Origin of the sequence: Panacagrimonas perspica, from assembly GCF_004364935.1 — a bacterium.
Lineage (GTDB): Bacteria > Pseudomonadota > Gammaproteobacteria > Nevskiales > Nevskiaceae > Panacagrimonas > Panacagrimonas perspica.
Map to the genome: position 1 here is coordinate 1,714,173 of NZ_SOBT01000008.1, position 56,335 is coordinate 1,770,507.

The window sequence follows — 56,335 nt, forward strand, 5'->3', positions numbered from 1 at the left end:
CCTCTGTCCATGCGGATCAGCGTTTCCTGCAGCAGGTCCTCGGCCACGGTGGGATTGCCGACGTACCGGATCAGGTAGTCGAGCACCGCCCGTGACACTGCGCGCGCGGCCGCCTCGAACGGGATCGTGGCTTCGGACATCGCGAACAAGCGGCTCAGCAGCAGCCGCCGGAAGTGGACTTCGGCGGGGACGCCGGTCCGCAACCGGAAGCCGCCGCGGGGGCCCCGGTGCCGCACCCCGACATCATCTTCTGCACCGTCGAGGCCATCGCGTCCAGCGTCTGCTCGACCGGCTTCTTGTCGAGCGTGCTGCAGTTCGAGGCCGGCTCGGATTCCGAAGCAGGGGCGCTCAGCAGTTCGGTCGCGCGCGCCAGGACACGGCGTGCCGGCACCTGGCGGATGGTGTCGGCGAGAGTCAGAGCGGCACGGATCTCCTCGTCGCTCAGCCCGGCACCCCGTGCGACCGGAATGTGATGCTCGACGCAGGGAATGCAGTTGCTGCCGAGGGCGGCTCCGAGGCCGACGAGGGCGCGTTCTCGAGGGGAAAGTTCGCTCATGGGGGACTCCTTGATGGGGTGATGTTCCTTTCTCCCTGGCTTAGACGTAAGCGGGCGCCGCAGAGATACACCCTGCGTTACGCCAGGCCGCCTGGATCCGCCCCGCCGCGCTGCGCGGTCCGCGTCACCCCGACCCGGGCAACTGAGGCCGCACCCGTCCAGCCGCCACAGCCGACGAGCCATCACTTCGGATTGATGATCGCAACGTCCACCATTTTCAGGGAGTCCCTCTACTCGGGGACCGCCACGGACGGAGCACGTCTGGCGCGGATCAAGCCTCGGAAGCTCACGATGGCCCAGATCCCCTCGACCAGGACGAAACCCCATTGCGATCCGATCCAGGCCACGGCGGTGAGCACCGCGGTGCCGATGAAATTGCAGGCGAGGTAACGCACCTCGCCAGGCTGCCATGCGCCCTGCTGCTGCATGAAGAATGCATACAGGACGACACAGGCCCCGACGAGGGAAATGCCTTGGATGAGCATGCTGCGATCTCCGTCCGACCTTCGGGCCAACCAGGAAGAAGCTGCGCGGGTTGCCGCGGCCAGCGTCGCCGAAGCGAATCAGATCGAGCGCTGGTTCACCCGCTTCGACAGCGCTTCGGCCGATTCCTTGCGCTCGCTGTAGCGGTCGACCAGATACGGTGACACGTCGCGGGTCATCAGGGTGAACTTCATCAGCTCCTCCATCACATCGACGATGCGGTCGTAATAGCTCGACGGCTTCATGCGATCCGATTCGTCGAACTCCATGAAGGCTTTCGCCACGGAGGACTGGTTCGGGATGGTGATCATGCGCATCCAGCGGCCGAGCACGCGCATCTGGTTCACCGCGTTGAAGGACTGCGATCCGCCACACACCTGCATCACCGCCAGGGTCTTGCCCTGCGTCGGCCGCACCGCGCCGACGCTGAGCGGAATCCAGTCGATCTGCGCCTTCATGATCCCGGTCATCGCACCGTGACGTTCGGGCGAGGTCCAGACCATGCCTTCGGACCACGCGGCCAGCTCGCGCAGCTCCTGCACCTTCGGGTGCGATTCCGGCGCGCCGTCGGGCAGCGGCAAGCCGGTGGGATCGAAGATGCGAGTGTCGGCGCCCATGGCTTCCAGCAGGCGCTGCGCTTCGAAAGTCACGAGCCTGCTGAACGAACGAGCCCGCAGCGAGCCGTACAGAAGCAGGATGCGGGGACGATGCGTGGCGCGAGCCGCCGGGTTCAGTGAAGCGGCAGACGGAACCGCGAACAGGGTGCCGTCGAGATGGGGCAGCAAAGAGGCGTCAACGGACACGGCGGCCCTCGGCGTCGATCACGACTTCACCGTCTTCCTTGGTGAAAGCGCCCTTCTGCGCGGCGGGGAGAAGCTCGAGCACGGCCTCCGAGGGGCGGCGTGCGCCCAGATCCGACACCACGATAGGCCGGTTGATGAGGATCGGGTGCTGGAGCATGAAGTCGATCAGTTGCGCGTCCGTCCACGTCGGATCGTCCAGACGCAGCTCCGCGTACGGCGTGCCTTTCTCGCGGATGACCTCGCGCACCGGCACCGCCATCTTCGCGATCAGCGCTTCCAGCGTCGCGCGATTCGGCGGCGTCTTGAGGTATTCAATCACCGTTGGCTCGATGCCCGCGTTGCGGATCAGGGCCAGCGTGTTGCGCGAGGTCCCGCAGGACGGGTTGTGGTAGATCGTGACGTTCATGTCGTTCGGGCTCAGGTCAGGAAAACGGGCTGCTGGTCCGCGGGCATCCCGGCGAGTTCGGCGGGCGTCAGACGCGCATAGACCTCCACCAGCGTGCCATCCGGATCGGTCAGCCACAGCTCGTGCAGCGGCGTGCCCTTCCAGGTCGTGCGAGGCGGTTTGACGACGGGCATGCCCGCTGCAACCGCGCGGTGGTAGGCCTCGATCACGGCGGACCGGGTTTCGACACCGACGCCCAGGTGATAGAGCGTGTCGTGGTGCAGTTCCTCGCCGTCCGACACCACCAGCACGAAATTCAGATTCAGATCCGCGCGTATGAAAGTGGCATAGCGATGCGTCCACTCCTTGGGCCAGATACCGAGCAGCCAGGCGTAGAAGCGGGCACTCCTGGCGAGGTCCGCGACCCGAATGCTGGAGTGCCACTCGCGCCCCTCCGGGCCCGCGCCGAGACCGCGCAGCGCAGCCAGCACCCGCATCCGCTCCCGAATCTGATCGCGGGCGACGCGGAACGCTTCGAGTGCTTTCTCGCGATCACCAGCCGGATCGACGCGGGCCGGATCGGTGATGGGCCAGTGCAGGCGCTTCACCTTGCCGGGCAGGACGGGGCAGACCTCGTCGGCACAGAGCGTGACGACCAGATCGAAGCTCGCGGCATCGAGGTCGCTCACCGCCTTCGAGCGATGACGGCTGATGTCGATACCCCGCTCTGCCATCGCGGTGACGGCGAGCGGATCGAGCTGCGAGGGCATCGACCCTGCGCTGACCACATCGACGTCGCCGCCGAAGATATTCCGGGCGAGCCCTTCCGCCATCTGGCTGCGGGCGGAATTGGCGACGCAGAGAAAAAGAATCCTGTTGAAGGTCATCGAGGTCGTCCTCGGAACGGCGTCACGGCGCTTTCAATGCTTCAGATCGGGTGTCGCGTCCTTGGGCGCGGATTGCCGGTGCTTTGAAAAGCCACGCAAACATCAGCGTTGCGGCGGCGGCACCGGCAAACTGGGCGACGATGAACGTCGGAACGTCCTGCGGTCGTACGCCCGCAAAAGTATTCGTCAACGAGCGGGCGATCGTGACCGCAGGATTGGCGAATGACGTCGAAGCGGTGAACCAGTAGGCGCCGACGATGTAGGCGGCCACCGCATAGGGCACCGCCTCGGCCCGGTGCCGCACGCCGCTGAGGATGACCATGAGGAGCCCGAAGCTCGCGACGACCTCGCTCCATGCCAGCGCCATGCCCGGCCGTGCCTTTACCGAGAACTGGAACACCGTCTCGCCGAACATCAGGTGCGCCGCCCACACCCCGACGACGCCGCCGATGATCTGCGCGACGACGTAGGGCGGCACCTCGCGCCAGGGCATCAAGCGCATCACCGCCAGCGAAAGCGTGACCAGGGGATTGAACTGTGCGCCCGAGATCGGCCCGAAGGTCAGGATCAATGCGATCAGGCCACCACCCGTGGCAACGGAGTTTGCGAGCAGGGCCAAGGCCAGGTTTCCAGCCGCCAGGCGCTCTCCCATGATTCCGGAGCCGACGACCACCGCGAGCAGCATCGCGGTTCCCAGGCCTTCAGCGACGGCGCGTCGAGCCAGCGTCATGGGAAGGAACTCATGGAGTTCGCCTCGAAAGACTCAATTGCACTCGTCGGGACCACAGGCACTCCCGGCGCAGCAGTTTTCAGTGAGGTAATCGATCAGGCCCCGCATCGCCTTGAAGTCCGGCGCGTAGATGACGAATCGCCCTTCCTGCCGCGACTTCAGCAGGCCGGCGCTGGTCAGTTCCTTCAGATGGAAGGAGAGCGCGCTGGGCGCTACCTTCAGGCGCTCCGCGATCTCGCCGGCCGCCATGCCCTCCGGGCCCTTCTGCACCAGCAGGCGGAACACCGCGAGGCGCGAAGCCTGCGCGAGCGCGTAGAGACGGGAGACGGCGAGTTCGCTTTTCACGTTTCAATAATCGTTGAATCATTGAACCTCGTCAACGACCCGTGAAGCGCGCGCGAACCTTCCCCGCCATCACCCCATCATCACCACCGCACGCGCCCCGCCGCCGCTCGTCATCAGCGTGAAGGCTTCGTTGATGTCGGCCAGCGGAATCTGGTGCGTGACGATCTCGTCGAGTCTCAGATCCCCGCTGCGATACCACTCGATCATCCGCGGGATGTCGCGGCGCGGCGAACTCGCGCCGTAGAGCGAGCCCTTCAGCGATTTGTCCTGCAGGAAGCCACTCGCACGGATGCCGACCTCGTCGGTGATCTTCGGCGCGCCGACCGCCACCGCAGTGCCGGATGGACGAACCATGTTGAACACCTGTGCGATCGTGTCGGTGCGACCGATGCACTCGAAGCCGTAGTGCACGCCGCCGCCGGACAGTTTCTTGACCAGCTTCACGACGTCGCCGCCGGAGGGATCGACCTCGTCGGTGGCGCCGAGCCTGACGGCCAATGCGCGACGCGACGCGACGGGATCCACCGCGATGATCTGGCGCGCGCCCGCGATGCGCGCGGCCTGGATCACGGCCAGGCCCACGCCGCCGCAACCCAGCACCGCGACGGTGGTTCCGCGTTCGACTTTCGCGGTGTTCATCACCGCGCCGACGCCGGTCATGATGCCGCAGCCGAGGACGCAGACCGCTTCGAGCGGCACGCCGGGGTCAACCTTGACCAGCGCCCCGGCCGGCACGACCGCCTGCTCGGCGAAGCCTGCGATGCCGCAGAGCTGGTAGACGATCTCGCCGCGACGGCTCAGGCGCGAGGTGCCGTCGAGCATCGTGGCGTTGATGAACATCGGGGCCATCTGCGTGCAGAGATAGGGCTTGGATTCCACGCAGAACTCGCAGACCCCGCAGTGCGGCGACGGTCCCGCGACGACGTGATCGCCCTTCTTCACGTTCTCCACGCCAGGACCGACGGCTTCGACGATGCCGGCCATCTCGTGCCCCAGCACCGAAGGAACCGGCGCCTTCAGGATGCCGTGCATGCAGGAATAGTCGCTGTGGCAGACCCCGCAGGCCTTCACGCGGATCAGGGCTTCGCCCGCGCGAGGCCCTTCGATATCGATGTTCTGAACACTCAGGGCGCTGCCGATGGCGTCGAGGATGGCGGCTCGCATGGGTCTGTCTCCGGGTCGTGCGGGAGCGCCCTCTTCGAGGCGCTGTGTAACGCCGAGTATGTGCACAGGCCCGCGCGCGCCGGCAATGCGGGAGGACCATCGGGGGACGTATCCTGAAGCCCTGCTCCTTTCCCGCTCTGACGCAGCCGATGAGAATTCTCCTGGTCGAAGACGACGCCATGCTCGGCGAGGCCGTTCGCAAGGGCCTGGCCTTGCAGTCGCACGCGGTCGACTGGGCACGCGACGGCGAGGCCGCGGCCGAACACTGGCGCAGTGCCAACTACGACCTCGTGCTGCTCGACCTGGGCCTGCCGCGCCGCGATGGGCTGAGCGTGCTGCGCGACGCGCGACGCGACGGCCTGGAAACCCCGGTGCTGATCCTGACGGCGCGCGACGCGGTGAACGATCGCGTCGGCGGACTCGACGCCGGCGCCGACGACTACCTGCTCAAGCCCTTCGATCTCGACGAACTCCTGGCGCGCGTGCGTGCGCTCGGGCGTCGACACGCCGGACGCGTGCAGTCGAAGGTCGAGCACCTCGATCTGGTGATCGATCTCGCCGACCGCACGGCGCAGTTCAAGGGCGAAGCGGTTGCGCTGACACGTCGCGAGTTCGCACTGCTGGGCGCGCTGATCGAACAGCCCGGTCGCGTGTGGACGCGCGAGCAACTGGTCGAACGCCTGTACGGCTGGAACGAGGAGATCGCGAGCAACGCGCTCGATGTCCACGTGCACGCGCTGCGGCGCAAGCTGTCGGCGGACTTCATCCGCAACGCGCGCGGTGTGGGCTACTACATCCCGAAGGACGCATGACGCGAACCTTCCTGCGCCGGCTGTTCGGGACCTCGCTGCAGCGGCGGCTGGTGCTCGCCCTGCTCGCGATCCTGCTCGTCGGCGGCGCCTTCGCGTCGCTGGGCCTGTACTGGCTGGCGATGCGTCAGCAGGGCGAGATCTTCGACGAGCGCCTGCGCGCGCTGTCGTTCAACCTGCCGGTCGAGGCGATGCTGGAGATGCCGCGCGGCGCCAACGACGAATCGGCCGACGGCATCGTCGTGCAGGTATGGCGCTCGGATGGAACTTTGCTGTGGACATCCGAAGCACGGCCCGCGCCGATCTCCACGCAGATCGGCATGTCGGACGTCTCGTACGGCGACGACCGCTGGCGCAGCTTCACGCGCATCGTCAGGCCCAGCGGACTCGTCCTGCAGGTGACGCAGGCGCTGGACGTCCGCGAGCGCCGCGCCGCCGCCGAGGCGCTGCGCCTGCTGGTGCCGCTGCTGGTGCTGGTGCCGGTGCTCGTGCTGCTCACCGGCGGCGTGGTCGCCAACCAGCTCGGTCCGCTGCGCAAGCTCGCGGCGCAGATGCAGCAGCGCGCGGCCCAGGACACCTCGCCGGTCGAACTGGATGACGCGCCGCGCGAACTCGAACCGGTGCTGAGTTCGCTCAACGACCTGTTGTCGCGCCAGGCGCGTGCGAGCCAGCGCCAGCGCGAATTCCTGGCCGACGTGGCGCACGAACTGCGCACACCGCTGGCGGCCGTGAGTCTGCAGGCGCAACGCGCCGGAATGGCCACCGACGACGCCGAGCGTCGCGAGGCACTCGATGCGCTGCACGGCGGCATCGAGCGCTCGACGCATCTGGTCGCCCAGCTCCTGAGCCTGGCACGCAGCGAATCGATTCCCGATGTGTCGATGGATCAGGCGGTACCGCTGGAACCGCTGCTGCGCGAGGTCGTCGCGCAACGCTTCCCGCTGGCGCAGGCACGCGGGCTGGACCTGGGCATCGCGGGTTCGCTGCCGGCCACCGTGCGCGGCGACGCCGAGGCGCTCACCAGCCTGATGGGGAATCTCGTCGACAACGCCATCGCCTACACACCGGCACCCGGTCGCATCGACGTCTCGCTCGTCGTCGAGGCGGGCGAAGCGGTGATCGTCGTCGAGGACACCGGGCCCGGGATCGATCCGGCGAGTCAGGCCACGATGTTCGAACGCTTCGTCCGCGGCGGATCAGGCGACGTCGCCGGCACCGGCCTTGGCCTTGCGATCGCGCACGGCGTCGTGCAGCGGCATCGCGGAAGCATCGAGCTGAACAATCGGACGGATCGCAGCGGGTTGCGGGCGATGGTGAGGTTGCCGATCGGATGAGCGATAGCAGCGCCCGGCATCCGTAGGGTGCGCTTCGCGCACGGAGCCGTTTCCAGCCGAGGCGACCGCGTGCGCGAAGCGCACCCTACGGGCTACGGGGTTCTCAAAATGCATTCCCCGATTCCCGGAACGTGCGGCGCGCGGCGTCCGTTCTCGCACCTTCTCCTGAAAACACCCGGGCACGGATCCTGATCCCGTTCCTCGTCCGGCGACGTTGCCGGCTCATCGAAAATACTTTCAAGGAACGAACGCTATGAACACTGACAAGGCAACGACCTCCGCCGCCGCCGACAAGGCCAAGGGTCGCGCCAACGAGGTGATCGGTACCGTCAAGGCCAAGGTCGGCAGCCTCACCGGCGACCGCGAGCTGGAAGCCAAGGGCCATGCGCAGAACGCGGAAGGCAAGGTCGACCGCGTAAAGGGCGAGATCAAGGAAAAGATCGACGACGCCAAGAACGTCGTGAAGGCCGGCGTCGAAGCGGTGAAGGACAAGGTCAACGAAGCCCGTCGTCCGTAGTCTCCGTGACGCGACGCGCAGCGCCGCGCGTCGTCACCGCTCGAAGCGAAACTCCGGCTGCTCCTGCAGCCGGAGTTTCCTTGCGTCAGGCGCTGGCAATACCGAATTCCGGCCGCCTCTGGTTTTCTTAATACAACGCTAAATCTTCGCCCGCAGCATGGATCCATGCCCGGCTTTCGCCCGGCACCGCAACCCGGCCCGCTGGCCGGCTAGAGGATCGTTCCATGCCCAGCCGCACGTCTTTCCGGACCTTCATCCGCACGCCTTTCGCCGCGGCCGTTCTTGCCGCCGCGCTCGCCGCTCCCGTAGGCGCCGTCGTTGCGCTCGGCGGCACGCAGTCCAGCGGCGTCACCGCCGTCGACCCGCATACCTCCGCGCCCGTCCCCGCCATCGCACTGCCGGACTTCGCGGCGCTGGCGCGCCAGTACGGCCCCGCCGTCGTGAACATCACCGTCACCGAGAACATGAAGACCTCGCTGCGCATGCCGCCTGGCTTTGGCGGAGGCAACGACGATTCGGATGACGACGACAGCGATAACGGCAACCCAGGTGTTCCGCCGTGGTTCCGCGGCATGCCGCCCGGTGCGCCGCAGGGTCCGATGCGCGGCCAGGGTTCCGGCTTCATCGTGAATGCCGACGGCATCATCCTGACCAATGCCCACGTCGTGGCCGATGCCAAGACCGTGACGGTCAAGCTCACCGACCATCGCGAGTTCGCGGCCAAGGTCATCGGCGTGGACACCACGAGCGATGTCGCCGTGCTGAAGATCGACGCCAAGGACCTGCCCACCGTGAAGATCGGCGACACCAGCCGCGTCTCGGTCGGCGAGTGGGTGGTGGCCATCGGTGCGCCGTTCGGCTTCGAGAACAGCGTCACGCAGGGCATCGTCAGCGCCAAGGGCCGCACGCTGCCCGACGGCTCGTACGTGCCGTTCCTGCAGACCGACGTGGCGATCAACCCGGGCAACTCGGGCGGACCGCTGTTCAATCTCGCCGGCGAGGTCGTCGGCATCAATTCGCAGATCTACTCGCGCAGCGGCGGCTACATGGGCGTGTCCTTCGCCATTCCGATCGACGTGGCGATGAACGTCAGCGAACAGTTGCAGTCCACCGGCCACGTGGCGCGCGGCCGCCTGGGTGTCACGGTGCAGCCGGTCAACGGCGCGTTCGCCAAGTCGTTCGGGCTGGACAAGCCGGAAGGCGCGCTGATCTCCGACGTGGATGACGACAGCCCGGCGGCCAAGGCCGGCCTGGAGAGCGGCGACGTGATCCTGAGCTTCAACGGCGACGCGATCCAGGATTCGTCCGAGCTGCCGGCGCGCGTCGCCGCGCTGAAGCCCGGCCAGAAGGCCACGATCGGCATCTGGCGCAACCGCAAGTCGAAGGACCTGACGGTCCAGGTCGGCGAGATGCAGGACCGCAAGGTCGCCAGCGCTGCCGACAAGGCGGTGCCGGCCGGCAAGCTGGGTCTGGCGCTGCGTCCGCTGGACAAGGCCGAGCAGCGCGAAGCCGACGCCGACGGCCTGCTGGTCGAGCGCGTGGCCGGCCCGGCCGCCGAAGCCGGCATCCAGCCGGGCGACATCGTGCTATCGGCCAACGGCGTATCGGTGAAGAGCGTCGAGCAGCTTCGCGAGCGCGTCGAGAAGGCCGACGGTTCGGTGGCGCTGCTGATCCAGCGCGACGGACATCGCCTGTTCGTGCCGGTCGACGCCGGATAAGCAGCGCGGCAAAGCGGGATAATCGCGACGGCGCCTTCCCCTGGGGGGCGCCGTCCGCGTATGTGGGGATTCGGGAGGAGATGGGAATGGGTGATTCACTGGCGAGCCTCGAGACCGAGGTGGCGCCTGCGGGAGCGTCCCGGCTGAAACGGTGGACGCCGTGGTTGCTGGGATTCGCTTTCGTTGCACTGGGCGCGCTGTGCTTCGAGGCGCTCAAGGACATGGCCACCGAGCTGCGCTACGAAGCCGTCGTCGACGCCATCCACGACACGGATTCGCTTCGCCTCGTGCTGGCGGGACTCGCCACGGCGCTCAGCTATTTCCTGCTGACCGGCTACGACTACTTCGCGCTGCGCTACGTCGGCGCCGTCGTGCCCTACCGCGTGGCCGGGCAGGCCGCGTTCATCGCCTACGCGCTGAGCAATTCGATCGGCCTGGGCGTGCTCACCGGCGGCGCCGTGCGTCTGCGGCTGTACGGCGCGGCAGGCATCGAGCCCGAGCGGGTCGGCCGCGCCATCGCGTTCAACGCGCTGTGCTTCGGGCTGGGCGTGGGCGTGGTGGGCGCCTTGTCGCTGATGTGGGCGGCTGATGCGGTGGCGCCCGCGATCCACGTGCCGGCCTGGCTGGTCCGCGGCGTGGCCGCCGCCTTTCTCGTGGCCATCGCCACGCTGGTCTGGATGTGCCGCAACGGCGGCGAGCGGCGCTTCCTGGGTCGCATCACGATCCAGGCACCCGCGCTGGCGCTGACGTTGCCGACCTTGCTGATCTCCGCATTCGATATCGCGGCGTCGGCGATGGTGCTGTGGGTGCTGCTGCCCGAGGGCTCGGTCGACTTCGCGCCGTTCCTGGCGTTCTACGCGGTGGCGGTCGTGCTGGGCATCCTCAGCCACCTGCCCGGCGGCATCGGCGTCTTCGAGGCGGTGATGCTGCTGGCGCTGGGCGGCGATGCTCCGCCCGAGGACCTGGCCGGCGCGCTGGTGCTGTACCGCGTCATCTACTACGTGCTGCCGCTGATGCTGGCGCTGGCCTGGCTGGTGATCCACGAACTGCGCCGCGCGCGCGAAACCGCGGTGGTGCGCGCGATGGTGGGCCTGACGCCCACCCTGATGGCAGCACTGACCTTGATCGTGGGCACGATGCTGCTGATGTCCGGCGTCACGCCCGCCACCGTCGAGGCCACGACCTTGCTGGCGCTGCACGTGCCGCTGCCGGTGGTCGAGGCCGCGCACTTCCTTGGCAGCATCGCGGGCCTGGCCATGCTGTTCGTGGCGCGCGGCATGATCCAGCGCATCGATGCGGCGTGGTGGGCCGGCGTGGCGCTGGGCCTGCTGAGCCTGGTGCTGGCACTGCCCAAGGGCATCGCGGTCAACGAGGCGCTGGTGCTGACCGGCTTCGTGGCCCTGCTCAGCGCGTCGCGACGCCAGTTCACGCGCCACGCCTCGCTGCTCGCGCAACCGTTCAGCACCGGCTGGACCGCCGCGATCGTGGCGATTCTCGCCACCGTGACCCTGCTGCTGTTCATGGTCTATCGCGACGTGCCGTACACGCAGGAGCTGTGGTGGGAGTTCGAGTTCGATGCGCACGCGCCGCGCTCCCTGCGCGCGCTGCTGGCGGTCGCACTGCTGGCGCTCGCGTTCGGCCTGCGCCAGTTGTTCCGTCCGGCGTCGCCGACCTTGCAGCAGGTCGATCGCGCCGCGCTGGACCGCGCGGCGCTGGTCGTCAGCGCGCAGGACAAGGCCGATGCGGGCCTGGCCCTGATGGGCGACAAGCAGCTGCTGTTCTCGGAATCCGGAAAAGCCTTCGTGATGTACGGACGCCGCGGCCGCTCCTGGGTGGGCCTGTTCGACCCCATCGGTCCGGAGAACGAAGTGCCGGAACTGATCTGGCGCTTCCTCGAGCAGGCGCGCGAAGCCGGCGGCCGCGCGTCGTTCTACCAGGTGCGGCCCGAGTACCTGCCGCACTACCTCGACGCCGGCCTGCGCCCGCTGAAGCTGGGCGAACACGCATCGGTCGACCTGCCCTCGTTCACGCTGAAGGGTTCGCGCCGTGCCAACCTGCGACAGGGCGTCAGCCGCGGCGAGCGCGAGGGCCTGACATTCGAAGTGATTCCCGCCGATGACTTGCGCAGCGTGATCGCCGAACTGCGCGCGGTATCGGATGCCTGGCTGCGCGAGCATCGCGCCGCCGAGAAGTCGTTCTCGCTGGGCGCCTTCGCCGAGAACTATGTGCTGCGCCAACCGGTGGCCATCACGCGTCACAACGGACGCCTCGTGGCGTTCGCGACATTGATGGTCACCGACCGCAAGATCGAGGCGAGCGTGGACCTGATGCGCCATCTTCCCGATGCGCCGAAGGGCACGATGGATTTCCTGTTCGTGAAAGTGATGCTGTATTTCCAGACCGAGAACTTCCAGCGTTTCGGCCTGGGCATGGCACCGCTGTCCGGCATGGTCGAGCACCCGCTGGCGCCGAACTGGCATCGCCTCGGAAGGCTGCTGTTCTCGCACGGCGAGCACTTCTACAACTTCCAGGGCCTGCGCGCGTTCAAGGAAAAGTTCGATCCGCAGTGGCAGCCGCGATACCTCGCGGCCCCCGGCGGCGTCGCTCCGCTGCTGGTGCTCGCGGACACCGCGGCGCTGATCAGCGGGGGATTGCGTTCGATGGTCAGCCGTCAGGAGACAGCCAAGCGATGAACGTCACGATGCGCTCCGCGCTTCGACGCACCGCGTTTTTCTTCGCGGGCCTGCTGATCGCGCATGCGGCGCCCGCGCAGCAGAAGCTCTCGCACGGCCTGTTCGACGACGTGGCGATCTACCGTCCACAGGGCGCTGCGACGGGCGCGGTGCTGCTGCTGTCCGGCGATGCGCCCTCGCCCACCGCCGGCAAGAGCGGCGATGGGTCTTCTGCGATGGCCGCGGCACTGGCCCAGGAAGGCGCGATGGTGGCGCTGATCGACATGGGCAAGCTGCGCGCGAACCTCGAGAAGGACGGCGGCGACTGCGTGTTCCCGGAAGGCGACTTCGAGAACCTCTCGCACTACATCCAGGGCTACGAGAAGCTGCCGACGTATCACACGCCGGTGATCGCGGGCATCGGCAACGGCGCCGCGCTGGCCTACACGATGCTCGCGCAGTCGGACCCCGGCACGTTCTCCGGCGGCCTGACCTTGGGCTTCAAGCCCGAGCTGGATCTGAAGAAGAAGCTGTGCGAAGGCGAAGGCACGCACATCAAGAGCCGCAAGGACGGCTCCGGCGTGAGCCTGCTGCCCTCTCCTGCCTTGTCGCTTCCGTGGATCGCGTTGCAGGACAAGCCTTCACTGACGGCGACGAAGGACTTCGCTCGTTCGATGACGAGCGTGGAAGTGGTATCGGTCGCGCAAGGCAAGCACGACCAGGTGCCGCCGCCCGACGAGCTGAGCCTGGTGCGCGCCGCGTATCGCCGCATCGGCGCCCACAAGCCCAGCGCACTGCCGCCTCCGCCGGTGCGGCTCGGTGACCTGCCGGTGATCGAGGTTCCGGCCACGGCGCCCGACGAAGGCGCCGGCGACCGCTTCGCGGTGCTGCTGTCGGGCGACGGCGGCTGGGCGGGACTGGACAAGGAAGTGGCCGGAGCGCTGGCCAAGCTCGGCGTGCCGGTGGTGGGCTTCGATTCGCTGCGCTACTTCTGGGACGCGCGCACGCCAGCCGGGCTGTCCGCGGACATCGACCGGCTGGTGCGCTACTACGCCTCGCACTGGAAGAAGCCGCGCGTGATCCTGATCGGCTACTCGCAGGGCGCCGACGTGCTGCCGTTCGCACTGAACCGCTTGCCGCCGGCGACCCGCGCGATGGTGTCGCGCACGGTGCTGATGGCGCTGGGCGAGAACGCCTCGTTCGAATTCCACCTGGGCAACTGGGTAGGTAGCGGCGACAACGATGCGCTGCCGATCGAACCCGAGACGCGGGCGCTCGATCCCGCGCACACCCTGTGCCTCTACGGCGCGGACGAACCGGAATCGCTGTGCTCGAAGTTGCCGCCGGGGCGCGTCGTCTCGGAGGCGCTGCCGGGGGGGCATCATTTCGACGGCGCTTACGATTCGCTGGCGGAGCGGATTCTGGGGCTGCAGCCGAAGCCCTGACGACGTAGCCCGGGTGAAACCCGGGAGCTTTTTCTTTCTGTCGAACGGGCCTGGAAACAAGAGAGGCGAGCGCAAAGGATCATTCAAAAACCTTTGCGCCTTTCCGTTTCCTTTGCCGTCGCTGCTTTAATCGCAGTTCCGTTGCGTTAGCCGTTGACTCGGACTCCGGGGCGACGTCCGGATCTATTCCGATAACCCGGCGGGAATCCCGGACTTCGTCCGGGCTACGGGTTGTCAGGTGATGCTTCGCCCGCTCACCAATCCGGCGATCGAAAAATAAAAGTTCGCATCGAAGCCGATCTAACGAAAACCTAACGCGCGACGGCTTGACGCGTTCCATCCCCCCGGCGCTAACATTCCGCGCCATGTACGTCGCCCTCGAAAAACTTCTCGACGGCTCGCAACTGGCCACGATCCGCAGCGCGCTCGCGAGCGCGTCTTTCAGCGAAGGCGCGTCCACGGCGGGCTGGTACGGGAAGTCCGTCAAGAAGAATCTGCAGGCGCAGCACGACGCCTGCTCGCGCATCGTCCACGAAGCGGCGCTCCGTCATCCGATGTTCCGCGCCGCCGCGCAACCGAACGTCATCCTGCCGCCACTGTTCTCGCGCTACGTGCCCGGAATGGAATACGGCGTCCACGTGGACGACGCCATCATGGGGGCCCAGGGCGCCGTGCGCGCGGACCTCGCGATGACGGTTTTTCTCAGTGATCCGTCCACGTACGACGGCGGCGAACTGGTGGTGGAACTGCACTCGGCGCCGCTCAAATTCAAGATGGCCGCCGGCGACGCGATCCTCTATCCCGCGACCTCGCTCCACCGCGTGGACCAGGTCACGCGCGGCGAGCGCTTGGTCAGCGTCCTGTGGATCCAGAGCCTGGTGCAGGAAGCCTCTCGGCGCGAGATCCTGTTCGACCTGTTCAACCTGCGGCGCAAGCTGTGGGAGCGGACCGGTCAGACCAAGACGCCGGAGTCGGACCTGGCGGCGCGGTCGTACGTGAACCTGATGCGGATGTGGGCGAAGCCCTGAAGCCCCCACCGTAGCCCGGGTGAAACCCGGGATTCCCCTCGTCAACAGGCAGGCATCCCGGGTTTCACCCGGGCTACGTGTCACACCGTGAGGTGGTGCTTCACCATCTCGTCGGTCAGCTCGCCGATCGCACCGCCCGCGACGTTGCGTCCCTTGTCGAGAATGCAGAAGTCGCTGGCCACGCGGCGCACGAACGGCAGCTTCTGTTCGACGATCAGCACCGTCAGCCCCTGTTCCTGGTTCAGACGCAGGATCAGATCCCCGATCTCGTGGACGATATTGGGCTGGATGCCTTCGCAGGGCTCGTCGAGGATCAGCATCCTGGGTTGCAGCAATAGCGCGCGGCCGATCGCCAGCTGTTGCTGCTGACCGCCGGACAGATCACCGCCGCGCCGCCGCAGCATCTGCTTGAGCACCGGGAACGTCGTGTAGACGCGCTCCAGTGCATCGGCCGGACGCTCGCGCTTGGCGAACAGGCCCATGCGCAGGTTCTCTTCGACGGTGAGCTGCGAAAAGATCTCGCGTCCCTGCGGCACGTAGCCGATGCCCATCCCGGCACGCGCCTCGGCGGCAGACTTGCGCAGATCGCGATTCTCGAAGCCGATCTCGCCGGAGGCCGCGGGAATCAGCCCCATGACGCACTTGAGCAACGTGGTCTTGCCCATGCCGTTGCGGCCCATCAGGCAGGTGCGCGATCCGGGACGGATCGTCATGTCGATGTCCCACAGCGTGTGGCTGCCGCCGTAGAACTGGTTGAGGTTCTTGATCGCGATCATCTCAATGCCCTCCGTCGCCGAGATACACCTCGATCACCTTCGGATCGTTCTGTACCTGTTCCATCGAACCCTCCGCCAGCACCGATCCCTGGTGCAGCACCGTGACGGTGCGCGCGATGGAGCGGACGAAGTTCATGTCGTGCTCGACGACGACGACGCTGTGCTTCCCCGCCAGCGACACCAGCAACTCGGCGGTGCGCTCGGTCTCCTGCGGCGTCATGCCGGCCACCGGCTCGTCGACCAGCAGCAGCGCCGGGTCCTGCATCAGCAGCATGCCGATCTCCAGCCACTGCTTCTGCCCGTGCGACAGGCTGCCGGCGCGCGCAGCGCGGTGATCCTTCAGGCCGATGGTCTCCAGCACCTCGTCGATGCGCAGGTGCTGTTCGGGCGTCATCTTCGCGAACAGCATCCGCCACACCGACTTGTTGCCCGCCATCGCCAGTTCGAGGTTCTCGAACACGCTGTGCTCGGAGAACACCGTGGGCTTCTGGAACTTGCGGCCGATGCCGACTTCGGCGATCTCGGGTTCGGTGAGCGTCAGCAGGTCCACCGTCTGGCCGAACCACGCGGAGCCCAGGTCGGGCCGCGTCTTGCCGGTGATGACGTCCATCATCGTGGTCTTGCCGGCGCCGTTGGGGCCGATGATGCAGCGCAGCTCGCCGGCCTCCACGTACAGCGACAGGTTGTTCAGCGCGCGAAAGCCGTCGAACGAAACCGTGATGCCCTCGAGGTACAGGATGATGTCGTGCGACAGATCGAGCCGCGGTGCCGCGGCGCTGCCGCCACGATTGAGCACGCGTCCGACCGTGTTGCCGAAGCGCTCGATGCCGCCGCGCAATCCGGGCGCGCTCATCGGGCTCTCCGCGCGCGCTGCAGCCGCAGCGTATCGATCTTCGCCTTCAGGTCCGGCAGCACGCCGACGATGCCCTTGGGCAGGAACAGCGTGACGACGACGAACAGCGCGCCGAGCGCGTACAGCCAGACGTCGGGCAGCGCGTCGGTCAGCACCGTCTTGGCGTAGTTCACCAGCACCGCGCCGACGACGGCGCCGTACAAGGTCCCTCGCCCGCCAACCGCCACCCAGATCACGACCTCGATCGAGTTGATCGGCGCGAACTCGCCCGGGTTGATGATGCCGACCTGCGGCACGTACAGCGCACCGGCCAGGCCCGCGAGCATCGCCGAGAACGTGAACAGCCAGAGCTTGTAGTTCTCCACGCGATAGCCGATGAAGCGTGCGCGGCTCTCGGCGTCGCGGATCGCCTGCACGACGCGACCGAAGCGCGATCGCACCACGTAGCGGCAGGCGAAGTAGCCGAAGCCCAGGCAGACGCCCGTGGCGACGAACAGCGCGATGCGCACGCCCGGCTGCTTGAGGTCCATCCCCAGCAGATCCTTGAAGTCGGTCAGGCCGTTGTTGCCGCCGAAGCCCATCTCGTTGCGGAAGAACGCCAGCAGCAGCGCGTAGGTCAGCGCCTGCGTGATGATCGACAGGTACACGCCGGTCACGCGCGAGCGGAACGCCAGCCACCCGAACACGTAGGCCAGCAGCCCCGGTATGAACACGACCATGATCATCGCGAACCAGAACTGGTCCATGCCCTGCCAGAACCACGGCAGCTCCTTCCAGTTCAGGAACACCATGAAGTCCGGCAGCACCGGATCGGCATACACGCCGCGCGTGCCGATCTGGCGCATCAGGTACATGCCCATCGCGTAGCCGCCCAGCGCGAAGAACGCGGTGTGCCCGAGGCTCAGGATTCCGCAGTAACCCCAGATCAGGTCCACCGCCACCGCCAGCAGCGCGTAGCACATGTACTTGCCGATCAGCGTCACGCTGTACGAGGACAGGTGCAGCACGTTGCCCTCGGGCACCACGAGGTGAAGGATCGGCACCAGCACGGTGACGATCGCGAGCACGGTCAGGAACAACCCGCTCGGCAGGTCGTTGCGCATCAGCAGCTGGTAGGGCGTCGGCGGCGCGTGTTTCGCGAGCTTGCGCGGTGCTTCCATGGCGTTTTCCATCAGGCGATCCCATCCCGTAGCCCGGACGGAGTCCGGGATCCCACCATCAAGTCGTACGTCGTTCCGGACTCCGTCCGGGCTACGAGAACGTTCATCAATGTCCCTCCGCCGCGCGGCCTTTCTGTGGGAACAAGCCACGCGGCTTGCGCTGGATGAACAGGATCAGCGCGACCAGCACGAGGATCTTGGCGAGTACGGCACCGGCATACGGTTCGAGCAGCTTGTTGATGACACCCAGCGACATGCCGCCGATCAGCGTGCCCCAGAGATTCCCGACGCCGCCGAAGACCACGACCATGAACGAGTCGATGATGTAGGCCTGCCCCAGGTTGGGACCGACGTTGGTGAGCTGCGACAGCGCCACGCCGGCGATGCCCGCGATGCCGGCGCCCAGGCCGAACGTGGCGGCGTCGACGAAGGCGCTGCGCACGCCCATCGCCCGCGCCATCGGCCGGTTCAGCGACACGGCGCGCACCTGCAGGCCCAGCGGCGTGCGCTTGAGCACCGCCACCAGCGCTGCGAAGACCATCAGCGAGAACACCAGGATGTAGAGACGGTTGTAGGTCAGCGCGAGCGCATCGTTGACCTGCCAGACGCCGCTCATGAATTCAGGGATCGACACCGGCCGGTTGTTCGGCGAGAACACCGAGCGCACGAGCTGCTGCAGGATCAGCGACAGGCCGAACGTCGCGAGCAACGTCTCCAGCGGCCGCCCGTACAGGAAGCGCACGATGCCGCGTTCGATGGCGACACCGAACGCGCCGGACACCAGGAACGCCGCCGGCACCGACAGCAGCAGCGCCAGGCCGTGGTTGTCCGGAATCAGCAGCTGCATCACGTAGGCGGTGTAGGCGCCGAGCATGATCAGCTCGCCGTGCGCCATGTTGATCACGCCCATGACGCCGAACGTGATGGCCAGGCCAATGGCCGCCAGCACCAGCACCGAGCCCAGCGACAGGCCGAAGAACATCGTCTCGGCCGCGCCGTAGACCGAGCGCCAGAAGTTGATGTTGTCGAGCGCCGCGTTCGCCGCCAGGCGCACGCGCTCGTCCGGCTCCGCGAGCGTGCCGTCTTCAGCCGGGGTGACCAGCGTCGTGAGCCGGTTGTGCACTTCGGGGGCGAGTTCACCGTCGAGCGCGCGCACCGCCGCGAGGCGGGTGTCGGCCTCGGGGCTTTCCAGATCCGCCAGCGCCAGGCCCACCTCGATCGCCCGCTTCACTTTCGTGTCATTTTCAGCGGCGAGGGTCGCGCGGAACGAGGCGACGGTGGTTTCGTCCAGCGCGCGCATCGATTCCTTGACGGCGGACAGGCGGACCGCCGGATCGGGATCGGTCAGCGCGATCTGTGCCAGCAGGTTCTTCAGCGACTTGCGCAGCGAGTTGTTGGTGCCGATCTTCGACAGGCCCTCGGCAGGCTCGGTACCCAGGGATTTCTGCGTGACCGGATCGGTCAGCGCGAGCGATTCCTCGCCTCCTTCCACCGCCTCGGCGACGACGACGACGCCGTCGCTGCTGCGGGCGTACAGCTTTCCATCCAGGAACGCCGCCAGCGTCGGCCGTGCGTTGGGATGTCCCGACACGGCGACCTTCTGGGCCACCGCTTCCTTCTCGGCGAAATTCGCATTCGCCAGCGGCGCGAGCAGCGCCGCCAGATCATTCGTGGCCGCGGGTGCGACCGTTGTTGCTGCCACCGCAGGCTCGACCGGCGCTGCCGCTGCCTCGTCGGCCTTGGCCGTCGAAGCGCCAAACGCCGCGAGACCCAGTGCGGCGCACAGGATCGCGAGCTGATGTCGAAGGCACAGCTTGGGGCGGATCGGCTTCATGGCAATTCGACTAGCGAGGACCGGGCCAAAACCGGACTTCCTGATCAGGCAGGAAGCCGGTTCCCAGGGGCCTCAGGAGAGGGTGGTGTCCGGATCGGACTTGTCTCCCTCCCCCCGCGACAGCGGGGAGAGGGAGACAGCGGAGGAGATCGTCGACCGACGCTCCGAACCCGAACACCGATTCAAATCACCCGGCTCAGTAGTTCTGGCCCGAGCACTTCTTGGTCTTCGTGTTGTAGTTGCCGCACTTGAGCTTCACCCAGTCGGCCTCGATGTCCTTCGAGCCGTCGAGGAAATCGCTCCAGGCGTCGCCCGGCACTTCCTTGTCGGTCTTCCAGACGATGTCGAACTGGCCGTCTTCACGCACTTCGCCGATGTAGACGGGCTTCGTGATGTGATGGTTGGGCAGCATCGTCGCGGTGCCGCCGGTGAGGTTGGGCACCGACAGGCCGATGATCGACTCGCTGACCTTGTCGACGTCCACGCTCTTGGCCTTCTCGGCCGCTTCGACCCACAGCTTGAAGCCGATCACCGTGGCTTCCATCGGATCGTTGAACGTGCGCTTCGGGTTCTTCGTGAACGCGCGCCAGGTCTTGATCGCGGCGGAGTTGGCCGGCGCGCTGTAGGTCTGGAAGTAGTTCCACGCGGCCAGATGGCCGACCAGGGGCTTGGCATCCAGGCCGGCGAGTTCTTCCTCACCGACCGAGAAGGCCACGACCGGGATGTCTTCGGCCGAGATCTTCTGGTTGCCCAGTTCCTTGTAGAACGGAACGTTGGCGTCGCCGTTGATCGTCGAGACCACCGCCGTCTTCTTGCCCGCGCTGCCGAACTTCTTGATGTCGGACACGATCGACTGCCAGTCGGAATGACCGAACGGCGTGTAGTTGATCATGATGTCTTCCGGCTTCACGCCCTTGTCCTTGAGGTAGGCCTCGAGGATCTTGTTCGTGGTGCGCGGATAGACGTAGTCCGTGCCGGCCAGCACCCAGCGCTTCACGCCGATGTCCTTCATCAGGTAATCGACGGCCGGGATGGCCTGCTGGTTGGGCGAAGCGCCGGTGTAGAAGACGTTCTTCGAGGACTCCTCGCCCTCGTACTGCACCGGGTAGAACAGCAGGCCCTTGTTCTTCTCGAACACCGGCAGCACCGACTTGCGCGACACCGAGGTCCAGCAGCCGAAGGTCACGGCGACCTTGTCCTTCACGAGCAGCTGCTCGGCCTTCTCGGCGAACAGCGGCCAGTTCGACGCCGGGTCGACGACCACGGCCTCGAGCTTCTTGCCGAGCACGCCGCCCTTCTTGTTCTGCTCGTCGATCATCATCAGGACGGTGTCCTTCAGCGTGGTCTCCGAGATGGCCATCGTGCCGGACAGCGAGTGCAGCACGCCGACCTTGATGGTGTCCGCCGCCTGCGCGATCTGGGCTGCGCCCAGCAGCGCCAGTGCCGCTGCGCCGCCGAGCATCCGGCGTGCCAATGAATTCGAAATCGTCATGGGAATCCTCTTGCTTGGATGTTTGTCGATTGAGTGAAAGTGCATCCGCGATCAGATGCGGAACTGCACGCCCAGACCCACCTGCGTGACGTCCGGCGCCGCGTTGTCGTAGTCCGTGTCGACGTAGAACAGGCTCAGGCGGCAGTTGAAGGCCTTGATGATGTAGTTGAGGTTGAGCTCCATCGTTTCCTGCGTGAAATCGACGGTGCCTTCCTCGTAGTCCGTCTCGGCGTACTTGCCGAGCACCTGGAACTTGCCGATGCCGACCTGCTGCGGGAACAGGAACGCGCCGAGCACGAAGAAGCCATCGCTCTCGGTGAACGCGCCGGCAGGCAGGCCGGGGCCCGTGCTGTAGCCGCCGAACTCGTCGTACTTCGCGTATTCGGCTTCCACGGTGAACGCGCCGCCGCCCGCCACCTTCTTCTCGAGCAGGAAGTCGGCCGTGTAGGCGCTCGTGCCGCTGGTTTCCTGGTGCGTGGCCAGGCCCACGGAGAGGATGTCCTTCTCGCCGTAGTAGGTGCCGTTGAGGTAGTAGCCCGACTCGATGTCCCAGAAGCTGTAGTGCAGGCGGCCGGCGATGACCGTGTCCTTGTCGCCCAGCGTGCTGCCGGCGTCGAAGATGCCCAGCGAGATCTTCAGGCGGTCGAAGTCGCCCCAGTAGGCGACGCCGTTGTTGCGGCCGGCCGCGACGAACGGATAGCCGTCCTGCACGCCGTCGACGTAAGGCACGAAGTTGTTCGCGAAGTACGGGCCGTAAAGGTTGGCGCGATCCGACGGCGGCAGGAAGCGGCCAGCCCAGATGTTCACCGTCGGCGAGAACTCGAAGCGTCCCACCGCGTCGATGATCTGGACGTCGTTCTCGGCGTCACCCTGGTAGTCGGTGTTCAGCGTGAACTTGATCTGCTCGGTGATGCTGCCGTTGATGTTGATGCGCGCGCTGTCGAGGTTGAAATCGTTGACGTCCTCGGCGGCGCCGTCGACATCGGTGCTGCGGAAGCTGCTGCGCATTTCCGCGCCCAGGCTGACCGGCGGCAGCGTGATCGTGGCGGCCTGCGCGGCGGCACCGAACATCAGGGGCGCGAGGCCCAGGGACGCCATGCCGAGGCGCTTCAGGTTTCGACGAGGGCTTGCGCCCGCATTGCGTTTCATGAGGTAGAACTCCCTGTTGACTGTGATGAAGCGGAGCCGAACGGCTCCTTTGGGTCCGAGTGATGCACCGTCGGAGGCGGCTTGTTGCTGGATCGGTTTTTTCATGTGCATGGGTCCACGCGTCGTCGTGGCCTTATGCGGATCGACGACGCCCGTAGCCCGGACGTTGAATTTCGCGAAGCGAAAGAGCGGGGTTTCCCTCTCGTCGGAGCGGCCATCCCGGACTTCGTCCGGGCTACGTCGAGGTGATCGCGCGCGTCGATCGTCATCACGCGTCCGCCGGCGACGTGCCGGCGCGCCCCTTGTTGATGGCCACCGTCGTCGCGGCGGTGCGCGTCTCGACGTTGAGCTTTTGAAAGATGTGTTCGAGGTGCTTGTTGACGGTGCGCGGACTCATGTCGAGCACGCCGCCGACCTCGACGTTGGTCTTGCCCAGCGCCACCCAGTGCAGGACCTCGGCCTCGCGCTGCGTGAGCTTCAGCGCACGCACCAGCGCCTCGGGTTCGGGCACGTGCGCCTGGCTCTGGATCAGCAGGCGCTGATCGCCGCCACGCGCCGAGCCGAGACGGCTGAACACCAGGCGACGCTCGCGCGTGGGCCACACGCAGCTGGTTTCCTGGTCCTTGCCGACCCACTGGCGCAGCGCGATCGGCAGGCGCTCGTCGGCATCGAGAATGTCCTTGAGCCAGCGGCGCGCCAGCGGCGTGGCCCAACGCACGCGACGTTCTTCGTCAATCGCGACGATCGCGTCGCCGGCCGCATCCGCCGCCTGCTGGCTCTCGGCCATCTGGCGCGCATTGGCCAGGTGCGCCGCGATGCGCGCGAGCACCTCCTGCGGGCGGATCGGCTTGGTCACGTAGTCGACGCCGCCGCACTGGAAGCCGCGCACGACATGATCGGTGTCGGTCAGGCCGGTCATGAAGACCACCGGGATGTGGCGCGTGCCCAGCTCGCGCTTCAGCCGCAGGCAGGTCTCGAAGCCGTCCAGGCCCGGCATCAGCGCGTCGAGCAGGATCAGGTCGGGTGGCTCGAGCTTGGCGCTCTCGAGCGCGCGCTCGCCGCTGGTCGCCACGCGCACGGTGTAGCCGCCCTGCTCGAGCGCGTCGTGCAGCATCGCCAGGTTGGCCGGCACGTCGTCGACGATCATCACGACGGCGTCGGGTCCGCTGCGGCTCATGCGGCACCTCCGCGTTCGGAGGACGCCGTGCCGCCAGCCGCGTGGACGGTCTCGGCAATTTCCGCCGAAGGATCGGCGAGCAGATTCATGTATTCGGGCAGGCGGAAGGCCTGCACGTGTTCGCGCAGCCGCGCCGTGAAGGCGCCGTTGCGCGGATCCAGCCGATCGATCTCGTCGAGCTTGGTCAGGATGCCGCGCACGTGGCCCAGATCGCCGAGCACGCGCAGGGCCTGCAGACCCTGCTCCGGCAACGTCGCGGAGCCGCTCGCCTTCGCGTCGGTCACCGAAGTTCCGGGCTCGTCGGCTTCCTGGCTGCGCGCAATCCAGATCAAGTCCAGGCGCTCGCGCACCCGATCGAGCAGCCGCACGATGTTCACCGGCTTGACCAGGAAATCTTCCGGCGCGATCCCGGCGCTCTCGCCCAGATCCTTCTCGTACGAATCGGCCGAGATCACGACGATCGGCAGCGGCGCGGCGCGGTTGGCACGCAGCAGCCGCGCCGTCTCCCAGCCGCTCATGCCCGGCATGCCGATATCGAGCATCACGAGGTCCGGCTGCACGTGACCGACCAGACGCAGCGCGTCGATGCCCGAGCTGGCTTCGGCCACTTCGAAACCGATCGGCTGCAGCACGCTGGCGAGGAACCGGCGATCGACCGCGGAATCGTCGACGACCAGCACGCGGCGGCGCGGCCCCGCGTAACCGGCGACGTCGAGACGCGCGGGCTCCGCTGCACGCTTGGGCGTGCGCACCGCCGGCAGGAACAGGCGCACCACGAAAGTGCTGCCCTCGCCCGGTCGGCTCGTCGCGCTGAGTTCGCCGCCCATCAGGCTGGTCAGCAAGCGCGCGATTGTCAGGCCCAGCCCGGTCCCGGCCTCCGAACTGGCGGCAGCACTGGCGCCACGCTCGAAGGGCAGGAAGATGCGCTCCAGATCCACCGGATCGATTCCCTCTCCGGAATCGCGCACCTCGAAACTCACCATGTCCCGCCGGGACTGCACGCTCAGGCGAACGCTTCCGCGTGCCGTGAACTTCACCGCGTTGCCAAGGATGTTGATCAGGATCTGGCCGAGGCGCTTCTTGTCCGCGCGCACCACGGCCGGCAGCTTGCCCTGCACGTCGTAGTCGAAGGAAAGGTGCTTGTTCTGCGCCTGCAGCCGGAACATGCCGACGATCTGAGCGAGGAACTCCGGCAGGCGCAGCTCCTCGGTGTCGAGCTTGAGCTTGCCGCTCTCGATCTTGGCGATGTCGAGCAGGCCGTCGACCAGCGAGGCCAGGTGCTCACCGCTGCGGCGGATCACGGCGAGCGCATCGCGCCGGTGCAGCGGAATGGCCGGGTCGTATTCGAGGATCTGCGCGTAGCCCAGGATGCTGTTGAGCGGCGTGCGCAGTTCGTGGCTGATGCCGGTGACGTAGCGGCTCTTGGCCTGGTTGGCCTTGTCGGCCACCTGCTTGGCCAGCTGCAGCTCGGCGTCGGTCTTCTTGTGCGCCTCGATCTCGCGCATCAGCAACTGCGTCTGGCGATCGGTCTCCTGCTGCGCGACGCGCCGGCTCTCGGCGCTGAGCACGACGAACCAGCAGCCCACGCCGGTCCCCAGCAGCAGGACGCCGTAGACCGCCAGCACGCTGGCCCGCAAGGTCGCCGCCACTTCGGGCGCGCCGGAGACCTGGAAGATGTAGATCGAACCGAGAATGCCGGCGAGCACCGTGGAGGCGCCGACGAACAGCAGCGCGAAGCGGCCGAGCTGGGAATCGAGCTGCGTCGCGAAACCCGGCATCAGGCGCCGCAATGTCGCGGCAACCTGGTCCGGCAGGTTCGCGCCCGGCTTGCAGGCATCGTTGCAGCGCACGTCGAGCGAGCAGCACAGCGAGCAGATCGCGCCGCGATAGGCCGGGCACAGCGCCATGTCCTCGGTCTCGTAGCTCTTCTCGCAGATGACGCAGCGCTGCGACGACTTCTTCTTCAGGAACGTCGCGTCCGGCTGGCGCGCGATGTAGTAGCGGCCCTTCGTGTACCAGGCGATCAGCGGGGCGCAGACGAAGGCGGTGACCAGCGCGATGAACGCGGAGAAGGCCTGCGCGTGCGGCCCGAACGTCCCCGCGTAGGCCGCCACCGACAGCACCGAGGCGATCAGCATGCTGCCGACGCCCACCGGGTTGATGTCGTACAGATGGGCGCGCTTGAACTCGATGCCCTTCGGCGAAAAGCCCAGCGGCTTGTTGACGACCAGGTCCGCCACCAGCGCACCGACCCATGCGATGGCGATGTTCGAATACAGGCCCAGCACCTTCTGCAGCGCCGCGAAGACGCCCAGCTGCATCAGCAGCAGCGCGATGCCGACGTTGAACACGACCCAGACCACGCGACCCGGATGGCTGTGCGTGACACGGGCGAAGAAATTGGACCAGGCCAGCGAGCCGGCGTAGGCGTTGGTCGTGTTGATCTTGAGCTGGCTGAGCACGACCAGCAGCGTCATCGCGATCAGCGCGAGCTGCGGCGACGAGAACACGTAGCCGTAGGCGTGCAGGTACATCGTCGCGGGTTCCAGCGCGTGCGCCGCCGGCACCAGGTGCTTCATCGCGACGAACGCCAGCAGTGCACCACCGAGCATGCGCAGCGCACCGAAGCCGATCCAGCCCGGACCCGCGATCAGCAGGCTCGCGGTCCAGGCCTTGCGGTTCTCCTTGGTGCGCTCCGGCAGGAAGCGCAGGAAGTCGATCTGCTCGCCCACCTGCAGCACCATCGACAGCACCAGGCTCGCCGCCGCGCCGAACATCAGCAGGTCGAAGCCCGCGCTGCCGTTGCCGATGAACGAAGGCAGTTCGGCCACGAGATCCGGCGACTTCGCGAACACGAAGACATACGGCGCCGCCAGCAGGATCAGCCACAGCGGCTGCGTCCAGGCCTGGAAGCGGTTGATCAGCGTGATGCCGTGCGTCACCAGCGGGATCACGACCAGCGCGCTGACGAGATAGGCGATCGTCATCGGCATCTCGAAGCAGAGCTTCAAGGCCAGCGCCATGATCGTGGCTTCGAGCGCGAAGAAGATGAACGTGAAGCTGGCGTAGATCAGCGAGGTGATCGTCGAGCCGATGTAGCCGAAGCCCGCGCCGCGCGTCAGCAGGTCCATGTCCAGGCTGTACTTGGCGCCGTACCAGCTGATCGGCAGGCTGACCAGGAAGATCACGACGCTGCCGAACACGATGGCCCAGAACGCGTTGGTGAAGCCGTAGCTGAGCAGCAGCGCGGCGCCGACGGCTTCGAGCAGCAGGAAGGCGATGGATCCGAACGCGGTGTTGGCCACGCGCAGCGGCGACCACTTGCGGAAGGAGCGCGCCGTGTAGCGCAGCGCGTAGTCCTCGATGGTCTCGTTGGCGACCCAGGTGTTGTAGTCACGACGCACTTTCACGATCCGCTGGATCGCAGGTGCGCGCTCACCGGTGGTCGAGATCGTGGAGGCCATGCTGTTGCTGGTGGACCCGGCACCCCATGCGCCGGATGCAGGGACACGGCGCAATAAGCGGGCCGTCCGGCTACGCGCCGCATACGTCAATCGACGTATCACGCGACCGCGGGCCAGCCCTCAAGGTCGGCCTGCTCCTGTTTGGCGCAGTCCTTGCGCTACAGCCTCGAACCCGCACCACCAGGGAATGCTGCGCAGGCTCCGGACCGACAGTCGGGGCTGACGCCCCTCCTACAGACAGAGCCTTTGTAGGAGGGCGTCAGCCCCGACAGGACCTGCGCGTACTCTTCGACGTATCTCCGCCCGCTAAGCGAACCCGCCATGAAAAGCATCCGACTGCCTGCGCTGATCCTCGCTCTCGCCTTCGCCGGAATGGCACAGGCCCATCCCGGCCACGGCGATACCCGCTTCTTCACCGGCCTGCTGCATCCGGTGACCGGCCTCGATCACGTGCTCGCGATGCTCGCCGTGGGCCTGTGGGCCGGTCTGCGCGATCGCGCCGCCACTGCGGCGTCGGCGCTGGTGTTGCCGGGCCTGTTCGTCGCCAGCGCGGCGCTGGGAACGGCGCTCGGACTTGCCGGACTGTTCAACGCCAGCATCGAAACCGCGGTGGCCGCCTCGCTGCTGCCGATGGGCATCGCGCTGCTGTGCGGCGTGCGCAGCCATCATCTGGTCACGCTGACCTTGGTGCCGCTGTGCGGCGTCTTTCACGGCGGCGCGCACGGCGCCGAACTCGCCGGCCTGGCCGGTGCAGGCGCCATCACCGGTTTCCTGCTCGGCACCGCGCTGCTGCATGCCGCCGGTGTTGCCGTCGCACTGGCGCTGCCGTCGACGCGCCGCCGGCTCGCGATTGCCGGCTACGGCGGCGGCCTCGCGGCCGCGAGCCTCTGGCTGCTGGCCTGAGTCCCGTTCCGCTCACCCGGTCCGATCCCGTGGCACGCGCCTTGTTCGACGCTCTGCCAGCCGCCGTCGAGGCGCCCGCGCCTCCGCGGCCGGCTCGTGTCTGGGCGGCCGAGTTGAGCCTTCGCCTCGAACGTCGCGGTGATCGCACCGTTCTTGCGCACGCGCACCACCGTGGACCGCTGCGCGTGCAGAAGGCGCTGTACCCCGAGACCGAGGGCCGCGCAGACGTGCTGATCCTGCACCCGCCGGCCGGCATCGCCGGCGGCGATCACCTGAGCTTGCACGTGGAGCTGACCCCGGGCGCACAGGCCCGGATCACGACGCCGGGCGCGGCCAAGTGGTACCGCGCGAGCGGACGCGCGGCCTTTCAGGACACGCACCTGAAAATCGCCGACGGCGCCGTGCTCGAGTGGCTGCCGCAGGAGGCGATCGCCTTCGACGGCGCCCAGCCCTGCACCCGAACGGACATCGACTGCACCAAGGACGCGCGTGGCTGCGGCTGGGACCTGTGGATGCTCGGACGCCTCGCTGCCGGTGAAACCTTTGCCAGCGGCGAGCTGCGTCAACGCACCCGGCTGCGTCGCGACGGTCGTCTGCTGTGGAGCGAGCGCATCCGGCTCGCTGCCGACGATCCTCTGCGCCGCTCGCCGCTCGGATGGAACGACGCGGGCGTCATCGGCAGCTTCTGGATCATCGGCCTGCCCAACGACGAGAGCCTGCTCGCCTCCTGCCGCGAAATCGCCGAGCCGGGCGTACAGATCGGCATCACGCGGTTCGAGCACGGCTTGTGGATCGCGCGTGCGCTCGGACACTCCGCGGAGAAGGTGCGTACCGCGCTGACGCGCATCTGGTCGCAGGTCCGTCCGACGCTGTGCGGCGCGACCGGCGTGCCGCCGCGGATCTGGGCGACGTAGACGTGATGTCCACCACTCCTCTCATCACCCTGCCCTCCGCATCCGCGGTGGATTCCCTCCTCTTCCGCCATCGCGGGCCCGAGGCGTACGACTCGCTGTCGCGAGCATAGACATCCATGGAACTGACCCCACGCGAGAAGGACAAGCTGCTGCTGTTCACGGCCGGCCTGCTGGCCGAACGCCGAAAGGCACGCGGCCTGAAGCTCAACTATCCCGAGTCGATCGCGTTCATCTCGGCAGCGCTGCTCGAGGCCGCGCGCGACGGCCGCAGCGTCGCCGACCTGATGAGCTACGGCACGACCTTGCTGACGCGCGACGACGTCATGGACGGCGTGGCCGAGATGATTCCGGATATCCAGATCGAGGCGACGTTTCCCGACGGAACGAAGCTGGTCACCGTGCACAACCCGATCGTCTGAGCAAAGGGCCTACCCATGATTCCAGGTGAACTGCTGATCGACGATGGCGAGCTGTTGCTCAACACCGCGCGCAAGACGCAGGTGATGACGATCGCCAACACCGGCGACCGACCGATCCAGGTGGGGTCGCATTACCACTTCTTCGAGACCAACACGGCGCTGCGCTTCGATCGCAAGGCGACGCGGGGTTATCGCTTGAACATCGCGGCCGGTACCGCGGTGAGATTCGAGCCGGGACAGGAGCGCAGCGTGGAGCTGGTCGAGCTGGCGGGAGATCGCGTGGTGTACGGATTCAATGCATTGGTGTCGGGGCCGCTCGACGCTAAAAAACAATCCAACCGTAGCCCGGGTGCAACCCGGGGTTCACGCCCATCGACGAAGAAAAACCCCGGGTTGCACCCGGGCTACGCGAAGCGGAAGACCCCACGATGAGCGCCTCCATCACCCGCCGTGCCTACGCCGAGATGTTCGGCCCCACCGTCGGCGACCGCGTGCGCCTCGCCGACACCGACCTGCTGATCGAAGTCGAGAAGGACTACACCTTGCTCGCCGGTTCCTACGGCGAGGAAGTGAAATTCGGCGGCGGCAAGGTCATCCGCGACGGCCAGGGCCAGTCGCAGCGTCCGGCGAAGGACTGCGCGGACACCGTCATCACCAACGCGCTGATCGTCGATCACTGGGGCATCGTCAAGGCCGACATCGGCATCAAGAACTCGCGCATCGCGGCGATCGGCAAGGCCGGCAATCCGGACATCCAGCCCGGCGTGAACATCATCATCGGCGCCGGCACCGAGATCATCGCCGGCGAAGGCATGATCATCACCGCCGGCGGCATCGACAGCCACATCCACTTCATCTGTCCGCAGCAGATCGAGGAGGCGCTGATGTCCGGCGTCACGACGATGATCGGTGGCGGCACCGGTCCGGCCACCGGCACGTTCGCGACCACCTGCACACCCGGACCCTGGCATCTCGAACGCATGCTGCAGGCCGCGGACGCCTACCCGATGAACATCGGCTTCCTCGGCAAGGGCAACGCGAGCCAGGCCGCACCGCTGCTCGAACAGATCAAGGCCGGCGCGATCGGCCTGAAGCTGCACGAGGACTGGGGCACCACGCCGGCCTCGATCGACTGCTGCCTGTCCGTTGCGGAGGACACCGACACGCAGGTCGCGATCCACACCGACACGCTCAACGAGTCCGGCTTCGTCGAGGACTCCGTGAAGGCGTTCAAGGGCCGCACGATCCACACGTATCACACCGAAGGCGCCGGTGGTGGCCACGCGCCGGACATCATCAAGGTCTGCGGCGAGAAGAACGTGCTGCCGTCGTCGACCAATCCGACGCGGCCGTACACCGTCAACACGCTCGACGAGCATCTCGACATGCTGATGGTCTGCCATCACCTCGACGCCAGCATCGCCGAGGACGTGGCCTTCGCCGAGTCGCGCATCCGCAAGGAGACCATCGCCGCCGAGGACATCCTTCACGACATCGGCGCGTTCTCGATGATCTCGTCGGATTCACAGGCCATGGGCCGCGTCGGCGAAGTGATCATCCGCACGTGGCAGACCGCCCACAAGATGAAGACGCAGCGCGGATTCTTGCCCTCTCCCCCGGGGAGAGGGCCGCGCGCAGCGGCTGGGTCCCAGCGCGGGAGTGACTCAATGTCACTCCCGCGTAAACCCAACCTGGGTGAGGGACAGTCTCCCGCTCGACACGACAACTTCCGCGTGAAGCGCTACATCTCCAAGTACACGATCAACCCCGCGATCGCCCACGGCATCGCGCACATCGTCGGCTCGGTCGAAGTCGGCAAGTGGGCCGACCTCGTCGTCTGGAGGCCCGCGTTCTTCGGCGTGAAGCCCTCGCTGATCCTCAAGGGCGGTTGCATCGCCGCCGCCGCGATGGGCGATCCGAACGCCTCGATCCCGACGCCGCAGCCCGTGCATTACCGGCCGATGTTCGCGGCCGCTGGCGGATCGCTCGCCCGCTGCTCGCTCAGCTTCGTGTCGCAGGCCGCCGTGAAGGCCAGGGTGCGCGAGCGCTACGGCCTGCAGAAGGACGTCGTCGCCGTCAAGAACTGCCGCAAGATCGGCAAGCGCGACATGGTCCACAACAACCTGATGCCCGACATCTCGGTGGATTCGGAGACCTACGAGGTCATCGCCGACGGCGAATCGCTGACCTGCGAACCGGCCAGCGTGTTGCCGATGGCGCAACGCTATTTCCTGTTCTGATGCACACGCCCGCACGGTGCGCTCCGCGCACCAAATCTCCTCTCGTCGAACCGACGCCTTGGTGCGCAAAGCGCACCCTACGCTGATGCTCAGACTCGACCGCCTGCTCGCTCCGGAAACGCCGGATGGCGCCACGCGCCGCCTCACGCTGCGCTACGCCGAACGCTGCAAGAGCCGCCTGCGCGTCGAACTCGACGACGGCACCGAGGCCGGATTGTTCCTGCCGCGGGGAACCGTGCTGCGCTCCGGTGACCGGCTCGCCGCCGAAGACGCCGCCGTCGTCGTCGAGATCCGCGCCGCAACCGAAGAGCTCTACGAAGTCCGCGCCACGCACGACGCCGTCGACCCGCACTTCGACCTGCTGCGCGGCACGTATCACCTCGGCAACCGGCACGTCCCGGTCCAGCTCGCGCCGGGACGTCTGCGCCTGGAGCGCGACACCGTGCTGCGCGAACTGCTGCTGCGCCTCCGGCTCGATGTCCGCCATGTCGAGGCGCCGTTTGAACCGGAGGCCGGCGCCTACGGCGGTGGCCATCGGCACGATCACGACACGACCGGCGGCATGCTGGGCGAATCGCTGTCGCGCGAAGCCCACGCAGCGACGCCCGACTTCGCGTCCATGCGTTTCCAGCCGCTCGGCCGATGAGCCTCGCCGCGCTGCTGCAGCTGGCGAGTCCCACATTGCCGGTGGGCGCGTACAGCTATTCGCAAGGCCTGGAGAGCGCCATCGACGCGGGCCACGTGCGCGACGAAGCCACGGCGCTGCGCTGGATCGCCGATGCGCTGGAACTCGTGCTCGCACGCTACGAGGCGCCGGTGTGGTTGCGCCTGCATCGCGCGTTCGCGTCCGGCACGTCCGACAACGCGATCGAATGGAACGAGGACGTGCTCGCCACGCGCGAGACGCAGGAGCTGCGCGCGGAGTCGGTCCAGATGGGCTATTCGCTGGCGCAGCTGATGCGCACGCTGGGTCACGCCTTCCCGCTCGACGTTGAGACAATCGCCTATCCGACGGCGCACGCCTGGGCCTGCAGCTGCTGGCAGATCGACGAACACCAGGGCCTGGTCGCGTACCTGTATGGCTGGGCCGAGAACCAGGTGATGGCCGCGCTCAAGACGGTGCCGCTCGGCCAGTCCGCCGGCCAGCGCCTGCTGCTGGCGCTACGCACATCGATCGACGCGAGCGCGAAGACCGCATCGAGCCTGTCCGACACCGACCTGAGCACGCAGACGCCAATGCTCGCGATCCTCAGCAGCCTTCACGAAACGCAGTATTCACGCCTGTTCCGGAGCTGACCGCATGACCGATCTCGCCGCTTCCAATCCCCTGCGCGTCGGCGTCGGCGGCCCCGTGGGCTCGGGCAAGACCACGCTCGTCGAGGTCTTGTGCAAGCGCATGCGCGACCATCACCAGCTCGCGGTGGTCACCAACGACATCTACACCAAGGAAGACGAGCGCCTGCTGGTCGCGGCGCAGGCCCTGCCGGCCGAACGCATCATGGGCGTGGAGACCGGCGGCTGTCCGCACACGGCGATCCGCGAGGATGCCTCGATCAACCTCGAGGCGGTGGACCGCATGAGCAAGCGCTTCCCTGACCTGGACCTGATCTTCATCGAGTCCGGCGGCGACAACCTCGCCGCGACGTTCAGCCCGGAGCTTTCCGATCTGACGATCTACGTGATCGACGTGGCCGGCGGCGAAAAGATTCCGCGCAAGGGCGGCCCCGGCATCACCAAGTCGGACCTGCTGGTGATCAACAAGACCGACCTTGCGCCGTACGTGGGCGCCTCGCTCGACGTGATGGCGCGCGATGCGCAGCGCATGCGCGGCGACAAGCCCTTCGTTATGACCAATCTGAAGACCGGCGTCGGACTCGACGTGGTGATCGCGTTCATCGAGAAGCAGGGGATGCTGGTCTGATCATCCACCCGTAGCCCGGGTGAAACCCGGGGTTTGACTCGCATATGGAGCGCGGCCCCGGGTTTCACCCGGGCTACGGGGCTACCGATGTCGCCGTCCGCTTCACACCACCTCGTCCGTCCACACCTTGAACCCCGCCAGCGTGTTCTCGCCGAACGCCGTGCTGATCGCCACGTCGGCGGCGTCACGCCCGCGCGCAATCAGCACGCGACCGATGCGCGGCTGGTTGTTGCGGGCATCGAAGGTGTACCAGGTGCCGGCGAGATAGGCCTCGAACCAGCCGGAGAAATCCATCGGCCCGTACGGCGGCGGCATGCCGATGTCGCCGAGATAGCCGGTGCAGTAGCGCGCCGGAATGTTCATGCAGCGACAGAACGCGATCGCCAGATGCGCGTAGTCGCGGCACACGCCGACGCCGGAGTTGTAGGCCTCCAGCGCGGTCCTGCTGGAACTGGCGTGCTCGTAGCCGAACTTGATGTGCTGCTGCACGAAGTCGCAGATCGCCTGCACGCGCGGCCAGCCCAGCGGCGTGTGCGAGAACAGTTTCCAGGCGATGTCGGACAGCCGGTCGGTCTCGCAGTAACGGCTGCCGAGCAGGAAGACCAGCGTGTCCTCGGGCAGCGAGAAGATCTCGTGCTGCCAGGCATTCGGTACGACCGGCTCCGGCGCGCCGGTATCCCGCACGATCGTGTCGCCGGTGAACCGTATCCTGCCTTGCGGCGCGACCAGTCGCGTGCACCAGTTTCCGAATCCGTCGCGATAACCCGCCAGCGGGACCGGTGGATCGGCGACGATGTGATCCGGGCTCACCATGTCGGACGCGCGGCTGTAGTGCACGTTCAACGTGAGAATCATCGGTGTCGGCTTCGGCAAGTCGTACACCAGCTCGTAACCCACCCGAATCTGCATGCCAGCTCCTCGTCAAGAACTGCAGCGCGCGGGAGGCACGCCGATCGGGTTCATGGCCAATGGACGCACGAACCGCGCCGCATGGCTCAGACCATGTCCGGCATCGCGCCGATCTGCTTGAACATGCTCGCCAGCCGGCCCGCCCAGGTCTTCTGTCCCGCTTCGTCGGCGATCAGGTCCTGGCGGATCTCGAGGCCGACGTGCGCGATCTTGCGGGCTTCGCCATGCGTCGGCAGCGTGTAATCGCTGTCCTCCTCGATGGCGTAGGGCTCGTTGTCGCCGACCAGCAGGCGATCGTCACGCTTGAGCAGGGCCAGCAGCGCCTTGGCCATGCGCGCGTCGCTGCGATACATCACGCCGACATGCCATGGCCGCGCTTCGCCACGAAAGCTCGGCGTGAAGCTGTGGATCGAGACCAGCAGCGTCTTGCGCCGGTCCCGCTGGCGCTGATCGATGTGCTGGCGCAGCGCGTCGTGATACGGCGTGAAGATCTCGTCGACGCGTTCGGCGACGGCCGCGTCGTCGAGGTTCTCGTTGGCGGCGATCTGCACCCACTCGCTGCGCGTCGGGATGGAATCCGGCGCCGTCAGCGGACGATTGCAGTCGATGGCCAGCCGCGAATAGTTCTGCAGCAGCAGCGGCGCTTCGAGGCGGTCCGCCAGCATCCGCGCGACGCCGGCCGCGCCGATGTCCCAGGCGATGTGGCTCGACAGCTCGGTCTCCGATAGATCCAGCGTTCCCAGTGCCGCGGGAAGGCGCCGGCTCGCGTGATCGCAGACGAGCAGATAGTCGGAGCCGCCGTCTTCGCGCACCCACTCCACCGCCGCGGGCTCGTCGTGGGCGATCAGGGTATTCGAACGGGTTTTCTTCTTCGTCATGTTGCGGGGTGCATTTTCAAGAGGATCAGGCTGCGGGTTTCTTGCGCTCGATCTCGACGCTCTCGTTGATGTTGACCGGGATCGAGTACCCGCTCATCTGCACACCGAGTTGCGTGAGTCCCGCGACGATGCCGCGCAACGTCACGCGGCTGCCCTTGGTCGCGATGCCGCTGCCGCTGCGCGCCAGCAAGGTCTCGAAACGATCGGTGAACAGGCTGCGATCGCGCTGGGCGCTGCCGCTGGAGACTTTTCCGCGGGCCCAGTTCTGCGCCATGTTGAAATCCTGCGACGTCGCCGCGAATCCGCCGTTCGGCAGCTTCACCAGGATGAAATCGCCATAGCGGGCGGTACCGCCGCCACCGAGGGCACTGACCAGCAGCGTTTTGGGAAGAGACACGGACGGCTCCGGCGATGGCAGGGCTGCTGGGATCGGCGGCCAGGGTGCAATGCTGGAGGCGTCTGCAAGGATCGCGGTATGCAGTGAAGTACCGCGCCAGCGGACAGTATGCGCGCAATGCCAAAAGGGCGGGCTCATCCGTCCCGGCACGAACACCGCTTGCCGGACGATTCTGGAGAAACGCCCTCCGCGCTTACTCAGGCCTCGCGGGTTCGGGTTTTTTGCAGGCTGCGGACGCCCACTCGACGATGCCCTTCTCGGTCGCCCAGGGCGGATGCCAGCTTCCTTCGTCCATCCGCTGGCGGACCATCGCGCGATACGACAGATGATCGAGCGGCTGAACGCCCTCCTCGTCGTGACGCTGCACATTGCAGAACCGGCAGGCCGCGACGACGTTCGACTTCGCATTGGGACCGCCGTCGCGCCGCGCGACCAGGTGCTCCGCGGTGCACTGGAACCGCGCAGCCTGCTCGGCGCTGAGCCCGAAGCGCACGAGGAACGGCGCTGCGTCCCGGAGCCACATCAGCGCGTCGCAGTAGTGACAGCGCATCTTCTGCCGGCGCGCCGCCGCACGCCTGAGCCGGAACACCTCGAGCCTGACCATCGGTGACGGACCCGATCGGAGCGCTTACCCGCGGCCCACCAGCGGCATGCCGGTGGCGGCCACTGTCATGCTCAGCACGTTGGCGTCGAGCGGCAGTTGCGCCATGTACAGCACCGCGTCGGCCACGTGCGTCACGTCGAAACTCGGCTCCGCACGGCGGCTGCCGTCGGCCTGCAGCGCCTCGCGTCCGAGTTTTCCGAGCAGCTCGGTCACGGTGTTGCCGATGTCGATCTGGCCGCAAGCGATGGCATGCGCACGTCCTTCGAGCGCCAGCGACTTGGTCAGTCCGGTGATCGCGTGCTTGGAGACCGTGTAGGCCGTCATGTGCGGCCGCGGCGTCTGCGCGGAGACCGATCCGTTGTTGACGATCCGGCCGCCCTGCGGTCGCTGGTTCTTCATCATCCGGAACGCGGCCTGTGCGCACAGGAACGCGCCGGTCACGTTCGTCGCGAGCACACGCTGGAAATCCTCGGCCGCCAGTTCCTCGACCGGGCCCGGCGTGCCGCTGATGCCAGCGTTGTTGAAGAGCAGATCGAGACGGCCGCATTCGGATTCGATGCGGCCGAACAGCTTCGTTACCGCTGTGGCATCTGCGACGTCCGCTTCGACGACGAGGCTGCAGGCGGCGCCGGCCTCGTGCGCCACCGCATCGAGCAGCGACTTGCGGCGACCGCAGAGCACCACCCGGTAACCGGACGCGGCCAGTCGAAGGGCAACGGCGCGACCGATGCCGGAGCCGGCACCGGTGACGAGTGCGATTCGCGAAGAAGAGGTCACGGTGAACCTGCCGGGATCGGAGCCGCGATCCTAACCGCGCATCGCGGCCGCGGCACGAGACCCGCCGCTAGGCGCTGTGCCCGCCGTCGACGCCGAGGATCTGCCCGTTCACATAGGTCGCGCCGGGAGACAGCAGGAAATCGAACACCGAGGCGATCTCTTCGGCCTGCCCCATGCGTCCCAGCGGCGTGTTGCCCACGCAGGTGTCGAACACGTGCTTGGCCGGGCCGGTGAGCTTGTCGAGCAGTTCGCGCACCAGGCCCGCGTCGATGACGCCGGGCGCGATGCCGTTGCAGCGGATGTTGTGCGGACCCATCTCGCGCGCAACCTGCTTGAGCAACGCGGCCACGGCGGCCTTGGGTCCGCCGGACAGGCCATCGAGATCCAGCGTGCGCAGCATCGCGGTCGTCAAGGTCAGCACGATCGCGCCGCCGCCGGTGGCCTTCATCGCCAGCGATCCGTGCTTCAAAATGTTGAACGAGCCGAACACGTCGATCTCGTAGATGCGCTTGAAGTCTTCTTCCCTGGCCTCGGTGATGGGACCGAGCGGCACCCAGGGTCCGGTCACCGACGCGATGCCGTCGAGGCCGCCCCAGCGCGACGCCGCGCCGTCGATGAAGCGCTTCACCGATTCGCTGTGCTGCATCTCCACCTTCGCGATCTCGGCCGAGCCGCCGGATGCCTTCACGTCCTCGGCGATCTGGCGCGCCTTGTCGGCATTGCTCGCATAACCCAGGGTCACCGGCACGCGTGCGCCGATCCTTCGTGCAACGGCTTCGCCCAGCCCGCCGGTCGCGCCAAAGATCGCGATGCCCTTGCTCATGGTCCTGCTCCTTCGATCGTCGCGGATGACGCTGACGACGACTTGATATCGCACGGGCGTGCCGGCGTCTTGCGATATCCGGCTATCGACTGCGGCGTTGCGCCGCAGCGCTGAGCGCCTCAGTGCGTCGAAGCGTCCGCGCGGTACTCGGTCGGCGAACGACCTACGGCGGCCCTGAACACGCGGCTGAAGTGCGCGAAGTCGTTGAACCCGGCGCGCAGCGCGATCTCGCCGACGCGCTGATGTCGCAGCGCGGGATTTTGCAGATCCTGCCGGCAGCGCTCGATGCGCTGCTGCAGCAGGTAGCGTCCGAAGCTCGTGCCGTCGAGCTGAAACAGCCGGCTCAGGTAGCGCACGCTGACACCCGCCGATGCGGCGACGCCATGCAGGTCCAGCGCGGGATCGGAAAGCCGCTCACGCAGGTGTTGCTTGATGCGCGCGAGCAGCACGGCCTGCTGCGTGCCGGCATCGGACTTGCCGCCTGCGGCTTCCGCGAGCACGCCGGTGAACAGGTTCAGGGCGCTTTCGGCGATGGCGCGGCGCTGCACGTCGCCCAGCGATTCGGCATGCGAGGCGCAGGACATCAGGAACTCGCCTGCGACACGCGCCAGCCCACCATGCGCGCCCTCGATCTTGCGGCCGAGCACGCACTCGGGCGAACCGAAGCGCTGCCGCAGCACATCGTGCGGCACGTGCAGCACGATCTCCGTCACGGCGTCCTGGTACTCCACCGAATACGGCTCGCAGTTGTCGAGCAGGATCAGATCCCCCGGCGACAGCACGTTCTCGATGTTGCGTTCGCGAACGCGTGCATGGCCGGCGGCCTGGTAGCACAGGTAGAAGCGCGGCTTGCAGGCACGCGCGATGTCGGAGGCGCGCCGGTCGATGCGCTGCTGGCCGGCGTCGATGCGCGAGATCTCGGTCTGCGCGAACGCATCCGTGGCGATGCTGCCGCGAAAGGCCTCGCCGATCGTCGACTCGCAGTGCGCCTGCACGAAGGTCTGCGACACCATCTCCTGCCAGAACGCGACGCGCTGGCGTGGGGCGACATGTTCGGTCGTCAGTACCTGCAGCATGACCGGGCTCCTGATCCTTCCTGCCCGCATTGTGGCTCCGAAGATGAGCCGGCAGAAGTCCCGCCCGACGGACCACCCCGCGTAGCCCGGGTGAAACCCGGGGCATCCGTTCGATCAAACGGGATCCCGGGTTTCACCCGGGCTACGGGCCCCGTGCGCGCCTGCACAAGCAATCGTGCGTTTTCAGGCAAGCGGCGCCTCGCGCCCTTGCCGATCATCCGTCCCACATCCCTGACGGACGGAGAACAGCAATGGGCGTCAACGACGCGGCGGTACAGGTCGATACCTCGAAGCACAAGGTTCACGGCGGCAACCAGAACCCGCCTGCGGATCAGTGGGTTCCGTTCGAATGGAACGAGCCCCGCCTGGGCAAGCAGGTGCACGGCGAGATTGCGATCGCGCGGGCGTTCGGCACGTCCGGATCGCTGAGCGCCGGCTTCTGGCGCACCGGTCCGACGTCGCCCGGCGCCTCGGCCGACGGCTCGCACCGCGTCATCTACTCGGCGCCGCTGGGCGACGAAACCGCGGTGGTCCTCGATGGTTCGGCCACGCTGACCGTGACCTCCACCGGCAAGCGCTACGAGGTCGGCCCCGGCTCGATCATCAACAGTCCGAAGAACCTCGAGGTCCAGTGGGACCTGCGCGGGCCGGCGTTCAAGAAGTACTGGTGCATCTTCGACGGCACGCAGGCCACGCCGAACCCGCCGACGGACCTGCTGATCGGCAATGTCAGCGACAACCCGGCGGACTGGCAGGACTACCACTTCACCGAGCCCAAGGAAGGTCCGCAGGTGGCCGGCGAGCTGTTCTTCATCCGCCCGGGCGGCTCCACCGGCACGATGATGAGCGGCCTGTGGCGCGCCGGAAAAGGCATCTCCTCGACGAACCTGAAGCCCTGCGGCGAGATGATGACGCCCTACACCGGCGTGCTCGGCGACGAGACGATGTTCCTGCTCGAAGGCCAGGTCGAGATCATCGAGACCGTCAGCGGCAAGCGGCACTCGTTCCGTGCCGGTGACGTCGTCGGCCTGTCCTCGGGCATGCACATCACCTGGGTGTCGAAGGGCCCGTTCGTGAAGAAGCTGTGGGTGATCACGCGCGACGTGCTGCCCGGCTGAAGACCGTAGCCCGGACGAAGTCCGGGATTCCCGTTCGATCGAACGAGGAAATCCCGGGCTTCGCTCGACACCGTAGCCCGGGTGAAACCCGGGATGGCTGCTCGGCATGCAGGCGACAACCCCGGACTTCGTCCGGGCTACGTCGCTACGTCATTGCCCGTAGTAGCGGTAGATCCCGCTGGTGCGCGACACGATCTCGCCGTCGGCCGTGATGAGCGCCTGCACGAACAGCATCGTGCGGGTGGCCTTCACCAGCGTCGTATCCGCCTCGATCCAGCTGCCTGCGGGCGCCGCCGCGACGTAATCCACGGTGATCGAGATCGTCGGCGTGTGCGGCTGGCGAATCGGGATGCCGCGAATGATCGCGAGCACCAGGGTATCGGCGAACGTCGCCATCGCACCGCCGTGCAGGACGCCGATCGGGTTCAGGTGATGCGGGCCCATGCGGAAGCCCAGCTTCTGCTCGGTCTCGTGCCGATAGATCAGGCCGAACGCGGTGTTGAATCCGGAGTCGAGTTCGAGCGCGACGAATCCGGCCGGGATGTCGCCTGCCGCTGCGAGGCTGGAAGCGCTCATCGCAGACCTGCCGGATGAGCGCGGAAAGAAATGGCGGTGACGGTGCAGGCGAAGACGACGAGCATCGGGTTCAGGTCAGCGGAAGGGATGATCCGAGCATGACGCATCCGCCGCGGACGGTCAGCCCTCGCTTTCCGATCGCGCTCAGGCGAATTCCAGATCCAGCATCGAGAACACGCGGCGCAGATCCAGATGCTGCTCGACCGCATCGGCGAGGCAATCCAGCGCCGCTTCGCGCTGGGCCGCGACATCCAGCGGCGCCGCATCGTGCAGGCCAGCCCAGCGCAGCAGAAGGTTCAGCGCCTGCGGCGTGTCGAACAGGCCGTGCAGATAGGTGCCCAGAATCCGGTCGTCTTCGGATCGCGCGCCGTCGAAGCGCTCGCCGATCCGCACGAGCGGACGGTCCAGGCCGCGCCCGCTGCTGACGCCGGCATGGATCTCGTAGCCCTGCAGCGACGTCCGCTCGCCGTGCAACGAAAGTTCGCCTTCGACGTTGCGCAACTGCTTGTCCGGCTCCAGACGTGTGCTCACCTCCAACCATCCGAAGCCCGCGCTCTGACCCGGCTGGCCCTCGATGCCTTCCGGATCCGCGATCGAATGGCCGAGCATCTGGAAGCCGCCGCAGATTCCCAGCACCTTGCCGCCGTAGCGGAGATGCCGCTCCAGGTAGGCCTGCCAGCCGTGGACCCGCAGGTGTGCCAGGTCGGCCCGCACCGACTTCGACCCCGGCAGGATCACGAGGTCCGCCGGTGGCGGCGCATCGCCCGGGCCGACGAATCGAAGATCCACCTGCGGATGCCGCACCAGCGCATCGAAGTCGGTGTGATTGCTGATGCGCGGCAACACCGGCACCACGATGCGCAGCGCAGCGCCCGGCTTGGCCGCGCCGTCGGCGCGGATCGCGTCCTCGGCGTCGAGGTTCAGGCCCTGCAGGTAGGGCAGCACGCCGAGCACCGGCTTGGCGGTGCGCGATTCGAGCCAGCGCAGGCCCGGTTCGAGCAGCGCGATGTCACCGCGGAAGCGGTTGATGACGAAGCCCTGCACCCGCGCCTGTTCGCTCGGCGACAGCAGCTCCAGCGTCCCGACGAGATGCGCGAACACGCCGCCGCGATCGATGTCCGCGACGACGATCACCGGGCAGTCCACCGCTTCGGCGAAACCCATGTTGGCGATGTCGTTCGCGCGCAGGTTGATCTCGGCCGGCGAACCGGCGCCCTCGACGACGATCGCGCGGTACATCGCCGACAGGCGCGCGTGCGAGTCCAGCACGGCGTCCATCGCGACGCGCTTGTAGTCGTGGTAGGCGCGGGCATCGAGATTCGCGATCGCCCTACCCTGCACGATGACCTGCGCGCCGGTGTCGCTGTTCGGCTTGAGCAGGATCGGGTTCATGTCGGTGGTCGGCGCGATGCCGGCGGCCTGTGCCTGCAACGCCTGCGCGCGACCGATCTCGCCGCCGTCCGCCGTCACCGCGGAATTCAGCGCCATGTTCTGCGGCTTGAACGGCGCCACCGCGATGCCGCTCCGGTGCAGCACGCGACACAGGCCGGCCACGAGCGTCGTCTTGCCGGCGTCGGAGGTCGTGCCCTGCACCATCAGGCTGCGGCCGGTCATGGCGTCGACGGCCGTTCCGTACCGACCGCGGCCGCTGCGATCAGCGTGTGAAGTTGCCGCAGTCCGTCGGTAAGCGCCGCCGGTCCGGGCTGCAGGATGTCGCAGGACTTGATCTCGCGAAGCTGCCCGTTGCGCACCGCAGGAATCGCGTCCCAGCCGGAGCGTGCGGCCACTTTCTCCGGGCTGAATTTCTTGCCGCACCAGGACCCGACGATCAGGTCCGGCGAGCGCCGGATCACCTCGTCGGTGTCCGCGATGATCCGCTGCTTGGCGCCGGGCTCGACGCTCAGATCCGCGAAGCAGTCCCGACCGCCGGCGATCTCCACCAGTTCGGCCACCCAGCGGATGCCGGAGATCATCGGCTCGTCCCACTCCTCGAAATAGACGCGGGGATGCCAAGACAGCTGGCGGCCCGCCTCGGCCACCGCGTCGACGCCGGCGCGAAGCTCGTCGATCAGGATCTGCGTGCGTTCGACGGCGCCGACCAGCGCGCCGAGCGTGCGGATGAATTCGAAGATCTGCGCGACGCTGCGCTGGTTGAAGATGTGAACGGGAATGCCGGCGCGGACGAGGTCGGCGGCGATGTCGGCCTGAAGGTCCGAGAACCCGAGCACGAGATCCGGCGCGAGCTCGCGGATGCGCTCGATCTTCGCGCTGGTGAACGCGCTGACCTTGGGCTTCTCCTTGCGTGCCTGCGGCGGCCGCACCGTGAACCCGGAAATGCCGACGATGCGATGTTGCTCACCCAGCAGGTACAGCGTCTCCGTCGTCTCCTCGGTGAGGCAGACGATGCGTTGCGGACCGCGAGGGACGAAGGGCGAGCTCATGGAGCGAGCGGAGTAGACGGGGCCGCAAGGATAACGGCGCCCCCGTAACCCGGACGAAGTCCGGGGTTCCCCTCGCAAACCTAACGGCAATCCCGGGTTTCACCCGGGCTACGAGGGACGGTTCCACGCCCTCGGCGTCGACGTCTCGGTGGCTTCGTATCCGGCCGCCGAATCGACCGAGGCCACCGTAGCCCGGGTGCAACCCGGGGTTCCCCTCACAAACCGGGCAGCAATCCCGGACTTCGTCCGGGCTACGGGCGGTTCCACGCCCCGAGCGTCGCCGTCTCGTTGGCCTCGTATCCGGCCAGCGCTTCCGCCAGGCTCATGTCGAGATTCGGCTCCTTCCCGTCGCCCATGCGGATCAGCTGCAGGCAATACCAGCCGAGCTGGCCGAAGGACTCGAGCACCTTGTGCGTCGCATCGTCGGTGTCCGGACCGAACGCGTCGCGCGGCAGGCTGAGCTGGCGCTCCATCGCGGGCAGGCCGGTGGCCTCGCCTCGCAACAGCTTCGCGCCGCAGTCCTCCGGATCGGTGCAGATCGGGCGGCCGACGCCGACGACATCGCAGTCGCCGCTGGCCAGGGACTCGTCCATGACCGACAGGCTGCGCATGCCGCCGGTGATCATCAGCGGCATCTTCACCAGCGGACGGACCTGCTTCGCGTAATCGAGGAAGTAGGCCTCGCGCGCCGCGGTGCTGGCCGACACCTTGCGGCCCGTCGCGGCCGCCTCGTCGCCCATGCCGACCATCTGCATCTGCTCGTAGTTGCCGCCCGAGATCTCGAGCAGGTCGAGGCCGGCATCGCTGAGCCAGCGCACGACCTGCATCGACTCCTCGGGGCCGAAGCCGCCGCGCTGGAAGTCCGCGGAGTTGAGCTTCACCGAGATCGGGAAGTCCGCACCCACCGCCTTGCGCGTCGCGGCCAGCGTTTCCATCAGCACGCGCGCGCGGTTCTCGAGGCTGCCGCCGTACTCGTCCTGGCGATGGTTGGCCAGCGGGCTCAGGAAGTTCGAGAACAGGTAGCCGTGCGCGGCATGGATCTGCACGCCGGTGAAGCCGGCCTCGCGCGCGGTGGTGGCCACGTGCACGAAGCGACGCGTCACGTCCTTGATCTGCGCGACCGTCATTTCCTGCGCCTCGCCGGGCGCGGCCAGCGGCATCGGCAGCGTGATGGCGGAAGGCGCGAGTGGCTTGGCGTTGATGCCGGCCGAGGTCTGGCGGCCCGGGTGATTGATCTGCATCCAGAAGTGCGCGCCGTCGCGCGTGCCGATGCGGGCGAGCTTGCGCAGCTCGTCGAGCCCGCCGTTGCCGTCGATGACGATGTTGCCCGGCCGTTCGAGCTGGCGGCGATCACCGTGGACGTTGCCGGTGAGCATCAGGCCGAAACCGTTCTTCGCCCAGCGCTCGTAGAGCCGGTAGTGACGCTCCGTCACGCGGTTCATCGAATCCGCGAGCCCCTCCGTCATGGCGGCCTTGGCGAGGCGGTTCTTCAGGACGGCGCCACAGGGCAGGCGCAGCTCGGACTGGATCGAAACGGTCATGCAGGAAAACTCCGTGAGCGTGGGATTCGGTTTGCGGTGATGGGTCGGGGCTGGCGCCCCTCCTACAGGTCTTGGAATTGTAGGAGGGGGCGTCACCCGACAAGGCGTTCGCGATGCGCCCTAGCCCTTCAGGACATCGGCGGTGTGCATCGTGTCCAGGTATTCCTTGACCGACGAAATCTTGCCGTCGCGGATCGTGATCAGGAAGTGATAGAAATTGTTGTACGTGCGGCCATTGGCGAGCACACCGAGCGACTCGGCTTCCACCGCCACCTTGTCGCCCTCGGCCACCATGCCCGACGGCGTGATCGCCAGGCCGTCCTTGGACGTCGGCACCAGGCTCATCAGCAGCTCGCCGATCTCGGCCTTGGTCTTGGTTCCGCAGATCGGGAACAGGTCGGGCTTGCCGCCGATCCACCACGTCGCATCCGGCGTCAGCGTGTCCAGCACCTCCTTGACTTCCTTGCGCTTGAAGTGCGCGAAGAATTCGGCGACCAGCTTCTTGTTGGCTTCGATGCTCATGGCTCTCTCCAGTTGTCGGGGATGACGTGTTCGGACCCGCAGCTTTCCCGAAAGTCCGCGCCGGCCGCACCTGCGGACGAACCCTCGAATCGGGTCCTGCGCGAAGCCCATCACCCGTATGATCTCGACATTGCGGACGACACAAAGGTTCGAGATAGCCAGTCGACGCAAGTGAGGCACTCCGGCCACCGCCGGATCACCCAGCAAGCCGGAGGAGAAAACGGCGATGACGCAAGCTGCAACGGCGACCGCTACGGTCGACAAGAAGATCTACTGCGGGATCTGCGAGGCCGCCTGCGGCCTGATCGCGACCGTCCAGGACAACGAGGTCCTCAAGCTGCGCGGCGATCCCGACCACCCGCAGTCGCAGGGTTTCATCTGCCCCAAGGGCGCCTCGTTCTCGTCGATCCGCAACGACCCGGACCGCGTGCTGCGCCCGCTGCAGCGCCAGGCCGACGGCACGTTCAGGGAAGTGGACTGGGACGTCGCGCTCGACGACATCGGCCAACGGCTGGGCGCGGTGATCAAGGCGCACGGACGTGAATCGGTCGGCGTATTCCTGGGCAACCCCAACGGCTGGAACTACGGCGCCTTCCTGTGGCTGGTCGGCATGGCCGCGGCGCTGAAGACCAAGCACTTCTACACGGCGTCGTCGCTGGACATCAACAACTACTGGGTCGTCGGACACCTGCTGTACGGACGCAACCTCGCCAACCCCTTCCCCGACATCGCGCACACGCAGTTCTTCGTCGTGCTCGGCTCCAACCTCGTCGTCAGCCACGGCAGCATGATGACCGCGGGTCGCGTGAAGGAAAAACTGCAGGGCATCGTGGATCGCGGTGGTCGCGTCGTCGTGGTCGATCCGCGTCGCACCGAGACCGCGCAGAACTTCGAGTGGCAGCCGATCACGCCCGACGGCGATCCCTGGCTGGTCGCGGCCATGCTCAAGACGCTGTTCGACGAGAACCTCGTCGACACGGCAGGGCTGAAGGAAAAGACCAGCGGTTGGGAGTCCCTGCCCGCGCTGCTGTCCGGCATCACGCCGCAGCGCGTCGAGGCCGAGACCGGCATGTCGTACGCGGCCATCCAGCAGCTCGCGCGCGACTTCAAGGCCGCGCCGTCCGCCGTGATGTACGGCCGCTGCGGCGCCTCGCTCGGGCCTTTCTCCACGCTGACGAAATACCTGATCGACGTCTTCAACATCGCCAGCGGCAATTTCGACCGCCGCGGCGGCTGGGTCTTCGGCCGCCCGATGATCGATCTCGAACTGTTCACGCACCTGTTCAAGGTGGACGGCTACGACCGCTGGCGCACGCGCGTCGACAATTTCCCCGAAGTGCTCGGCAGCGCCCCGCTCGCCTGCATGCCGCGCGAGATCCGCACGCCGGGCAAGGGCCAGATGCGCGCGCTGCTGATCGGCGCCGGCAACATCGCGACGACGTCCTGCGCCTCCAACGACATGCGTGATGCGCTGGGCGAACTGGATCTGATCATCTCGCTCGACCCCTACGTCACCGAGACCAACCGCCAGGCGCATTACATCCTGCCGCCGACGCTGTGGATCGAGCGCGACGGCATGCCGGTGTTCTCGCAGTCCCACAACACGGTGCCGCACGCGCAGTGGGCGCCAGCCACCGTGCAGCCGCGCGGCGAAGCGCGCCACGACTGGTGGATCATCGACCAGATCTGCAAGCGCATCGGCCTGGTGCCGTCCGGATCGCGCGTCGCGCAGTGGCTGGGCAAGCTCGGCATCCGGCTGTCGCCGGGCACCGTGGTGGACCTGTTCATGCGCATGGCGCCGGAGGGCGACTGGTTCGGGCTGCGTCCGAATGGCCTGAGCCGCAAGAAGCTCTACGCCACCGGCGGGCCGATCAAGCTGCAGGACGATCCGCCGGTGGGTGTCTGGCGCAAGAAGGTCCATCACAAGGACAAGAAGGTCCACCTGCAGCACGCGATCATCATCGAGGAGATGCGCCGCATGCTCGCGCGCGCACCGAGCACCAGCGAGGCCTTCCCGCTGCGCCTGATCAGCCAGCGCGAACTGCAGTCGCAGAACTCCTGGCTGCACAACTCGCCGCGGCTGATGACGGCCAACCGCGTGCATCGCCTGCGCATGAATCCGAACGACGCCGCGCGCTTCGGACTGCACGAGGGCGACACCTGCACCGTGACCTCCGCGCACGGCGCCATCACTTCGCCGATCCATCTGACCGACGAGATGATGGAAGGCGTCGTCGCGCTGCCGCAGTCCTGGGGCCATCGCGGCGGCTGGAAGCACGCGGTCGCCGCCGGCGGCAGTTCCTACAACGAGCTGACGTCGAACGCCGTTCAGGACATGGACCTGCCGTCGGGCAATGCCGTGCTCAACGGCATCGCGGTGCGTGTCCAGCGCGTTGCCGCTTCGGCTGCGCAGCAAGCCGCATGACGACGAGGGTGCGCCCCGTGGAGGGCCGCGGCGACGCGGTATCGCCACCGTAGCCCGGGTAAAACCCGAGGCTTGCGCCCGATCGTCGAGAAAAAGCCCCCGGGTTGCACCCGGGCTACGCTGACACCCGGGCGCCCGCCAGGATTCGCAGGAGACATCGCATGACCCCTCTCATCGAAGCCCTGCGCACCGTCCTCGGCGCCGACGCCGTACTCGAAGCCGCGCAGATCGCGACGCGCGCCAGCAGCTACTGGGATCCCACCCCGATGCGCGCCGCGGCGCTGGTGCGGCCTCGCAGCACCGCCGAGGTCTCGACGGCGCTGCGTCTGTGCCAGGAGCGCGGGCAAGCCGTCGTCACGCACGGCGGCCTCACCGGCTGCGTCGAAGGCGCCACCACCGACGAGACGGTGCTCGTGCTGTCGCTCGAACGCATGACGCGCATCGAGGAGATCGACCCGATCGGCCGTACCGCGACGGTCGAGGCCGGCGTGGTGCTGCAACGCCTGCAGGAGGCCGCGACGGAACAGGGACTGCTGTACCCGGTGGACTTGGGCGCACGCGGCTCCTGCACGATCGGCGGCAACGTGGCGACCAATGCCGGCGGCATCAACGTGATCCGTCACGGCATGACGCGGCAGCGCGTGCTCGGCCTCGAAGCGGTCCTCGCCGACGGCACCATCGTGTCGTCGATGAACCGCATGCTGAAGAACAACGCGGGCTACGACCTCAAGCAGCTCTTCATCGGCAGCGAAGGAACGCTCGGCGTCGTGACGCGGGTCGTCGTGCGGCTCGAAGAGGCGCCCATCAGCCGCAACAGCGCGTTGATCGCACTGGAAAGCTTCGAGGCCGTGACCGGCATGCTCAAGCGCGTGCAGCGCGGACTCGGCGCGCAGCTCAACGCCTACGAGGTGATGTGGGGCGACCACTACCGCGCGGTGACGGTGCCGGGCGCCCACCGCGCGCCGCTCGATCGCGGCCACGCGTTCTACGTGATGCTGGAGACCGAGGGCGCGCAGCCCGAGGCCGACGGCGCGGCGTTCATCGGCGTGATGCAGCAGGCACTCGAGGACGGCACCGTGATCGACGCCGTGATCGCCAAGTCCGACAGCGAGCGCGCCGAACTGTGGAAGATCCGCGAGGATTTCACGGAGCTCTACCGCACACCGCCGGTGTTCCTCTACGACGTGAGCCTGCCGATCCGCGACATGCAGGCGTACGTGACCGACGTGCTCGCGCGGCTCGGTGCGCGCTGGCCGAAGGGCTTCTGCCAGGTCATGGGACACATCGGAGACGGGAACCTGCATCTGTTCGTGCATCCGGGCGTCGACGACCCGACGCTGCACGCGCAGTCGGACGAGGACGTCTACGGCGCGCTGATTCCCTTCGGCGGATCGATCTCCGCCGAGCACGGCATCGGCACCGAGAAGCGCGGCTATCTTTCGATCTCGCGCTCGGCCGAGGAGATCGCACTGATGCGCACGCTCAAGCGCAGCCTGGATCCGAAGAACCTGTTGAATCCGGCAAAGGTGCTGTGAGACGTCGGCGCGCCCCGTCGCGAACGCGGCCGACCCGCTAGCGCGAACGCAGCGCCCAGGCCGATCGATAGCCGTACTCGCGATCCAGCCGCTCGACGATCTTCTTCGCGGCGGCCTCGTTGTCGAGGCCGCTGATGACGGTGCGAAACGACGGCGCGCCGCGAACGAGATCTTCGCGCAGCGCGACTTCGAATCCTCCGCCACGAAGCCTCTGGGCCAGTGCCTTGGCGTCCGCCGGATCCGAGAACGAGGCCACGTTGACGATCCAGCGCTCGGACGAGCCCGATTGCGGGATGCGTGCTGGTGCTGGTGCTGGTGCTGGTGCTGGTGCTGGTGCTGGTGTTGGTGTTGGTGTTGGTGTTGGTGTTGGTGTTGGCGCTGGTGCTGGTGCCGATGCCGACGCCGATGCCGATGCCGATGCCGATGCTGATGCTGATGCCGCTTTGGCTGCCTCGTCGACGCGCGGCAGCAGTTTCCCGGTTCCTTCGACGATGCCGCCCGGAGCCGCGGCCTTTTCCGCGAGCGCGACGGGCGGCGGCGAAAGCTTCGGCCCGTGCTTCTCGCCATGGGGCGCAGCAGGCCGCGGTTCGACGACCGCGGGAAGCGAACCGGCGGTCCCCGGCTTCGAGGCTTCGGGCGCATTCCAGTCCGGCACCATCGCGATCGACCGGAGCAGGATCGGACCCGAACCGCTGAGCCCCTCCAGAGCGACGCACTGTCCTGCGCCCAGATGACCGGCGGCGCCCCAGTCCGATCCCAGCGTGACATCGCCTTCATAGGCGCACGCGATCGCGACGCCGGTCGGGCCGGCAGCGTTCTCGAAGAAGAAACGCCCGGGCTGCAGCTTGGTGCGCAGATCACCCAGCAGGACGTTGGTGGCGCCTCGACGTTCGCCGATCTGCACGCCGAGCGTGCCGGCGTCCACGCGCAGGTTCAGGTCAGGGCCGGCGCGGCCGGCCCAGTTCGCCGAGAAGCGAGCCTGCGCGCCGAGGTCCAGGTTCAAGCCGTCAGCCGTCGACAGCGTCGCCCTCGCTTTCGGCTCCAGGCTGATCGACTGCCCGGCGCCAACCGCCTGGCCTGCACGCAACCGCTGCCGGCGATCATCCGCCGCGAGCCAGACGATGCCCTCGATCTCCTTCGCCCTCAGCCCGAGTTCTCGCGGATCGGCGGGCACCGGCACATTCGCCGTGGACGCCGCCGCACGCGTCCTGGGCGCGCTCGTGCTCTTGGGCTGACCCTCTGCAGTGGCCGATTCGGCCTCGCAGACGACCGGCAACAGTCCAACGAGAGTCAGGACGAGGATTGCGATCGCTCCGCGGAGCCCTTGCAGCGTCCGCGCAGGACGAATACCGGGCGCGCAGCGGTCTGCAATCGGACCGCGATCGATCGCGCACCCCTCGAGGGTGATCCCACCGCGCATTGGCCCTGCCCTCTCGTAACGCGCTTCTCGAGCGCGAAATCCCCAGAAGTGCCGGGCAGGTGCGGAGGCGCCTCCCGGCCCGTGCATCATGCACGGGCCGGGCCGTCCGAGACAGCGCCAGCCGTCGTCGACGGTGACGTGCGTCGCGTCCGGACGCTCTGCGCCTTCTCGTGTGCCTCACGGGCAGAGGGCTGGGGTGAGTCGCGAACGCCCCCCGGTCGAAGCGCGGCAAGGAACCCGAAGCGCCTGCCCCTCACCCCGGCCACCCCATCTGGTGAAGCCGCATGGGGAGGGCAGGAAACTCCGGCGATGCCCCCCTCAGATCTCGAACCGATCCTTCATCCGCTTCATGTACGCCACCAGATTGGGCTTGGTGGCACCGTAATCCCTGGTGTCGAACGAGAACGGGGCGTCGATGATGTGTCGCAGGATCGACAGCACCGAGGCGTCGATCCAGCGCGGCCGGTCGCCCATGAAGTATTGGCGCTCGCCGAGATGGTTGCTGAGGGCGTCGATGTCGGCACGCACACGGGCGTACAGCGCCTCCGACGACAGGCGCGTCCAGCCGGCGTTGACATAGCCCTTGAGCACGCGGGCGCGCCAGGCGTCGCCGAAGGCCTGCACCTCGGGCGACAGGTTTTCGGTGCCGGCGATCATGCAGAGATAGCGGTGCCAGTCGCCGTCGTCGCAGTAGCGCGGCTGGACCACGGTGATCCAGTAGAGGTGCTCGTCGATCAGCCGGTTGAACGCGAGCATCGTGGCGGCCTCGCGCGGCGTGACGCCCATGCCGAGCGTGTCGCCGTAGCGGTTGCGCAGGTGATCGATGATCTGCGTGGAATCCGCCAGCACGGTACCCTCGTCATCGATGAAGGGCACCTTGCCGTTGGGGCTGTCGCGATCGAGCTGCGAAAGATCGGTGGGCTTGAACTCGAACGGCAGCCCCGCGAGCGTCAGGTAGTAGGCCACCTTGGTGGTCATCGGGCCCAGACAGGGAACGGTCCAGCCCGGCACGCTGCCGTACAGGTAGATCATGTTCTCCCCCCTCGCGCGAGCTGCGGTGATCGCGAGGGAAGAATGGACCGGGCGTTTCAGGCGGGACAATGCGGGTGGCTACCCCGTAGCCCGGGTGCAACCCGGGAATTTTTCATGGCACGAGGGACGGGCGACATCCCGGGTTGCACCCGGGCTACGGGGTGGCCTTGCGACCCGCGACCAGATCCCGACCGATCAGGTGCTTCATCACCTCGATCGCGCCGCCGGCGATCTTGCCGATTCGCGCGTCGGCGTAGGCGCGGCCGATGGCGCTGTCCAGCGAGTAACCCTGCTCGCCGAAGAACTGCAGGCACTCGTCGACGACCCGGCAATGCAGGTTGGTGACGTACATCTTCACCATCGCGGCGTCGATGTCGCTGAGCTGGTCCGCGATGAACTGCTCGATGCAGCGATCGGTCATCACGCGCGCGACGACGATATCGGTCTGCAGCTCGGCCAGCGTGAACTGCGCGGACTGACGCTCGCCCGCCGATTCCTCTTCCAGCGTCTGCTGCGCGAGCCGCTCGATCGTCCAGCCGATCACCGCTTCGCAGACGGCCGTGGAGCGGATCGCCTGCGCGAGCCGCTCCTGCGCGAGCTTGTGCATCATCACCTTGAAGCCCCTGCCCTCGCCGCCGACGAGATTGCCCGCCGGAACGCGCACGCCTTCGAAGAACAGTTCCGAGGTGTCCTGCCCGCGCAGGCCGAGCTTGGGCAGCTTGCGTCCCTTGATGAAGCCCGCACGCGTGGCCTCGACGACGAACAGGCTCACGCCATGCGCGCCGGCGCCGCTGTCGGTCTTGGTGGCCAGCATCACGAAGTCGCAGAGCCGGCCGTTCGAGATGAAGGTCTTCTGGCCGTCGATGATGTAGTCGTCGCCGTCGCGCACGGCACGCGTGCGGATGGCCTTCACGTCGCTGCCCGCATGCGGCTCGGTGATGCCGAGCGCGCCGATGATCTGGCCGCGCACCATGCCCGGCAGCCAGCGCTTCTTCTGCTCCTCGCTGCCGAACACCGTCAGATACGAGGACACCATGTCGACGTGGATCATGAAGCCCGGCGCCGTCACGCCGGCGCGTCCGAGCTCCTCGTAGAACACGACGTTGTGCAGGTAGTCGAGTCCGGGTCCGCCGTATTCGACCGGCACCGAGCAGCACAGCAGCCCCGCCTCGCCCGCCGCGGCCCAGACTTCGCGCGGGACTTCGCCGGCCTCCTCCCAGGCGCGATGGAACGGCGTGATGCGCTGTGCGATGAAGCGCCGCGCGTGCGCTCGGAAGGCCTCGTGCTGCTGCGAGAACAGATCGCGCTTGAACATGATGCTGCGGGGAATCCGGCGACTAGGACGAGGCCTGCATCGCCTCGAGATTGCGCTGCGCGATGCCATCCATGCTCAGGATGTCCTGCACGACGCCGTAGCCGGTGCGGCCGTCCGACGTGGTCCACTGGTGCAGCGTATTGCTGATGTGCAGGCACAGGTAGCAGAGCCATGCGCCGCCGGCGATGCCGCCACCGCGCATGGACACCGTACCGCCGGAAGCGTCGGTCACGTCCACTTCCATCGAGACCCCGAGAATCCCGACACGATCCGACGCGACCTTCGCCTTCACGATCGGGCTCACCTTGCCGTCGCGCAGCACGTAACCGTGCGCGAGTTCGTACTGGCTGCCGCGCGGTGCGAACGGCTTGAAGTGCAGGATCATGTGGACGGTGAGGTCCTTGCCGAAGCTCGCGTGCATCCAGCAGAACGTGTGCATGTCGTGCTCGGGTCGCGGGCCCCAGCTGTGGTCCATCGTGTCGACGCAGTCGATCCGGTACGTCTTGCCGCCCAGCTTGAGTTCGCCCGTCACGTGCGCGGTCTGGTCGAAGTGGCCCTTGTAGCCCTCGCCGAATCCCGACCCCGCGGCCTGCGCAGAGGCATCGCCGTGGGCACGCGCGTTCTGGCTGGCGTCGTGGATGTCGAACGGGTCCATCAGGTCCACGTAGTCGATGTGCAACTCGGTGCCGTTGCGGCCCTTGTAGTCGATCCGGTAGTCCCGCGGTGCGTTGATGGCCTTCACATGCATGCCGTTGGGCAGCGCGTAGTCGGCATAGCTCTTCGGCATCGGCAGATGCTCGGTGACGTCGTAGTGCACCACGTTCATGCGATCCGTGGCCAGCCCGCGATACACGATGAACTCGGAGACGCAGACGCCGAGGCCGGCGCGCACGACGGTGTAGACGGTGCCGAGCAGACGCTCCTCGGGAATGTAGAAGCTGAAGAAGTTGGTTTCCGCCCACTCGTGATTCACGCCCGCGGCGTGGTGGAAATCCATGTCTCGGGCAGTGATCACGGTGCGCTCTCCTGTTGGGCGGTCGATTCTTCCGGTGGCCTGCGCGCGACGACGCGCGGCCTGCCGCATTCTGTCTCCAGCCGGGAGGCGATCGACCGCGATCAGGGGATCGCCCTTAGTCCTCGTCGCCGTGCTTGACGGCCCTCGCCGTTCCCGGGACTCTCGCCCCATCCGAAGAACGACGCCCTGACCGGGCGCAATCCCGACCCTCCTCAGGAATCACGCACGTGGCAGCTTCCGCGGCGCCGTCGGCTTACCCGCGTCCCCTGATCGCCTGGTGCACGGTCGGGCTGCTCACGCTGGCGTACATCCTGTCGTTCATCGACCGCCAGATCATGAGCCTGCTGGTGGCGCCGATCCGGCGCGACCTCGGGATCAGCGACACGCAGATGAGCCTGCTGATGGGCTTCTCGTTCGCGGTGTTCTACACGCTGTGCGGTATTCCGCTCGGCCGCCTCGCGGACGTCGCCAGTCGCCGCTGGATCGTCACCTGGGGCGTGGCCTTCTGGAGTCTGGCGACCGCGGCCTGCGGGCTCGGCCATCACTACTGGCAGTTGTTCCTGGGCCGGGTCGGCGTGGGCATCGGCGAGGCCGCCTTGTCCCCCGCCGCGTACTCGCTGATCACCGACAGCTTTGGGCCGGAGCGTCGCGCGACGGCCATCAGTGTCTTCGCGACGGGCATCTTCATCGGCACCGGCATGGCCTACGTCCTGGGCGGCCTCGTCGTCGGATTCGCGGCGGAGCAAGGCGAGACGATCCTGCCGCTGGTTGGCGCGACGCGTCCCTGGCAGCTGGTCTTCTACCTGCTGGGCGGGATCGGCCTGCTGTTCGCGTGGGTGCTGCTGCTGATCCGCGAGCCGCTGCGCCACGGCACGCCCGCCGGCGCATCGCCGATTCCGCTGCGCGAGGTCTTCGGGACGCTGGCACGTCACCGGCGCACGGTGGTGCTGCACAACTTCGGCTTCGCCGGCATCGCGCTGGCGCTCTATTCGGTCAACGCCTGGATTCCGAGCGTGTGGCAGCGCGTGCACGGCTGGGAGATCCGCGACGTCGGCCTGGTCTACGGCACCATCGTCTGCTTCGCCGGCGGCTTCGGCATCGTCTTCGGCGGCTGGCTGGCGGACCGCTGGCGGTCGCAGGGCATGAGCGACGCCACGCTGCGCGTCGGCATGCTCGGCGGGTTGATCGGGGCTCCGCTGTCGCTCGCGATGGCCTTCATGCCCAACGGCACCGCGCTGGCGGTGCTGATGATCCCGGTCACGATCTTCATCGCCATGCCGCTGGGCGTGGCCGCCAGCGCCATCCAGGACCTCGTGCCGAACGGCATGCGCGGGCAGACGTCGGCGATCTACCTGTTCGTCGTCAACATCGTCGGACTGGGCTTCGGCCCGACGGCGGTCGCCCTGCTCACCGACCGTGTGTTCGCCGACGACGCCAGCGTGCACCTGTCGCTCGCCATCGTGACCTGCGCCGCGCAGCTGCTGGCGTTCGTGCTGCTGGCACGCGGCCGCATCCATTACCGCGCGAGCCTGCTGCAGATCGAGGGGCGGAGCTGAGGCGTTGACCGGCGGCGCTCACCTGTGGGAGGGGCGGTCGGGCGGCACGACCGTTCGATCCAAGACCGCGCGGATCCGGCACGACAAGATTGCACAACCCCTTGGAGGAGCTTCGCCATGTCCCAGGATCAGTTCGATACCTACATCAGCCGCAACGCGAAGGTCGATGAACTGCAGCAGTTGCCGGAGGCCGTGCAGAAGGCGCTGAACGACCATTGCGAGCAGTACAAGCAAGATCCGGAAGCCGCCCACATCTGGGATCCGATCGTCATCGGCGTGCCGGGCGGGCCCGTGAAGAACCTGATGCTGACCTACACCGGGCGCAAGACCGGCCGCACCTTGCACACGGTGCTGCAGTACTACGAGCGCGACGGCAAGTTCCTGGTCGTCGGATCGCGCGGCGGCACCGAGGAACATCCGTTGTGGTTCCTCAACCTGCAGGCGAATCCACAGTGCCACATCCAGGTCGCCCGCCGCGGATTCCGCGCGATCGCGCGCACGCTGGAAGGGGCGGAGCACGAGCGCGTGTGGCCGTCGATCGTCGATGAGCAGCCGACGCAGGGCATGTACCAGGCGCGCACGAGCCGCCGCATTCCGCTGGTCGTGATGGATATCATCGACGAAGACGTCAGCGGCGGCTGATCGCACGTAGAGCGCGCATAGTCAGACGGCGGCGGGCGCCTCGCTAGCGCGTCGGAGACGGCACGATGGATATCAAGCAACTGCGTTACTTCGTCGGCATCGCCGACTCCGGCAGCCTGATGAAGGCAAGCGAGCGGCTGCACGTGGCGCAGCCGGCACTGAGCGTGCAGCTCGGCAATCTGGAGAGCGAGCTCGGCGTGGCGCTGATGCAGCGCAACAGCCGCGGCGTCGAACTCACGGCCGAGGGCAAGGAGCTGTACGAGCGGGCGACGACGATCCTCAAGTACCACCGCGAGACGATCGAAAGCATCAAGGGACGCCAGACGCGCACCAGCGGGACGGTCTCGCTGGGCATCCCGTCCTCGGCCTCGCCGATGCTGGCGCCCCTGCTCTACGACCGCGTACGCAAGGAGCTGCCGAACATCTCGCTGTACATCACGGATGCCAGTACCGCGTCGTTGTACGAGTGGCTGCTCGAAGGGCGCCTGGACCTCTCGATCCTGTTCAGCCTGCCGGAAGACACGCCTTGCGAGGTCATCCCGCTCGGCGTGGAGG

General features: G+C 67.3%; 54 protein-coding genes (2 of these 54 only partly in view). 21 read left to right on the top strand and 33 right to left on the bottom strand.

The window, feature by feature from the left end; genetic code table 11:
• From DFR24_RS07740 to DFR24_RS07780, 9 genes are all read right to left on the bottom strand, one after another.
• Window positions 1-140, bottom strand: the 5' end (the start) of a protein-coding gene (locus DFR24_RS07740) for an RNA polymerase sigma factor (protein ID WP_133881521.1). It extends 424 nt beyond the left edge of the window; the window shows 140 of its 564 coding nt (coding positions 1-140); it begins with the start codon at window positions 138-140; the stop codon falls past the left edge of the window.
• 14 nt (window positions 141-154) lie between these two features.
• Complete coding sequence (locus tag DFR24_RS07745; RefSeq protein WP_162851101.1) at window positions 155-556, bottom strand: carboxymuconolactone decarboxylase family protein; 402 nt, start codon at window positions 554-556, stop codon at window positions 155-157.
• 230 nt (window positions 557-786) lie between these two features.
• Window positions 787-1,041, bottom strand: a complete 255-nt coding sequence (locus tag DFR24_RS07750; RefSeq protein WP_133880707.1) for a CBU_0592 family membrane protein — start codon at window positions 1,039-1,041, stop codon at window positions 787-789.
• A 78-nt stretch (window positions 1,042-1,119) separates the two neighbouring features.
• On the bottom strand, window positions 1,120-1,842 hold the full coding sequence (gene arsH, locus DFR24_RS07755) for an arsenical resistance protein ArsH (protein WP_133880708.1): 723 nt from the start codon (window positions 1,840-1,842) through the stop codon (window positions 1,120-1,122).
• A complete protein-coding gene (arsC, locus tag DFR24_RS07760) occupies window positions 1,832-2,248 on the bottom strand; it encodes an arsenate reductase (glutaredoxin) (RefSeq protein WP_133880709.1) in 417 nt (138 codons plus the stop codon). The genes arsH and arsC overlap by 11 nt, the downstream gene beginning before the upstream one ends.
• An 11-nt stretch (window positions 2,249-2,259) precedes the next feature.
• On the bottom strand, window positions 2,260-3,114 hold the full coding sequence (locus DFR24_RS07765) for an arsenate reductase/protein-tyrosine-phosphatase family protein (RefSeq protein WP_133880710.1): 855 nt from the start codon (window positions 3,112-3,114) through the stop codon (window positions 2,260-2,262).
• A gap of 22 nt (window positions 3,115-3,136) precedes the next feature.
• The gene (locus DFR24_RS07770) at window positions 3,137-3,844 is read right to left on the bottom strand and encodes an aquaporin (protein ID WP_133880711.1); all 708 of its coding nucleotides are present in this window, start codon (window positions 3,842-3,844) and stop codon (window positions 3,137-3,139) included.
• Between the two features lie 33 nt (window positions 3,845-3,877).
• Window positions 3,878-4,189, bottom strand: a complete 312-nt coding sequence (locus tag DFR24_RS07775; RefSeq protein ID WP_133880712.1) for an ArsR/SmtB family transcription factor — start codon at window positions 4,187-4,189, stop codon at window positions 3,878-3,880.
• Window positions 4,190-4,258: 69 nt separating this feature from the next.
• Complete coding sequence (locus DFR24_RS07780) at window positions 4,259-5,353, bottom strand: zinc-binding dehydrogenase (protein WP_133880713.1); 1,095 nt, start codon at window positions 5,351-5,353, stop codon at window positions 4,259-4,261.
• A 149-nt stretch (window positions 5,354-5,502) separates the two neighbouring features.
• Here DFR24_RS07780 and DFR24_RS07785 point away from each other — a divergent pair, with 149 nt between their 5' ends.
• The 7 genes from DFR24_RS07785 (at window position 5,503) to DFR24_RS07815 (ending at window position 14,876) form a co-directional block, all read left to right on the top strand.
• Window positions 5,503-6,165: a response regulator gene (locus DFR24_RS07785; RefSeq protein ID WP_133880714.1), complete on the top strand. Its 663-nt coding sequence runs from the start codon at window positions 5,503-5,505 to the stop codon at window positions 6,163-6,165.
• A complete protein-coding gene (locus DFR24_RS07790; RefSeq protein WP_133880715.1) occupies window positions 6,162-7,496 on the top strand; it encodes a sensor histidine kinase in 1,335 nt (444 codons plus the stop codon). Before DFR24_RS07785 ends, DFR24_RS07790 begins: the two co-directional genes overlap by 4 nt.
• Window positions 7,497-7,749: 253 nt before the next feature.
• On the top strand, window positions 7,750-8,013 hold the full coding sequence (locus DFR24_RS07795; protein ID WP_133880716.1) for a CsbD family protein: 264 nt from the start codon (window positions 7,750-7,752) through the stop codon (window positions 8,011-8,013).
• A gap of 224 nt (window positions 8,014-8,237) precedes the next feature.
• Complete coding sequence (locus DFR24_RS07800; protein ID WP_133880717.1) at window positions 8,238-9,731, top strand: DegQ family serine endoprotease; 1,494 nt, start codon at window positions 8,238-8,240, stop codon at window positions 9,729-9,731.
• An 86-nt stretch (window positions 9,732-9,817) separates the two neighbouring features.
• Window positions 9,818-12,424, top strand: coding sequence for a bifunctional lysylphosphatidylglycerol flippase/synthetase MprF (mprF, locus tag DFR24_RS07805; protein ID WP_133880718.1), 2,607 nt, complete (start codon window positions 9,818-9,820; stop codon window positions 12,422-12,424).
• Window positions 12,421-13,848 (top strand): virulence factor family protein, encoded by a 1,428-nt coding sequence (locus DFR24_RS07810; protein WP_133880719.1) that lies wholly within the window; start codon window positions 12,421-12,423, stop codon window positions 13,846-13,848. Before mprF ends, DFR24_RS07810 begins: the two co-directional genes overlap by 4 nt.
• Window positions 13,849-14,213: 365 nt before the next feature.
• Window positions 14,214-14,876 (top strand): Fe2+-dependent dioxygenase, encoded by a 663-nt coding sequence (locus tag DFR24_RS07815; RefSeq protein ID WP_133880720.1) that lies wholly within the window; start codon window positions 14,214-14,216, stop codon window positions 14,874-14,876.
• 80 nt (window positions 14,877-14,956) lie between these two features.
• On the opposite strand, the gene urtE is transcribed toward DFR24_RS07815, so the two are convergent.
• The 8 genes from urtE to DFR24_RS07855 all read right to left on the bottom strand — a co-directional run bounded on the left by urtE (window position 14,957) and on the right by DFR24_RS07855 (window position 26,781).
• Window positions 14,957-15,652: an urea ABC transporter ATP-binding subunit UrtE gene (gene urtE / locus DFR24_RS07820; RefSeq protein ID WP_133880721.1), complete on the bottom strand. Its 696-nt coding sequence runs from the start codon at window positions 15,650-15,652 to the stop codon at window positions 14,957-14,959.
• A gap of 1 nt (window position 15,653) precedes the next feature.
• Window positions 15,654-16,505, bottom strand: coding sequence for an urea ABC transporter ATP-binding protein UrtD (gene urtD / locus DFR24_RS07825; RefSeq protein ID WP_133880722.1), 852 nt, complete (start codon window positions 16,503-16,505; stop codon window positions 15,654-15,656).
• Entirely contained in the window at window positions 16,502-17,608 is a 1,107-nt protein-coding gene (gene urtC / locus DFR24_RS07830) for an urea ABC transporter permease subunit UrtC (RefSeq protein WP_133881522.1), read from the bottom strand. The genes urtD and urtC overlap by 4 nt, the downstream gene beginning before the upstream one ends.
• 163 nt (window positions 17,609-17,771) lie before the next feature.
• A complete protein-coding gene (gene urtB / locus DFR24_RS07835; protein WP_133880723.1) occupies window positions 17,772-19,499 on the bottom strand; it encodes an urea ABC transporter permease subunit UrtB in 1,728 nt (575 codons plus the stop codon).
• A gap of 196 nt (window positions 19,500-19,695) precedes the next feature.
• Window positions 19,696-20,991 carry an urea ABC transporter substrate-binding protein gene (urtA, locus tag DFR24_RS07840; protein ID WP_133880724.1) on the bottom strand — a complete coding sequence of 432 codons (1,296 nt, stop codon included), beginning with the start codon at window positions 20,989-20,991 and terminating at the stop codon, window positions 19,696-19,698.
• A gap of 51 nt (window positions 20,992-21,042) precedes the next feature.
• Window positions 21,043-22,140: a porin family protein gene (locus DFR24_RS07845; RefSeq protein ID WP_133880725.1), complete on the bottom strand. Its 1,098-nt coding sequence runs from the start codon at window positions 22,138-22,140 to the stop codon at window positions 21,043-21,045.
• A gap of 268 nt (window positions 22,141-22,408) precedes the next feature.
• Complete coding sequence (locus DFR24_RS07850; RefSeq protein ID WP_133880726.1) at window positions 22,409-23,317, bottom strand: response regulator transcription factor; 909 nt, start codon at window positions 23,315-23,317, stop codon at window positions 22,409-22,411.
• Window positions 23,314-26,781, bottom strand: coding sequence for a hybrid sensor histidine kinase/response regulator (locus DFR24_RS07855; protein ID WP_133880727.1), 3,468 nt, complete (start codon window positions 26,779-26,781; stop codon window positions 23,314-23,316). The genes DFR24_RS07850 and DFR24_RS07855 overlap by 4 nt, the downstream gene beginning before the upstream one ends.
• 321 nt (window positions 26,782-27,102) lie before the next feature.
• Here DFR24_RS07855 and DFR24_RS07860 point away from each other — a divergent pair, with 321 nt between their 5' ends.
• The 8 genes from DFR24_RS07860 (at window position 27,103) to ureG (ending at window position 33,178) form a co-directional block, all read left to right on the top strand.
• Window positions 27,103-27,684 carry a HupE/UreJ family protein gene (locus DFR24_RS07860; RefSeq protein WP_133880728.1) on the top strand — a complete coding sequence of 194 codons (582 nt, stop codon included), beginning with the start codon at window positions 27,103-27,105 and terminating at the stop codon, window positions 27,682-27,684.
• 41 nt (window positions 27,685-27,725) lie between these two features.
• Window positions 27,726-28,598 (top strand): urease accessory protein UreD, encoded by an 873-nt coding sequence (locus DFR24_RS07865; protein ID WP_162851102.1) that lies wholly within the window; start codon window positions 27,726-27,728, stop codon window positions 28,596-28,598.
• A 116-nt stretch (window positions 28,599-28,714) separates the two neighbouring features.
• A complete protein-coding gene (ureA, locus tag DFR24_RS07870; RefSeq protein ID WP_133880730.1) occupies window positions 28,715-29,017 on the top strand; it encodes an urease subunit gamma in 303 nt (100 codons plus the stop codon).
• 15 nt (window positions 29,018-29,032) lie between these two features.
• Window positions 29,033-29,449, top strand: a complete 417-nt coding sequence (locus tag DFR24_RS07875) for an urease subunit beta (protein WP_133880731.1) — start codon at window positions 29,033-29,035, stop codon at window positions 29,447-29,449.
• On the top strand, window positions 29,446-31,257 hold the full coding sequence (gene ureC, locus DFR24_RS07880; protein ID WP_133880732.1) for an urease subunit alpha: 1,812 nt from the start codon (window positions 29,446-29,448) through the stop codon (window positions 31,255-31,257). The genes DFR24_RS07875 and ureC overlap by 4 nt, the downstream gene beginning before the upstream one ends.
• Window positions 31,258-31,342: 85 nt before the next feature.
• Window positions 31,343-31,903, top strand: a complete 561-nt coding sequence (gene ureE, locus DFR24_RS07885) for an urease accessory protein UreE (RefSeq protein WP_133880733.1) — start codon at window positions 31,343-31,345, stop codon at window positions 31,901-31,903.
• Window positions 31,900-32,553 (top strand): urease accessory protein UreF, encoded by a 654-nt coding sequence (locus tag DFR24_RS07890; protein ID WP_133880734.1) that lies wholly within the window; start codon window positions 31,900-31,902, stop codon window positions 32,551-32,553. The genes ureE and DFR24_RS07890 overlap by 4 nt, the downstream gene beginning before the upstream one ends.
• A gap of 4 nt (window positions 32,554-32,557) precedes the next feature.
• Entirely contained in the window at window positions 32,558-33,178 is a 621-nt protein-coding gene (ureG, locus tag DFR24_RS07895) for an urease accessory protein UreG (protein ID WP_133880735.1), read from the top strand.
• Between the two features lie 102 nt (window positions 33,179-33,280).
• Here the strand turns inward: ureG and DFR24_RS07900 are convergent, their stop codons facing one another.
• The 7 genes from DFR24_RS07900 to DFR24_RS07930 form a co-directional block, all read right to left on the bottom strand.
• Entirely contained in the window at window positions 33,281-34,087 is an 807-nt protein-coding gene (locus tag DFR24_RS07900; protein WP_133880736.1) for a transglutaminase-like domain-containing protein, read from the bottom strand.
• Between the two features lie 86 nt (window positions 34,088-34,173).
• Window positions 34,174-34,965, bottom strand: a complete 792-nt coding sequence (locus DFR24_RS07905; RefSeq protein ID WP_133880737.1) for an N-formylglutamate amidohydrolase — start codon at window positions 34,963-34,965, stop codon at window positions 34,174-34,176.
• Between the two features lie 25 nt (window positions 34,966-34,990).
• Window positions 34,991-35,362: a hypothetical protein gene (locus DFR24_RS07910; RefSeq protein WP_133880738.1), complete on the bottom strand. Its 372-nt coding sequence runs from the start codon at window positions 35,360-35,362 to the stop codon at window positions 34,991-34,993.
• Window positions 35,363-35,555: 193 nt separating this feature from the next.
• Window positions 35,556-35,966, bottom strand: a complete 411-nt coding sequence (locus DFR24_RS07915) for an HNH endonuclease (protein ID WP_133880739.1) — start codon at window positions 35,964-35,966, stop codon at window positions 35,556-35,558.
• A 24-nt stretch (window positions 35,967-35,990) separates the two neighbouring features.
• A complete protein-coding gene (locus DFR24_RS07920) occupies window positions 35,991-36,743 on the bottom strand; it encodes an SDR family oxidoreductase (protein ID WP_133880740.1) in 753 nt (250 codons plus the stop codon).
• A gap of 67 nt (window positions 36,744-36,810) precedes the next feature.
• The gene (locus DFR24_RS07925) at window positions 36,811-37,566 is read right to left on the bottom strand and encodes an SDR family NAD(P)-dependent oxidoreductase (RefSeq protein ID WP_133880741.1); all 756 of its coding nucleotides are present in this window, start codon (window positions 37,564-37,566) and stop codon (window positions 36,811-36,813) included.
• Window positions 37,567-37,685: 119 nt separating this feature from the next.
• Entirely contained in the window at window positions 37,686-38,642 is a 957-nt protein-coding gene (locus DFR24_RS07930) for a helix-turn-helix domain-containing protein (RefSeq protein ID WP_162851103.1), read from the bottom strand.
• A 251-nt stretch (window positions 38,643-38,893) separates the two neighbouring features.
• On the opposite strand from DFR24_RS07930, the gene DFR24_RS07935 reads away from it, so the two are divergent.
• Window positions 38,894-39,760 (top strand): cupin domain-containing protein, encoded by an 867-nt coding sequence (locus tag DFR24_RS07935; protein WP_133880743.1) that lies wholly within the window; start codon window positions 38,894-38,896, stop codon window positions 39,758-39,760.
• Between the two features lie 150 nt (window positions 39,761-39,910).
• On the opposite strand, the gene DFR24_RS07940 is transcribed toward DFR24_RS07935, so the two are convergent.
• The 5 genes from DFR24_RS07940 to DFR24_RS07960 form a co-directional block, all read right to left on the bottom strand.
• Complete coding sequence (locus DFR24_RS07940) at window positions 39,911-40,336, bottom strand: PaaI family thioesterase (protein WP_133880744.1); 426 nt, start codon at window positions 40,334-40,336, stop codon at window positions 39,911-39,913.
• Between the two features lie 144 nt (window positions 40,337-40,480).
• Window positions 40,481-41,950 (bottom strand): cobyric acid synthase, encoded by a 1,470-nt coding sequence (locus DFR24_RS07945; protein ID WP_133880745.1) that lies wholly within the window; start codon window positions 41,948-41,950, stop codon window positions 40,481-40,483.
• Window positions 41,947-42,777 carry a cobalamin-binding protein gene (locus DFR24_RS07950; RefSeq protein WP_133880746.1) on the bottom strand — a complete coding sequence of 277 codons (831 nt, stop codon included), beginning with the start codon at window positions 42,775-42,777 and terminating at the stop codon, window positions 41,947-41,949. The genes DFR24_RS07945 and DFR24_RS07950 overlap by 4 nt, the downstream gene beginning before the upstream one ends.
• 251 nt (window positions 42,778-43,028) lie before the next feature.
• The gene (locus DFR24_RS07955; protein ID WP_133880747.1) at window positions 43,029-44,318 is read right to left on the bottom strand and encodes an NADH:flavin oxidoreductase/NADH oxidase family protein; all 1,290 of its coding nucleotides are present in this window, start codon (window positions 44,316-44,318) and stop codon (window positions 43,029-43,031) included.
• A gap of 120 nt (window positions 44,319-44,438) precedes the next feature.
• A complete protein-coding gene (locus DFR24_RS07960; RefSeq protein WP_133880748.1) occupies window positions 44,439-44,840 on the bottom strand; it encodes a nuclear transport factor 2 family protein in 402 nt (133 codons plus the stop codon).
• 226 nt (window positions 44,841-45,066) lie between these two features.
• Here DFR24_RS07960 and DFR24_RS07965 point away from each other — a divergent pair, with 226 nt between their 5' ends.
• On the top strand, window positions 45,067-47,265 hold the full coding sequence (locus DFR24_RS07965; RefSeq protein ID WP_133880749.1) for a molybdopterin-dependent oxidoreductase: 2,199 nt from the start codon (window positions 45,067-45,069) through the stop codon (window positions 47,263-47,265).
• Between the two features lie 161 nt (window positions 47,266-47,426).
• Window positions 47,427-48,800, top strand: a complete 1,374-nt coding sequence (locus tag DFR24_RS07970) for an FAD-binding oxidoreductase (RefSeq protein WP_133880750.1) — start codon at window positions 47,427-47,429, stop codon at window positions 48,798-48,800.
• A 37-nt stretch (window positions 48,801-48,837) separates the two neighbouring features.
• Here DFR24_RS07970 and DFR24_RS07975 read toward each other — a convergent pair whose 3' ends face one another.
• The 4 genes from DFR24_RS07975 to DFR24_RS07990 form a co-directional block, all read right to left on the bottom strand.
• Complete coding sequence (locus tag DFR24_RS07975) at window positions 48,838-50,076, bottom strand: SPOR domain-containing protein (protein ID WP_133880751.1); 1,239 nt, start codon at window positions 50,074-50,076, stop codon at window positions 48,838-48,840.
• A gap of 462 nt (window positions 50,077-50,538) precedes the next feature.
• Window positions 50,539-51,252, bottom strand: coding sequence for an iIsoprene-epoxide--glutathione S-transferase (gene isoI, locus DFR24_RS07980; RefSeq protein WP_133880752.1), 714 nt, complete (start codon window positions 51,250-51,252; stop codon window positions 50,539-50,541).
• A gap of 154 nt (window positions 51,253-51,406) precedes the next feature.
• Window positions 51,407-52,567 (bottom strand): acyl-CoA dehydrogenase family protein, encoded by a 1,161-nt coding sequence (locus tag DFR24_RS07985; RefSeq protein WP_133880753.1) that lies wholly within the window; start codon window positions 52,565-52,567, stop codon window positions 51,407-51,409.
• 22 nt (window positions 52,568-52,589) lie between these two features.
• Entirely contained in the window at window positions 52,590-53,582 is a 993-nt protein-coding gene (locus tag DFR24_RS07990) for a DUF7064 domain-containing protein (RefSeq protein ID WP_133880754.1), read from the bottom strand.
• 227 nt (window positions 53,583-53,809) lie between these two features.
• Here DFR24_RS07990 and DFR24_RS07995 point away from each other — a divergent pair, with 227 nt between their 5' ends.
• The 3 genes from DFR24_RS07995 to DFR24_RS08005 all read left to right on the top strand — a co-directional run.
• Window positions 53,810-55,138, top strand: coding sequence for a spinster family MFS transporter (locus DFR24_RS07995; RefSeq protein WP_246051551.1), 1,329 nt, complete (start codon window positions 53,810-53,812; stop codon window positions 55,136-55,138).
• Between the two features lie 117 nt (window positions 55,139-55,255).
• Window positions 55,256-55,780 (top strand): nitroreductase/quinone reductase family protein, encoded by a 525-nt coding sequence (locus DFR24_RS08000; RefSeq protein WP_133880755.1) that lies wholly within the window; start codon window positions 55,256-55,258, stop codon window positions 55,778-55,780.
• A 65-nt stretch (window positions 55,781-55,845) separates the two neighbouring features.
• Window positions 55,846-56,335: the 5' end (the start) of a LysR family transcriptional regulator gene (locus tag DFR24_RS08005; RefSeq protein ID WP_133880756.1), read on the top strand. 491 nt of this gene lie beyond the right edge of the window; 490 of the gene's 981 nt are visible here — the first part of the coding sequence; its start codon is at window positions 55,846-55,848; its stop codon lies off the right edge, out of view.

What these genes read in the sequence shown, in the direction of transcription:
- DFR24_RS07855 (WP_133880727.1), bottom strand. Translation starts at nt 26,781, where the DNA reads ATGGCCTCCACGATCTCGACCACCGGTGAGCGCGCACCTGCGATCCAG.
- ureC (WP_133880732.1), top strand. Translation starts at nt 29,446, where the DNA reads ATGAGCGCCTCCATCACCCGCCGTGCCTACGCCGAGATGTTCGGCCCC.
- DFR24_RS07810 (WP_133880719.1), top strand. Translation starts at nt 12,421, where the DNA reads ATGAACGTCACGATGCGCTCCGCGCTTCGACGCACCGCGTTTTTCTTC.
- DFR24_RS07845 (WP_133880725.1), bottom strand. Translation starts at nt 22,140, where the DNA reads ATGAAACGCAATGCGGGCGCAAGCCCTCGTCGAAACCTGAAGCGCCTC.
- ureA (WP_133880730.1), top strand. Translation starts at nt 28,715, where the DNA reads ATGGAACTGACCCCACGCGAGAAGGACAAGCTGCTGCTGTTCACGGCC.
- DFR24_RS07785 (WP_133880714.1), top strand. Translation starts at nt 5,503, where the DNA reads ATGAGAATTCTCCTGGTCGAAGACGACGCCATGCTCGGCGAGGCCGTT.
- DFR24_RS07960 (WP_133880748.1), bottom strand. Translation starts at nt 44,840, where the DNA reads ATGAGCATCGAAGCCAACAAGAAGCTGGTCGCCGAATTCTTCGCGCAC.
- DFR24_RS07750 (WP_133880707.1), bottom strand. Translation starts at nt 1,041, where the DNA reads ATGCTCATCCAAGGCATTTCCCTCGTCGGGGCCTGTGTCGTCCTGTAT.
- DFR24_RS07915 (WP_133880739.1), bottom strand. Translation starts at nt 35,966, where the DNA reads ATGGTCAGGCTCGAGGTGTTCCGGCTCAGGCGTGCGGCGGCGCGCCGG.
- DFR24_RS07900 (WP_133880736.1), bottom strand. Translation starts at nt 34,087, where the DNA reads ATGCAGATTCGGGTGGGTTACGAGCTGGTGTACGACTTGCCGAAGCCG.
- arsC (WP_133880709.1), bottom strand. Translation starts at nt 2,248, where the DNA reads ATGAACGTCACGATCTACCACAACCCGTCCTGCGGGACCTCGCGCAAC.
- DFR24_RS07970 (WP_133880750.1), top strand. Translation starts at nt 47,427, where the DNA reads ATGACCCCTCTCATCGAAGCCCTGCGCACCGTCCTCGGCGCCGACGCC.
- DFR24_RS07905 (WP_133880737.1), bottom strand. Translation starts at nt 34,965, where the DNA reads ATGACGAAGAAGAAAACCCGTTCGAATACCCTGATCGCCCACGACGAG.
- DFR24_RS07860 (WP_133880728.1), top strand. Translation starts at nt 27,103, where the DNA reads ATGAAAAGCATCCGACTGCCTGCGCTGATCCTCGCTCTCGCCTTCGCC.
- DFR24_RS07965 (WP_133880749.1), top strand. Translation starts at nt 45,067, where the DNA reads ATGACGCAAGCTGCAACGGCGACCGCTACGGTCGACAAGAAGATCTAC.
- DFR24_RS07780 (WP_133880713.1), bottom strand. Translation starts at nt 5,353, where the DNA reads ATGCGAGCCGCCATCCTCGACGCCATCGGCAGCGCCCTGAGTGTTCAG.
- DFR24_RS07955 (WP_133880747.1), bottom strand. Translation starts at nt 44,318, where the DNA reads ATGACCGTTTCGATCCAGTCCGAGCTGCGCCTGCCCTGTGGCGCCGTC.
- DFR24_RS07800 (WP_133880717.1), top strand. Translation starts at nt 8,238, where the DNA reads ATGCCCAGCCGCACGTCTTTCCGGACCTTCATCCGCACGCCTTTCGCC.
- DFR24_RS07765 (WP_133880710.1), bottom strand. Translation starts at nt 3,114, where the DNA reads ATGACCTTCAACAGGATTCTTTTTCTCTGCGTCGCCAATTCCGCCCGC.
- DFR24_RS07745 (WP_162851101.1), bottom strand. Translation starts at nt 556, where the DNA reads ATGAGCGAACTTTCCCCTCGAGAACGCGCCCTCGTCGGCCTCGGAGCC.
- DFR24_RS07940 (WP_133880744.1), bottom strand. Translation starts at nt 40,336, where the DNA reads ATGAGCGCTTCCAGCCTCGCAGCGGCAGGCGACATCCCGGCCGGATTC.
- urtB (WP_133880723.1), bottom strand. Translation starts at nt 19,499, where the DNA reads ATGAAGCCGATCCGCCCCAAGCTGTGCCTTCGACATCAGCTCGCGATC.
- DFR24_RS07945 (WP_133880745.1), bottom strand. Translation starts at nt 41,950, where the DNA reads ATGACCGGCCGCAGCCTGATGGTGCAGGGCACGACCTCCGACGCCGGC.
- urtE (WP_133880721.1), bottom strand. Translation starts at nt 15,652, where the DNA reads ATGATCGCGATCAAGAACCTCAACCAGTTCTACGGCGGCAGCCACACG.
- urtA (WP_133880724.1), bottom strand. Translation starts at nt 20,991, where the DNA reads ATGACGATTTCGAATTCATTGGCACGCCGGATGCTCGGCGGCGCAGCG.
- isoI (WP_133880752.1), bottom strand. Translation starts at nt 51,252, where the DNA reads ATGATCTACCTGTACGGCAGCGTGCCGGGCTGGACCGTTCCCTGTCTG.
- urtC (WP_133881522.1), bottom strand. Translation starts at nt 17,608, where the DNA reads ATGCGCAACGACCTGCCGAGCGGGTTGTTCCTGACCGTGCTCGCGATC.
- ureE (WP_133880733.1), top strand. Translation starts at nt 31,343, where the DNA reads ATGCTCAGACTCGACCGCCTGCTCGCTCCGGAAACGCCGGATGGCGCC.
- DFR24_RS07930 (WP_162851103.1), bottom strand. Translation starts at nt 38,642, where the DNA reads ATGCTGCAGGTACTGACGACCGAACATGTCGCCCCACGCCAGCGCGTC.
- DFR24_RS07875 (WP_133880731.1), top strand. Translation starts at nt 29,033, where the DNA reads ATGATTCCAGGTGAACTGCTGATCGACGATGGCGAGCTGTTGCTCAAC.
- DFR24_RS07935 (WP_133880743.1), top strand. Translation starts at nt 38,894, where the DNA reads ATGGGCGTCAACGACGCGGCGGTACAGGTCGATACCTCGAAGCACAAG.
- mprF (WP_133880718.1), top strand. Translation starts at nt 9,818, where the DNA reads ATGGGTGATTCACTGGCGAGCCTCGAGACCGAGGTGGCGCCTGCGGGA.
- urtD (WP_133880722.1), bottom strand. Translation starts at nt 16,505, where the DNA reads ATGAGCGCGCCCGGATTGCGCGGCGGCATCGAGCGCTTCGGCAACACG.
- DFR24_RS07925 (WP_133880741.1), bottom strand. Translation starts at nt 37,566, where the DNA reads ATGAGCAAGGGCATCGCGATCTTTGGCGCGACCGGCGGGCTGGGCGAA.
- DFR24_RS07950 (WP_133880746.1), bottom strand. Translation starts at nt 42,777, where the DNA reads ATGAGCTCGCCCTTCGTCCCTCGCGGTCCGCAACGCATCGTCTGCCTC.
- DFR24_RS07985 (WP_133880753.1), bottom strand. Translation starts at nt 52,567, where the DNA reads ATGTTCAAGCGCGATCTGTTCTCGCAGCAGCACGAGGCCTTCCGAGCG.
- DFR24_RS08000 (WP_133880755.1), top strand. Translation starts at nt 55,256, where the DNA reads ATGTCCCAGGATCAGTTCGATACCTACATCAGCCGCAACGCGAAGGTC.
- ureG (WP_133880735.1), top strand. Translation starts at nt 32,558, where the DNA reads ATGACCGATCTCGCCGCTTCCAATCCCCTGCGCGTCGGCGTCGGCGGC.
- DFR24_RS07815 (WP_133880720.1), top strand. Translation starts at nt 14,214, where the DNA reads ATGTACGTCGCCCTCGAAAAACTTCTCGACGGCTCGCAACTGGCCACG.
- DFR24_RS07890 (WP_133880734.1), top strand. Translation starts at nt 31,900, where the DNA reads ATGAGCCTCGCCGCGCTGCTGCAGCTGGCGAGTCCCACATTGCCGGTG.
- DFR24_RS07790 (WP_133880715.1), top strand. Translation starts at nt 6,162, where the DNA reads ATGACGCGAACCTTCCTGCGCCGGCTGTTCGGGACCTCGCTGCAGCGG.
- DFR24_RS07850 (WP_133880726.1), bottom strand. Translation starts at nt 23,317, where the DNA reads ATGAGCCGCAGCGGACCCGACGCCGTCGTGATGATCGTCGACGACGTG.
- DFR24_RS07770 (WP_133880711.1), bottom strand. Translation starts at nt 3,844, where the DNA reads ATGACGCTGGCTCGACGCGCCGTCGCTGAAGGCCTGGGAACCGCGATG.
- DFR24_RS07795 (WP_133880716.1), top strand. Translation starts at nt 7,750, where the DNA reads ATGAACACTGACAAGGCAACGACCTCCGCCGCCGCCGACAAGGCCAAG.